Source organism: uncultured Bifidobacterium sp. (assembly GCF_959020155.1).
Classification (GTDB): domain Bacteria; phylum Actinomycetota; class Actinomycetes; order Actinomycetales; family Bifidobacteriaceae; genus Bifidobacterium.
This window is the reverse complement of the sequence record NZ_CAUERC010000008.1, coordinates 1-57671: the sequence shown is the minus strand read 5'-3', so window position 1 is coordinate 57671 and position 57671 is coordinate 1. Positions and strand designations below refer to the sequence as shown.

Annotated in this window: 43 protein-coding genes and 1 other RNA gene (1 of these 44 running past the window's edge); 15 read left to right on the top strand and 29 right to left on the bottom strand. The window is 60.2% G+C overall.

The genetic code is table 11. The features are described 5' to 3' along the window. From Q5H31_RS03850 to Q5H31_RS03820, 7 genes are all read right to left on the bottom strand, one after another. Positions 1 to 960, bottom strand: the 5' portion of a protein-coding gene (locus Q5H31_RS03850) for an amidohydrolase family protein (protein ID WP_007054367.1). 387 nt of this gene lie to the left of the window's left edge; only the first 960 of its 1347 coding nucleotides appear in the window; it begins with the start codon at positions 958 to 960; its stop codon lies beyond the left edge, outside the window. Between the two features lie 139 nt (positions 961 to 1099). Continuing rightward, positions 1100 to 2854 carry a ComEC/Rec2 family competence protein gene (locus tag Q5H31_RS03845; protein WP_165506377.1) on the bottom strand — a complete coding sequence of 585 codons (1755 nt, stop codon included), beginning with the start codon at positions 2852 to 2854 and terminating at the stop codon, positions 1100 to 1102. Then, complete coding sequence (locus Q5H31_RS03840; RefSeq protein ID WP_007054369.1) at positions 2851 to 3348, bottom strand: helix-hairpin-helix domain-containing protein; 498 nt, start codon at positions 3346 to 3348, stop codon at positions 2851 to 2853. The genes Q5H31_RS03845 and Q5H31_RS03840 overlap by 4 nt, the downstream gene beginning before the upstream one ends. Before the next feature lie 442 nt (positions 3349 to 3790). After that, on the bottom strand, positions 3791 to 6754 hold the full coding sequence (leuS, locus tag Q5H31_RS03835; protein ID WP_011068058.1) for a leucine--tRNA ligase: 2964 nt from the start codon (positions 6752 to 6754) through the stop codon (positions 3791 to 3793). A 42-nt stretch (positions 6755 to 6796) separates the two neighbouring features. After that, the gene (locus Q5H31_RS03830; protein WP_007054370.1) at positions 6797 to 7642 is read right to left on the bottom strand and encodes a glutamate ABC transporter substrate-binding protein; all 846 of its coding nucleotides are present in this window, start codon (positions 7640 to 7642) and stop codon (positions 6797 to 6799) included. Between the two features lie 95 nt (positions 7643 to 7737). Continuing rightward, positions 7738 to 8688, bottom strand: coding sequence for a magnesium transporter CorA family protein (locus Q5H31_RS03825; protein WP_007054371.1), 951 nt, complete (start codon positions 8686 to 8688; stop codon positions 7738 to 7740). Between the two features lie 114 nt (positions 8689 to 8802). Further along, a complete protein-coding gene (locus tag Q5H31_RS03820; RefSeq protein WP_302457519.1) occupies positions 8803 to 9648 on the bottom strand; it encodes a histidine phosphatase family protein in 846 nt (281 codons plus the stop codon). Between the two features lie 68 nt (positions 9649 to 9716). Here Q5H31_RS03820 and Q5H31_RS03815 point away from each other — a divergent pair, with 68 nt between their 5' ends. After that, entirely contained in the window at positions 9717 to 11012 is a 1296-nt protein-coding gene (locus Q5H31_RS03815) for a THUMP-like domain-containing protein (RefSeq protein WP_161519586.1), read from the top strand. A 27-nt stretch (positions 11013 to 11039) separates the two neighbouring features. Here the strand turns inward: Q5H31_RS03815 and Q5H31_RS03810 are convergent, their stop codons facing one another. Then, positions 11040 to 11444, bottom strand: coding sequence for a pyridoxamine 5'-phosphate oxidase family protein (locus tag Q5H31_RS03810; RefSeq protein ID WP_007052678.1), 405 nt, complete (start codon positions 11442 to 11444; stop codon positions 11040 to 11042). A 278-nt stretch (positions 11445 to 11722) separates the two neighbouring features. Here Q5H31_RS03810 and Q5H31_RS03805 point away from each other — a divergent pair, with 278 nt between their 5' ends. The 5 genes from Q5H31_RS03805 to Q5H31_RS03785 all read left to right on the top strand — a co-directional run bounded on the left by Q5H31_RS03805 (position 11723) and on the right by Q5H31_RS03785 (position 16088). Then, the gene (locus tag Q5H31_RS03805) at positions 11723 to 12658 is read left to right on the top strand and encodes a DMT family transporter (protein WP_007052677.1); all 936 of its coding nucleotides are present in this window, start codon (positions 11723 to 11725) and stop codon (positions 12656 to 12658) included. A 383-nt stretch (positions 12659 to 13041) separates the two neighbouring features. Next, positions 13042 to 14010 (top strand): hypothetical protein, encoded by a 969-nt coding sequence (locus Q5H31_RS03800; protein WP_007052675.1) that lies wholly within the window; start codon positions 13042 to 13044, stop codon positions 14008 to 14010. A gap of 72 nt (positions 14011 to 14082) precedes the next feature. Continuing rightward, the gene (locus tag Q5H31_RS03795; protein ID WP_302457518.1) at positions 14083 to 14622 is read left to right on the top strand and encodes a peptidylprolyl isomerase; all 540 of its coding nucleotides are present in this window, start codon (positions 14083 to 14085) and stop codon (positions 14620 to 14622) included. 96 nt (positions 14623 to 14718) lie between these two features. Further along, on the top strand, positions 14719 to 15234 hold the full coding sequence (locus Q5H31_RS03790; RefSeq protein WP_058062641.1) for an IS3 family transposase: 516 nt from the start codon (positions 14719 to 14721) through the stop codon (positions 15232 to 15234). Further along, complete coding sequence (locus tag Q5H31_RS03785) at positions 15234 to 16088, top strand: IS3 family transposase (RefSeq protein ID WP_080746424.1); 855 nt, start codon at positions 15234 to 15236, stop codon at positions 16086 to 16088. Before Q5H31_RS03790 ends, Q5H31_RS03785 begins: the two co-directional genes overlap by 1 nt. A gap of 117 nt (positions 16089 to 16205) precedes the next feature. Here the strand turns inward: Q5H31_RS03785 and Q5H31_RS03780 are convergent, their stop codons facing one another. From Q5H31_RS03780 to Q5H31_RS03770, 3 genes are all read right to left on the bottom strand, one after another. Then, positions 16206 to 18530 carry a bifunctional (p)ppGpp synthetase/guanosine-3',5'-bis(diphosphate) 3'-pyrophosphohydrolase gene (locus Q5H31_RS03780; protein WP_012471819.1) on the bottom strand — a complete coding sequence of 775 codons (2325 nt, stop codon included), beginning with the start codon at positions 18528 to 18530 and terminating at the stop codon, positions 16206 to 16208. Positions 18531 to 18663: 133 nt separating this feature from the next. Beyond that, positions 18664 to 19140 carry a dUTP diphosphatase gene (dut, locus tag Q5H31_RS03775; RefSeq protein WP_007055963.1) on the bottom strand — a complete coding sequence of 159 codons (477 nt, stop codon included), beginning with the start codon at positions 19138 to 19140 and terminating at the stop codon, positions 18664 to 18666. Continuing rightward, on the bottom strand, positions 19140 to 19433 hold the full coding sequence (locus tag Q5H31_RS03770) for a DUF4193 domain-containing protein (RefSeq protein ID WP_007052669.1): 294 nt from the start codon (positions 19431 to 19433) through the stop codon (positions 19140 to 19142). The genes dut and Q5H31_RS03770 overlap by 1 nt, the downstream gene beginning before the upstream one ends. Positions 19434 to 19591: 158 nt before the next feature. On the opposite strand from Q5H31_RS03770, the gene sepH reads away from it, so the two are divergent. After that, a complete protein-coding gene (gene sepH, locus Q5H31_RS03765; protein WP_007056777.1) occupies positions 19592 to 20683 on the top strand; it encodes a septation protein SepH in 1092 nt (363 codons plus the stop codon). Positions 20684 to 20692: 9 nt separating this feature from the next. Here the strand turns inward: sepH and Q5H31_RS03760 are convergent, their stop codons facing one another. Next, the gene (locus Q5H31_RS03760) at positions 20693 to 21961 is read right to left on the bottom strand and encodes an alkaline phosphatase family protein (protein WP_032735789.1); all 1269 of its coding nucleotides are present in this window, start codon (positions 21959 to 21961) and stop codon (positions 20693 to 20695) included. Between the two features lie 250 nt (positions 21962 to 22211). On the opposite strand from Q5H31_RS03760, the gene Q5H31_RS03755 reads away from it, so the two are divergent. Continuing rightward, a complete protein-coding gene (locus Q5H31_RS03755; RefSeq protein WP_302457517.1) occupies positions 22212 to 24941 on the top strand; it encodes a DNA topoisomerase (ATP-hydrolyzing) subunit A in 2730 nt (909 codons plus the stop codon). A 144-nt stretch (positions 24942 to 25085) separates the two neighbouring features. Continuing rightward, positions 25086 to 25874, top strand: coding sequence for a response regulator transcription factor (locus Q5H31_RS03750; RefSeq protein WP_217743178.1), 789 nt, complete (start codon positions 25086 to 25088; stop codon positions 25872 to 25874). A 10-nt stretch (positions 25875 to 25884) separates the two neighbouring features. Here the strand turns inward: Q5H31_RS03750 and Q5H31_RS03745 are convergent, their stop codons facing one another. From Q5H31_RS03745 to Q5H31_RS03720, 6 genes are all read right to left on the bottom strand, one after another. Next, positions 25885 to 30618: a DEAD/DEAH box helicase gene (locus tag Q5H31_RS03745; RefSeq protein ID WP_302457516.1), complete on the bottom strand. Its 4734-nt coding sequence runs from the start codon at positions 30616 to 30618 to the stop codon at positions 25885 to 25887. 15 nt (positions 30619 to 30633) lie between these two features. After that, entirely contained in the window at positions 30634 to 31626 is a 993-nt protein-coding gene (locus Q5H31_RS03740; protein WP_007056771.1) for a ribokinase, read from the bottom strand. 43 nt (positions 31627 to 31669) lie between these two features. Continuing rightward, positions 31670 to 32896, bottom strand: coding sequence for a sugar MFS transporter (locus Q5H31_RS03735; RefSeq protein ID WP_007056778.1), 1227 nt, complete (start codon positions 32894 to 32896; stop codon positions 31670 to 31672). A 359-nt stretch (positions 32897 to 33255) separates the two neighbouring features. Continuing rightward, on the bottom strand, positions 33256 to 35532 hold the full coding sequence (locus tag Q5H31_RS03730; RefSeq protein ID WP_302457515.1) for a type IIA DNA topoisomerase subunit B: 2277 nt from the start codon (positions 35530 to 35532) through the stop codon (positions 33256 to 33258). Positions 35533 to 35589: 57 nt separating this feature from the next. Then, positions 35590 to 37014, bottom strand: a complete 1425-nt coding sequence (locus Q5H31_RS03725; RefSeq protein WP_007055162.1) for an RNA polymerase sigma factor — start codon at positions 37012 to 37014, stop codon at positions 35590 to 35592. A 202-nt stretch (positions 37015 to 37216) separates the two neighbouring features. Beyond that, complete coding sequence (locus tag Q5H31_RS03720; protein ID WP_007052659.1) at positions 37217 to 37879, bottom strand: DUF4192 family protein; 663 nt, start codon at positions 37877 to 37879, stop codon at positions 37217 to 37219. 206 nt (positions 37880 to 38085) lie between these two features. Between Q5H31_RS03720 and Q5H31_RS03715 the strand changes: the two genes are divergently transcribed. Beyond that, positions 38086 to 39168 (top strand): polyprenyl synthetase family protein, encoded by a 1083-nt coding sequence (locus tag Q5H31_RS03715; RefSeq protein WP_007058720.1) that lies wholly within the window; start codon positions 38086 to 38088, stop codon positions 39166 to 39168. A 143-nt stretch (positions 39169 to 39311) separates the two neighbouring features. Then, a complete protein-coding gene (locus Q5H31_RS03710) occupies positions 39312 to 41585 on the top strand; it encodes a protein kinase domain-containing protein (protein ID WP_011068042.1) in 2274 nt (757 codons plus the stop codon). Positions 41586 to 41636: 51 nt separating this feature from the next. On the opposite strand, the gene Q5H31_RS03705 is transcribed toward Q5H31_RS03710, so the two are convergent. Further along, positions 41637 to 42341, bottom strand: coding sequence for a 1-acyl-sn-glycerol-3-phosphate acyltransferase (locus Q5H31_RS03705; RefSeq protein ID WP_007058769.1), 705 nt, complete (start codon positions 42339 to 42341; stop codon positions 41637 to 41639). Positions 42342 to 42401: 60 nt separating this feature from the next. Here Q5H31_RS03705 and Q5H31_RS03700 point away from each other — a divergent pair, with 60 nt between their 5' ends. After that, positions 42402 to 43097: a hypothetical protein gene (locus Q5H31_RS03700; RefSeq protein ID WP_007058765.1), complete on the top strand. Its 696-nt coding sequence runs from the start codon at positions 42402 to 42404 to the stop codon at positions 43095 to 43097. Between the two features lie 240 nt (positions 43098 to 43337). On the opposite strand, the gene trpD is transcribed toward Q5H31_RS03700, so the two are convergent. Next, the gene (gene trpD, locus Q5H31_RS03695) at positions 43338 to 44384 is read right to left on the bottom strand and encodes an anthranilate phosphoribosyltransferase (RefSeq protein ID WP_007055165.1); all 1047 of its coding nucleotides are present in this window, start codon (positions 44382 to 44384) and stop codon (positions 43338 to 43340) included. Positions 44385 to 44768: 384 nt separating this feature from the next. Here trpD and Q5H31_RS03690 point away from each other — a divergent pair, with 384 nt between their 5' ends. Both Q5H31_RS03690 and Q5H31_RS03685 read left to right on the top strand, forming a co-directional pair. Further along, positions 44769 to 44948, top strand: coding sequence for a hypothetical protein (locus tag Q5H31_RS03690; protein WP_007055164.1), 180 nt, complete (start codon positions 44769 to 44771; stop codon positions 44946 to 44948). Positions 44949 to 44973: 25 nt separating this feature from the next. Then, the gene (locus Q5H31_RS03685) at positions 44974 to 45327 is read left to right on the top strand and encodes a transposase (RefSeq protein WP_010080769.1); all 354 of its coding nucleotides are present in this window, start codon (positions 44974 to 44976) and stop codon (positions 45325 to 45327) included. 310 nt (positions 45328 to 45637) lie between these two features. Here the strand turns inward: Q5H31_RS03685 and secA are convergent, their stop codons facing one another. Both secA and raiA read right to left on the bottom strand, forming a co-directional pair. Beyond that, positions 45638 to 48532, bottom strand: a complete 2895-nt coding sequence (gene secA, locus Q5H31_RS03680) for a preprotein translocase subunit SecA (RefSeq protein WP_007052649.1) — start codon at positions 48530 to 48532, stop codon at positions 45638 to 45640. Between the two features lie 161 nt (positions 48533 to 48693). Next, the gene (gene raiA / locus Q5H31_RS03675; RefSeq protein WP_007052648.1) at positions 48694 to 49356 is read right to left on the bottom strand and encodes a ribosome hibernation-promoting factor, HPF/YfiA family; all 663 of its coding nucleotides are present in this window, start codon (positions 49354 to 49356) and stop codon (positions 48694 to 48696) included. Positions 49357 to 49849: 493 nt separating this feature from the next. On the opposite strand from raiA, the gene rnpB reads away from it, so the two are divergent. Beyond that, positions 49850 to 50224, top strand: an RNA gene (gene rnpB, locus Q5H31_RS03670) — RNase P RNA component class A. A gap of 8 nt (positions 50225 to 50232) precedes the next feature. Here the strand turns inward: rnpB and Q5H31_RS03665 are convergent. From Q5H31_RS03665 to Q5H31_RS03635, 7 genes are all read right to left on the bottom strand, one after another. Next, a complete protein-coding gene (locus Q5H31_RS03665; RefSeq protein WP_008783103.1) occupies positions 50233 to 50826 on the bottom strand; it encodes a regulatory protein RecX in 594 nt (197 codons plus the stop codon). 2 nt (positions 50827 to 50828) lie between these two features. Continuing rightward, positions 50829 to 52022, bottom strand: coding sequence for a recombinase RecA (gene recA, locus Q5H31_RS03660; protein WP_007052644.1), 1194 nt, complete (start codon positions 52020 to 52022; stop codon positions 50829 to 50831). A gap of 300 nt (positions 52023 to 52322) precedes the next feature. After that, on the bottom strand, positions 52323 to 52556 hold the full coding sequence (locus Q5H31_RS03655) for a DUF3046 domain-containing protein (RefSeq protein ID WP_007052642.1): 234 nt from the start codon (positions 52554 to 52556) through the stop codon (positions 52323 to 52325). 111 nt (positions 52557 to 52667) lie between these two features. Beyond that, positions 52668 to 53183, bottom strand: a complete 516-nt coding sequence (locus Q5H31_RS03650) for a helix-turn-helix domain-containing protein (protein ID WP_007052641.1) — start codon at positions 53181 to 53183, stop codon at positions 52668 to 52670. A 59-nt stretch (positions 53184 to 53242) separates the two neighbouring features. Then, complete coding sequence (locus Q5H31_RS03645; protein ID WP_007052640.1) at positions 53243 to 53776, bottom strand: CinA family protein; 534 nt, start codon at positions 53774 to 53776, stop codon at positions 53243 to 53245. Positions 53777 to 53787: 11 nt separating this feature from the next. Beyond that, on the bottom strand, positions 53788 to 54438 hold the full coding sequence (gene pgsA / locus Q5H31_RS03640; protein WP_007058588.1) for a CDP-diacylglycerol--glycerol-3-phosphate 3-phosphatidyltransferase: 651 nt from the start codon (positions 54436 to 54438) through the stop codon (positions 53788 to 53790). Positions 54439 to 54599: 161 nt separating this feature from the next. After that, positions 54600 to 57509 (bottom strand): DNA translocase FtsK, encoded by a 2910-nt coding sequence (locus Q5H31_RS03635; protein WP_007052638.1) that lies wholly within the window; start codon positions 57507 to 57509, stop codon positions 54600 to 54602. Between the last annotated feature and the right edge of the window lie 162 nt (positions 57510 to 57671).

Genomic DNA, 57671 nt, shown 5'->3' with positions numbered 1-57671 from the left:
CACGTTTTTGGAATTCTCCAATTGGATGTCGGTGATGCCGGTCACGTCCTGTCCAAGCAAGGTCAATGGCAGGCCGGCGGACAGTGTCGGAATCAATGCCGAGTATCCGCGCAACGCATTCGGATTGTGCCGGAACATGCCGATCAATTCGTCGTCGAGCACGCTACCGTGTTCGATGGTATCGACGCCGGCCAGCAGCGAACGCCGCACGCCTTCCGGGCTTTGCGCGTGCGCGCCGACAATAACACCATACTGATGCGCCTCATCGCAAATCGCCCGCATCTGTTCCACGCTCATCTGCGGGCTGCCGGCCTCGCCGATTTCCTGTGCATCGGTTACGCCGCCGGTCGCGGCGATTTTGATGGCGTTGACGCCAGCCTTGAGATTCTGCGCGACTGCGGTACGCGCCTCTTCCGGGGTGCCGCTGGTCAGTGCGATAAGCGGGGCGCCATGGCCTTCGGGAATCGCCATCAGCGGTCCGGACGCCAAGATACGCGGTCCGAGGATTTGGCCTGCATCAATCTGATCGCGTAATGTCACGACTTCATATCCCACGTCGCCAAGCGTGCGGATCGTCGTAACGCCGGACTCCAGCAATGTTGTGGCGTTGTGTTTTACGGTTGCGGCCATGTACGGCTTGCCCAATGGCGAATGCGCGAATGTGGCGACCATACGTTGGCCTTTGGGCGTCGCCAGCTTCGGATTGAGCGGCTTGCCTTGGGAGAACAGATGGGTATGCGCATTGATCAGCCCCGGCATCACGATTTTGCCGGTGCCGTCAAGATAGTGGTATTCGGCTGGGATACTGGTTTCGATGCTGGGTGCAACCTGTTCGATACGTCCGTCGGCTCCGACCACGATCGTCATGTTACGCAGTATGGTTCCGGCTTTATCTCCGGTGACGATGGTGGCGTGGGCCAATGCGAATGGTTCGACTATCGGATTATGAGACAACATCATCGCCGGCACTCCTTCATGCAGCTGGTTGAACTGGTCTCAACTGTATCGCAGTTTTGCCGGCTGATGGTTTATGCCGCGCGGCCTATCGCATAGGTTCGGCTGGCTATTGCGATGGTTGCTGCACCGAATACCGCATTGGCTATTCGGCTTGCCGCCGCGTAAAGAGACGTCTCGTCTCCTCGCACCAGAGACTGAGGCGGACACGCCAAGCGGAACCGAAGCGCACGCCAGGCATTCCGGCCTCATAACGACGGACATGCTGGAGGCAACGGCTGACGAACACCAGTAGCATGCCGATACCGATTTCCACCGCCACAATCAGCACGGCACCCGTAACGCCGTCTTTCCATGGGATGACGGCCATCGTGCTGCCACCCAGCCACAACGCCACCCGTTCCATCACCAGCGTGCCCCATGACGATATCCACGCGAATACGCCGGCCAGCCATGGCTCGCACCATGCGCAGGCCAATGCCATCAATCCCGCCATCGTGGCCAATCCCACAAACGGCGACACCAACAGGTTCGCCGGCACGGACAGCAACGGCAACTCCGGTTCCATCAACACCTGAATCGGCAGGGTGAACAACTGCGCGGCCACGGTCATCGCCATCATTTCGGCGATGCCGTGCGGCATCGCTCGCTCAAAGGCACCGGCCAGCCGCCCCGCAAACAGCACGATACCCAGTACGGCGGCCGAAGACAAGGCGAATCCGTAGCTGGCCGACATATCCGGATTCACCGCCAATACACCGATTACCGTCCAGCACAGGGCGCTCAACGCTTGCGTACGCCGCCCCATCGCATACGTCAACGCACCTATCAATCCCATGATGAACGCGCGGGTGACCGAATCACTGGGGAACATCGCCAATGCCAGCAGCACATATACTCCAGAGACCAGCAACGCCGTCAGCCGCCGATCAAGCAGCATCCACATGCATAACCGGCGCACCAATCCCGCCACCAGTACAAAGTGGCCGCCGGATACGGCCATGAGGTGCATGATGCCGGACTGGCGGAACTGATTCTCCAACGTTTGCGCATACGTGCTGTTGACCGGCATCGGACCGGTCTCGCCGCCGATATAATCCTGGCCAAGCACACCCATCGTCAATCCCGGCACCAACACACGCCCCTGATCGGACAATTGTTCGGTCACGGTGAAAAACGCCTCCTGCACATGCGCAATCGCGGCGAGATGCCACGGCGGAGCCCGCACCTGTGCTACCGGCTGTTTTCCTTCCAAGAGCAGCCATAGTGGTATGCGTCCATATCGCGCTTGCTGCAATACGCCTGTCAGCAGATGGACCGCGCCTCGACGCAACTGCCCACAATACGATTCGTCGGCGTATACACGCACAGCGACCGTGGAACGTACATCCGTACCATCCACAGTGATGCCGCTCAGCCGTATGTCCGTCTGACAATCGTATGTGCGTTGGTCCGAAGCGATCACGGGCGTCGTCACCGTGGCCATGACTTCGTGGTATGAACTGGATTGGCGAGCTTGTGCGGAGGCAGGATCATGCCAGGCAATGGTGTCCGACGCGATTGCCGTCATACTGCCGATGCACGCCACCGCAACGCATACGGTCAATGTTCCCGTCCACCGGATCCGCAGGCGGAAAGACACCACAATCATCGCCGCCACGGCAGCACATGACGCCACTGTTATAGGCAATATTCGTGTGACAGGCCATTCCATGCCGATTATGGTGACGTCAATGCCAGCTCCGGCATCGGCCTTTGCCTGACCAGTGCCGAGTCCATCAGACATCCTCCATGCGAATAATGCGTGCGCTCCCAGACTCGCCGCCCACATCACTATGGCGATCGGCAACATCCTCCAATCGCGGCTCCCCTGCTCGCGCAGTATCCAATCCCTGCTCATCCGACCGTCACCTGTCCTCGCATGGTCTCCAACGTCTTGGAGCCGATGCCTTTGACATCCAGCAGCTGATCGACTGATGTATACCCGCCAATCGCCGTGCGATGATCAATGATCCGCTGAGCGGTAACCGGCCCAATACCTTTGATGGATTGCAATTCCTCAGCGGTAGCCGTGTTGAGGTTGATGAGACCATGCGTGGAAGCGCCGGCATCGCTGCCGTCCGTCTGCATGTGCGGAGATTGCGTGGTATCCGATTCGGGGTTCGCTGTGGCATCGGAATGCTCCGACTGCTGCGGATCCGTGCGTTTCTCGTCCGTGGTGTTCTGCGATGGCATCGTCTGATCTCCAGCGGAGCCGCCCGTGGTCTGCATGGCGGTCGGTTGAGACAGCATGGCCATATTCATCGACTGTTGGACCAGCAATGCCAAGCTGATGCCAAGGGCGACGATCAGCAGCAATATCACGGCCAAGGCATGCCCAATGGTGAACGACAATCGCGGCTGATCCCGGGTGAGTCTGGCTGATTCGCCGACGGCATCGGCGGAACGTACGCCAATCAGATCCGATAACGCACGTTTGTCACGAGTCGCCTGCCGCAGGCCGCTCTGCGCCCTTTGGGGCGGGTGGCCGGCCGGACGGATCCGTGCATGGCCGGGAGGCGGCGGAGGCGTCGTGGGCCGTTCCACTCGCGGTTGGGGCATGGCTGCGCTCTGCCTGCTGAATGCGCGCAAACGGTTGGCGGCATGGTCTGCGCGATGGTTATGAGAAACGCCCATGCATCCACGCTGATGGATTCATGGGCGTTTGTCCAGCTGAAACGGGGTATGTGGTTCTAGCTTATGAAGTTATCCACAATTGAGGTGGGCGGTTGACGCTCCCCTCAGTCTCGCTACGCGAGCCAGCTCCCCTCAAAGAGGGGAGCTGGCTCGCAACAAGTCACTCCGCGGGAACGATGGAGACGATCTTCGGGGCCTTGACGATCACCTTGCGCGGCTCCTTGCCGCCAAGACGGTCGGCGACGGCGGCAAGCGCCTGCTTCTCGAGATCGGCCGGATCGATGTCGACCGGCACTTCGAGCTTGGCGCGCACCTTGCCCTTGATCTGCACCACGGCGGTCACGGTGTCGTGGCCCACGTAGCGTTCGTCGGCCACCGGCCACGGCTCGGCGGACAGGGATTCGGCGTGACCGAGCTTGCTCCACATCTCCTCGCAGATGTGCGGGGCAATCGGCGCGAGCATCAGGATCAGCGGCTCCACGGCGGCACGCGGCACAGCCTTCAGACCGGTCAGGTGGTTGTTGAGCACGATGAGCTTGGCGATGGCGGTGTTCGGGCGCATGCCTTCCATTTCCGCGGTCACTTCGGCAATCGTGTTGTTGAGCAGCTTCAGGGTCTTTTCGTCCGGCGTGTCCTCAGTCACATGGGCCTGGCCGGTGGTCTCATCGACCACATTGCGCCACAGACGCTGCAGGAAGCGCATGCCACCGACCACGTTGCGGGTGTTCCACGGGCGAGACTCGTCCAGCGGGCCCATGCTCATTTCGTACAGGCGGAAGGTGTCGGCACCGTAGTTCTCGTACATGTAGTCCGGGGTCACGATGTTCTTGAGGGACTTGCCCATCTTGCCGAACTCGCGATTGGCATGTTCGCCGTTCCAGGTGAACGTCGGCTCGCCGGAGGCGTCGGCCGGGCCTTCCACGACCTCGTCGGCCGGCACGTACTGGCCGCGGTCGTCGGTGTAGGCGTAGGCCTGGATCATGCCCTGGTTGAACAGCTTGTGGAACGGTTCGGCCGAGTCCACGTAGCCGAGGTCGAAGAGCACCTTGTGCCAGAAACGGGAGTAGAGCAGGTGGAGCACGGCGTGTTCGACGCCGCCGATGTACAGGTCCACACCGCCTTCATCACCCGAGTACTTGTTGTGGTTCGGGCCCATCCAGTAGTCGAACTCGTCCTTCTCCACCATGTGCTTGGTGTCGGTCGGGTCGATGTAACGCATGTAGTACCAGCAGGAGCCGGCCCAGTTCGGCATGGTGTTGGTGTCGCGGTAGTAGGTCTTCTTGCCGTCGCCCAAGTCGAGCTCGACCTTGACCCAGTCCTCGTTGCGGCTCAACGGTGCCTCCGGGTTGGACTCTGCGTCCATCGGATCGAAGGTGCGCGGCTCATAGTCGGGCACGTCGGGCAGGTTGATCGGCAATGCGGAATCCGGCAGCAGGTGCGGGGTGCCGTCTTCGCCGTAGACGATCGGGAAGGGCTCGCCCCAGTAGCGCTGGCGGGAGAACAGCCAGTCGCGCAGACGGTAGCTTACGGTGCCCTTGCCCACGCCGGCGGATTCGAGCCAGGCGTTGACCTTGGCGATGGCGTCGTCCACGCGCAGGCCGTTAAGGCTCAGCGCGTCGCCCTTGGCTTCGGTGGCCTCGACGGAGGAGTTGATCACGATGCCGTCATGGGAGACGAACGGCGCCTTGCCCTCGTAGTTGGCCAAGTCGTCGCCGGAATCCGGCAGAGGCGTGACGGTGTAGATGACAGGCAGACCGAACTTCACGGCAAAGTCGTAATCGCGCTGGTCGCCACCAGGCACGGCCATAATGGCACCGGTGCCGTAGTCCATCAGCACGTAGTCGGCAGTAAACAGCGGGAGCTTCGCGCCGGTGATCGGGTTGGTGGCGTACAGGCCGGTGAACAGACCGGTCTTCTCACCGGCCTCGTTCACGCGGTCCTTGGCGGTCTTGGCTTCGGCGGCCAGACGGTAGGCCTTCACCGCCTCGACCGGGTTGGCATAGCCGCCCTTCCAGTCTTCGGGTACATCGGCCGGCCATTCGGCGGGCACGTTCTCCAGCAGGTGATGTTCCGGGGAAACCACGGCGAACGTGGTGCCGAACAGCGTGTCGGGACGGGTGGTGTAGATTTCCATGTCCTTGTCACCGTCGGCAGTGGCCACGATGAAGTGCACGGAGGCACCATGGGATTCACCGATCCAGTTGCGCTGCATGAGCTTGACCTTCTCAGGCCAGTTGATGCCGTCAAGATCGGCGATGAGGCGGTGGCCGTACTTGGTGATGCGCATGGACCACTGGCGTAGCTCACGCTGGAAGACCGGGAAGTTGCCACGCTCGGACTTACCTTCGGCGGTGACCTCTTCGTTGGCCAGCACGGTGCCCAGACCCGGGCACCAGTTGACCGGGGACTTGGAGATGTAGGCCAGGCGGAAGTCGTTCAAGATATCCTGCTGCTCGGCGTCAGTGAGGTCGGACCACTGCTTGCCATCGGACTCGTGGCCCGGAATGGCCTTTTCGCCGGATTCGAACTTGGCCACGAGCTCGGCGATCGGGCGTGCGGAGCCCTTGGAGCCGGACGGGTTGGTGGCGTCCTCGTCGTACCAGGAATCGTAGATGCGCGAGAAGATCCATTGGGTCCAGCGCACGTAGCCGGGGTCGATGGTGGCGAACGTACGACGGTTGTCGAAGCTCAGGCCCATACGGTGCAGCTGGCGGCTCATGTTGGCGATGTTCGCCTCAGTGGTCACGCGCGGGTGCTGGCCGGTCTGGACTGCGTACTGTTCGGCAGGCAGGCCGAAGGCGTCGTAACCCATGGCGTGCAGGACGTTCTCGCCCTTCATGCGGTGGTAGCGGCTCACCACGTCGGAGGCCAGGTAGCCCAGCGGGTGGCCGACGTGCAGGCCCTTGCCGGACGGGTAGGGAAACATGTCCATGGCGAAGTAGGCGGTGCGGCCTTCGGCGTTACGGCCCTTGCCGTCCTTCAAATCGCCGTTGACGTTGGCGGCCCAGAAGGTGCCTTGCTCGTCCCAAATCTTCTGCCACTTGTTTTCGATGTCCTGCGCCAGTGCGGCGTTGTAGCGGAAGTTGGGCTCTTCGGTTTGCGTGCTCTTCTCGTTGTCACTCATAAATCAGCAAGGTAGCCTCGCAACTGGACACGTCGTCAATCGTTATTCAGCATCCGAGACGATGGCTTTGGGGTCGCCGTTCAGCGAAACCGTGAGCTTTGTTTGGCTTGTGAACGTATCCTTGGCGGCCGTCCAGCTGCCATCCTCAACCATGTCTTCCAATGCTTCCGCGATTTTCTGCGCCAATTGGCTGGTGCCTTGACTCACGGCGATGCCATAACCGACCTCGCCCTTGTCCGCAATCACGTCCATATACTGGGGCCCGTTGGCCGCTTGAAGACCGGAAAGCACCGCCATATCGGAGGCTATGGCATCCGCCGACCCTACTTGCACGGCCGTGACGCACTGCGCATAACTGCTGCGCTCCTGAATCCGAGCCTGCGGGTGGTTGCCGCGGAAGATGCCGACTGTCTCGTCACCTTTCACTGCGCACACCGTGCCGTCGCCTACGTCACCCACCGAACCTGCGTCATTGGTGAATCGGCCACGCTCATCCGACCTGACCAGCAAACCGACGCTGGTCGTGAGGTATGGTCCGGCAAAATCAACGATCGCACTGGACCCATCGGTGATAGGCCAAGAGGCGACGACCATGTCGACCTGTCCATTGTCCAGCATGGAGCGCCGGTTTTCGGGGCGAACCTGTTTGAAGACGATCTGCTTGTTCGCATAGCCGAGTTTGGCGGCCACGTATTTGGCGATGGTGATGTCGAAGCCCTGGTATGTGCCGTCATGCCATGCTCCCACCGATGGCTCGTCGGCTGCGACCCCAATGGCGATGGTGGGCCCCTCCGGCGCTCCGGAGACGGTGGTGACTTGAATTTGGCCGCAACCGGCCAGACCGGATAATGGCAATATCACGCCAAAGGCCGCGGCGAATCCTGCCATCAGTCGGGAGCGAAATCCGCGCCGCATCGGACGGCGAGCGCGGAGCATGCTACGGCTGGCGAACGATGACCAGTGGTGCATAACCGTCAAACGCCTTACTTGAACATGCGCGAACGTGTGAGGAACCAGGCAACCGCACCGGAGAGCACCATGGAAATCACGATAATGAGCATGAAACCCCACGGCTTGTCAGTGAACGGCATACCCATCATGCCGCCATCGAAGTTCATGCCGTACATCGAGAAGATCAGGGTCGGGATGGACAGTGTGATGGAGATGATGGTGAAGATGCGCATCACGTTGTTCAGGTTGTTGGACACGATCGAGGCGAAAGCGTCGGTCATGTTCGCAAGAACGCCGCTGTAAATGTTGGCCATCTCGATAGCCTGCTTGTTTTCGGTGATGACGTCGTCGAGCAGGTCCTCGTCGTCCGGGTATTGCTTGATGCGTTGCAGGGTGGTGAGCTTCTCCATCACGATTTCGTTCGATTTCAGCGATGTGGTGAAATACACCAAAGTCTTGCTCAGCTCCATGAGCATCACGATCTCGCGGTTCTGCATGGAGTGGCGCAGCTTCAGTTCAAGCTTGTCGCTTTCGCGGTCGATGATGCGCAGGTAACGCAGGTACATCGTGGCGTTGCGGTACAGGATCTGCAGGATGAAGCGCGAACGCATGAAGGTGTTGAAGCCTCGGATCGTGCCTTCCATGAATGGGTGGAGCACGGGCGTGTCCTGCATGCAGACGGTGATGATGAGGTTTTCGGTGACGATGATCGACAGCGGGATGGTCTCGTACCAGTCGCGTCCGCCACGCTCTTCCACGGTGGGAATGTCGACGATGATCATCGTGTAATCGTCTTCGACGTCTACACGTGAACGTTCCTCGTCATCCAAAGGGGCACGCAGGTCGGCCAGGTCGATGCCGGTTTGCGAGGCGACGGTGGCGAGCTCCACATCAGTGGGTTCGCTCAAACATAACCAGGAGCCGTTTTCCGGTTTCTCGATCTGCTCCACTTGGCCATTGATTGAGCTGAAGATTCTCAGCATGTCGTCTCACCCGCCTTCCGCGCTTTCTTACTGTTCTATCGCTGTACGGTTCCAAACCGAGATTAGTCTAGACCCACCGTTCGAATTTGCGAGCGGGGTTTCGCATAGCGACCATCACCAGACGATTGGCTGCCAACTTGGCATGTGCGGTCCTCGCAGATCGGTCGGCCCGTTCTCCCAGTCGGCGCTGTCGGCGATGGCGGGAGCCTTGTTGTATTCCTCCAACTCCCACAGGGGCTGTTCGATGGGGGTGCCGTTGGCGCTGTGGCGCACTTTGAGCCGGCACCAACAGGCGTTGCGCATGCCGCCGAGTGCGTTCATGCCGTCCGGGTCAAGTTCGAGCAGGTTGGAGATGGTGGCGGTAATCCATGAGCCATGGGTGACGAGCATCAGCGTGGTGGGCGTGCTGTCTGAATAGGCGGAGTCGATGACCAGTGCGCGCACGGCATCGGCACCTCGCTGCCCCACGGCGGCACGGCTTTCCACACCATGCTTGGTTTCGCCCCCAGTGTGCTGTTTCCAAGAGGCGTAGTCGTCGGCTGCCACGGCTTTGATTTCGGCGCGGGTCATGCCTTCCCACTCGCCGAAGCTGCGTTCACGCAGTCGTTGGTCACAGGTGACTGGCAATCCCAAAATATCGGCGAAGGCGTGTGCGGTCTGTTGGGCACGGAACAGGTCGGAGGTCATCACCACCATGCGCCGGCCGGCGGCGGGAGCCTCCTCGAACTGGCGCGTATCAGTGCGTTCGGCGGCGTCAGGACCGGGCTGGGCGATGGCTTCGGGATGCTCGGCAAGTCGGTTCACCTTGGCCCAGTAATACCGTGAAGCGAGCGCGAATCCGGTCTGGTCAACCTGCCATTGGCCTACGATGTCGAGCGGCACATCGATCTGGCCTTGCAAGCGATGTTCGAGATTGTATTGCGTACGGCCATGACGCAGCATCATCACTTCATCGATCATCGGTTTTCGCCACCTCGTTCTCTTGCGGTTTGCCATACTCATCTCAGCACAACCCCTAGAATGGCGGCATGGAGATTTCTGAGTCGACTTGGGCGTTCATCGCCAAACACCGCCGTGAAGATGTGCGTGATGTGGCCTTGCACGCCAAGCATGATGGCGACGTGGATGTGCCGTTCGCGCTGGAGCAAATTGCCGGCTGGCAGCGCGCTTCACTCAAGCTACCTGACTGGGCGTCCCATGATGGGCTGATTTTCCCGCCGCAAGTCCCAATGGAACAATGTTCCAGCCAATTCACTGCACAGTACAAGGCTCGGCTGGCACAGCGATTGTTGGCCGAAGAAGCAGTCGACGACGACTCCCCGACATCCCTAGTCGATCTGACCGGCGGTTTCGGCGTCGACTTTTCTTACATGTCCCGAGTGTTCAATTGTGCCATATATGTGGAACAACAATCCATTTTATGTGATATCGCTCGCCATAATTTCCCGATACTCGGCCTTGACCACGCCGAAGTCATCAATGATGATTCAACAGCAGTGCTTGACACGCTTGGCCGAGTCTCCATGATCTTCCTCGATCCGGCCCGCCGTGACGATCATGGCTCGCGTACCTACGCGATTGCCGATTGCATGCCGGATGTGCTGACCCTGAAGGATATGCTGCTGGCCAAGGCACCGACGGTCATGGTCAAGCTCTCCCCCATGCTCGACTGGCATAAGACCGTCGCCGATTTCGCCGGCGCGGTACATGAGGTGCATATCGTCTCCACCGGGAATGAGTGCAAGGAATTGTTGCTGGTGTTGGGGCGCGGCCGTTACGCCTCACCGCTCGTGGTATGTGCTAATGACGAGCAGGTGCTGTCGTACAAGGCCGGCGATAACAGCGACAATCACACCACTATCAGCGATTCTGCCTTGGCTGCACGCAATACTTGCAATACCGAAGATTCCCTGTCTGAGGAAAGCGCGAACGACTTCGATTCCTCGCATTGGAAGTACCTTTACGAGCCCAACGCCTCAATCATGAAGGCCGGATGCTTTGATGTTCTCGAACAGCGCTTCGCCGTGCATCACATCAGCCCGAATAGCCACCTGTTCGTGGCGGCCGAACCTATTGCCGATTTTCCAGGCAGGTCATTCGCCATCGAATCCATCGCCACCATGAACAAGAAAGAACTGAAACAGCTATTGGCCGGCCTCACGCACGCCAACATCGCCGTACGCAATTTCCCCCTAACCGTGGCCCAGCTGCGCAAAAAACTCAAACTCAAGGACGGTGGTAGCACCTACCTCTTCGCCACCACCGACGCCCAAGGCCGTCACCTAGTACTGCGCACTAAAAAGCGAAAAAGTGGCTCCCTCTGACGAGGAAGCCACCAATACGTCAGCTAATCAGTCCTTGGCGATGGTCTTGCCGGCGGTCGGACCGGAGGCAAGGTCCTGGATCTCGGTGACTTCGAGAACCGGAATCACGGCCGGCTTCTTGGTGCCCTTTTCCTCGGCGACCTTGACCTGCTCGTTGTAGATGTCGTCGTCAACGTGCAGCACCACGTTGCCGCGGAAGCGGTAGCCCTGCTTCTTCTCGAGGTTGGCGAAAGCGATGACCAGCGGGGAACCGTTCTTGAGGTTCTCATAGTGCTGGCCGGCGGTGCGCTCGTGGTAGGCGATGTGCGTGTCGTCCAGCACGAACAGGGACATCTTCGGGCCGAGGTCCAGTTCGCCGTCCTTGGAGACGGTGGTGATCCAGCCAAGGTTGTTCTTGATGAATTCCTTGATTTCCGGAGTAATGACTGCCATGTCGAATCCTTTCATGATTGCTACGGATAACGTATCCTTACTCTTTCCAGAGTACCGGTTTCGAACGCGACTAGCCCGGATGTTCGCTGTGAGTAACCTCACCTTCGCACAGCTTTCATCCGGTTTTTGCCTGCTTGGCGATGCCATGCCCCGGTCGCGCACCAGCCACACACCTGTCACACACCCGACACCCATCGACCGGTCGATTTTGGCCGGTAGTTCCCGTAATCTGTGAGCCGAGAGAGCCACAAGTTTTCCTAACTGTCCTGAGGTGCACCATGGGTTTGGTCGAACGTTTCAGCAAGCTGCGCAGCCGCTGGTCCCGCAACTTTCCCCCGAATCTCGCCCGACTCATGTTGCTGGGCTGCGCTGCATTATGGGGTGGCAGCTATCTGCTCGCCAAATTCGCCATGGAGGCGATTCCGCCCCAATGGCTGATGGGTCTGCGCATGATCGGCGCCTGCCTGTGCATGCTGGCCTTGTTCCATAAGCACATCGTGCCGTATCTGACGCCGAAAATCATTGTGCCGGCGCTCGTGGTGGGCCTGACCTACTGGGGCACGATGGTCACCCAGACCATCGGCCTGCAGACCATTGAACCGGGCCGCAGCGCGTTCCTGACGGCCGCCTACTGCGTACTCACCCCGTTCGCCACGTGGATTATTTCAAAAAACCGCCCGAAGGCCATCAATCTGGTCGCCGGCGTGATCTGTCTGATCGGCGTCGGCTTCGTCTCGCTGAAGCCGGGCGGTTCGCTGTCGCTGAGTGCCGGCGACTGGCTGACCATCGCCACCGCGGTCATCTTCTCGTTCAATCTGACCTGCCTTGGTGTCTACACCAAACGCTTCGACCCTATCGCCGTCACTTTTGTGCAGTTCGGCGTTGCCGGCGTATTGTTCATCATCGGCGCGTTGTTCACCGAACCCATGCCGAACGCCAGCTGGCTGGCACCCTCAGTAGTGGCCAGCGTGCTCTATCTGTTCCTCGGCGCCACGATGAGTGCCCAGATCATGCAGAACATCGGTCTGGCTCACGTGCCTGCCTCGCAGGCGTCAATCATCATGTGTACGGAAAGTCTGTTCGCTGTCACGTTCTCCGCGCTGTTCTGGGGCGAGACAATCATGTGGAGTTCACTGGTGGGCTTTGCGCTGATCTTCGTCGCCGTGCTGATGTCGGTAATCAAGCCGACCAAACAGTCGCTGCACCGGAACTGACGATTCAGTTTCGGCCATGGATGGTCATGGGTTCTCCATTGCCCTGAACCGTTACGGTGAAGGCCGAGGCTCTTGAAGGCGTGCAATCGGAAATCGGACTTGGCATCGCCAAACTGCATTTCGAGTTGGGTGCCGGCAACGGCAGCTTCGCTTGGGCTGCATGACGTTCTGCTGAACGTCGTTTTCGCTCCAAGCGAACCAATTTCGGTTGTTCTTTGCGCTACTTTGCGCCACTTTGCGCTGATTCCCACTGCTCATCGGCACCATATTTTTGAGTCATTCCACATTCCGCTGGCTAGGTTTTGAAGGTCTCGTGTAGGCATCCTCTCGGTATCACCGAGCCTTAAGCAACCTTCCAGCCCGACACTTTACGGTCGTGTCTTGTGAAGAAGTTTTTCGAAGGTCTTTCCCTCTCATCCATCGTGGCGGGCACCCTTGCCGCCGTCACCTCATTCTTACTGGCATCGAAAATCGGTATCGCCGGCTCGGTAATCGGCGCGGCAGCCAGCTACATCGTCTCCGCGGTGGCCACCAAAATCTATCAAAACATACTCACCGCCTCCGGTGAGAAACTACAGTCGGCCTCGTCTTCCGGCAATGACGATGACACTACGGATAATAAGTCCGATAAGGCAGCCGAATCCGAGTCCGATACGACGATGACCGGCATGGTCAATACCGTTTCCACCGCGCGCAAGCCGCGCGAAGTCGTGTCCAATCGAGCGAACGGACGAACCTATTCGGTCAATGAACTGCGCAAGGCCCGCTCCCATAATTCGAAGCGCACCGCCATTATCGTCACGCTGGTATCCGGCCTGCTCGCCGTGGCAGTAACCGCCGGCATCGTCATGCTGGTCACGCAGGGCCGTGGCACGGACCATATCATCACTCCGTCCACCACGCCCACGCAAACCGACACCAAAACGCAGACCGACACGTCCAATCAGAATAACGGACTGCCGCAGCCGGGCATTACCGACGGTTCGAATGATTCCAACACCAAGGACTCCACATCCGGCTCGTCCAACGACGGCACCGATTCAAGCACGTCCGGCTCAACCGGCACCGACTCCTCAACCGATTCCAACACCAATGGATCCACCGATGGTTCGACCGGCACCGATTCCTCCACTAATTCGGGCACGACTGGCGGTTCCACCGGTTCCGGCACCACCGGAGGCACCACCGGCACCGGCAACGGTTCAACCGGATCGGGTTCAGGATCAGCCAATGGCTCCGGTTCCTCTTCCAGCTCCACGGGCGGATCATCCAGTTCAAACTCCGGTAATAGCGGTTCGAGCGGCTCCTCAACCGGTAGCAGCAGCGGAACCGGCATCAAATTCATTGGCTGACAATCGCCGACTCGATAGCAGCGATGGCGGCAATGCCAGTCAATGACGTGGGGCAATGAGAACATGGAACGTATGACTACCATCATTATGAATACCTCTGAGGGCAGCATCACCATCAACCTGTTCGACGACAAGGCTCCGAACACCGTGGCCAACTTCCTGGGCCTCGCCACCGGCGAGAAGGAATGGGCGGACCCGTACACCGGCCAGCCTTCCCACGGCAAGTTCTACAACGGCCTGACCTTCCACCGTATCATCAAGCAGTTCATGATTCAGGGCGGTTGCCCGCTGGGCACCGGTACCGGCGGCCCTGGCTACGAGTTCAACGATGAGATCGACCCGAGCCTGAAGTTCGACAAGCCGTACCTGTTGGCTATGGCCAACGCCGGTCTGCGTCGCGGCATGGACGGTAAGGTCCATGGCACCAACGGCTCCCAGTTCTTCATCACCACCGTGCCGACCCCGTGGCTGGACGGTCACCACACCATCTTCGGTGAGGTCGCCGATGACGACTCCAAGAAGGTCGTCGATAAGCTCGAAGCACTGGACACCGATCCGATGGATCGCCCGCTCGAGCCGGCCGTGATTCTGTCCGTGGACGTGGCGGAGTAAGACCGACAACATATACGAAAAGGTCCTGATTCTGAACCGCACCCCGATTGTTGGACTGAAGTAATTCAGATTCGATGATCGGAGGTGCGGTTTCTCATGTGTAGGGATCGCAGGCGTCATTACGATGACGGTTTCATGCGGGTCGTCGCCGACCTGATCCGGGGCGGGGCCGGGAGGCGTTCTCTCGCCCGCCGGCTTGGCGTGCCCGTCAGTACCGCGGGAAAATGGGTGTTGTCATACCGGTTTGGCGGGGAGGCGGCGCTCATGGGAGAACGCGAAGGCAACAGGAGATACGACTACGAGACGAAGCTCGCGGCGGTGCGCGACCATGTGGAGCATGGGCTGACGAAGGCCGAAGTCATGGAGAAGTACAGGATCGCGGGTCCCACCCCGTTGGAGCGCTGGTGCCGCGAGTACCGGTCCGGCGGCCCGGACGCGCTGCGTCCGAAACCGAAGGGCAGGCCCAGGGGCGCGAAATCCAAGCCGAGGCCGGCTCCCACAAGGGAACAGCTCCTTGAGGAGGAGAACGCGTACCTCAAGGCGAGGGTCGCGTACCTGGAAAAAGTCGACGCCCTGCTGGCGTGGAGATCGGCAACCGGGACAGAACGGTGATCGTCTCCATGCTGGCGGGGCTGGGACATCGGCTCCGGCACCTGCTCAGGGCGGCCGGACTGGCGAAAAGCACGTATTACCATCTTCTGTCGCATCCGGCCGCCGTGACCCGGCCGGACATCGAGCCGATGGTCGCCGAGATATTCGCGCGCACGCCCAACGGGTGCGGCCACCGGCAGATACGCATGTGCCTCGTGCACGAGTTCGGGGTGCGGGTGAGCCACAAGAGCGTGCTGAAGGTCATGAGGCGCATGGGCCTGGAATGCCGGATACGCAGGCCGAACCCGTACCGGAAATACAGCTCGTACCGGGACGAGACGGGCGCGAGGGCGGAGAACCTGCTGAACCGCGACTTCACGGCCGACCGGCCGTGGGTGAAGCTGGGCACGGACGTCACCGAGTTCAGGGTCGCCGACGGCAAGGCGTATCCGGCTCCCGTATACGATATGGGATCCAAGGAGATCGTGGCCTGGGACGTCAGCCGGCATCCCGACATGGCCCAGCAGCGGCGCCTGCTCGCCATGCTCGAGGAGAAGCTGCCCGAAGACGCCGACCCGATCCCGCACTCCGACATGGGCTGGCAGTACCGGCACCGGTGGTGGCGCGACCGGCTCGCGGGACTGAACATCCGCCAGTCCATGAGCAGGAAGGGCAACTGCATCGACAACGCCGCGACCGAGCAGGTGTTCGGCCACCTCAAGGACGAGTTCCACGCCGGACGCGAGTTCGCCTCATACGAACAGTTCAAGAACGAACTGGACGCGTACATCATCCACTGGAACACCAAACGCCGCCAGATACGACTGGAGGGACACACCCCGGAGGAATTCCGGAACATGTCCCTCACAGCCTAATCAGGTACCCTTAATAAACCACGTCCAACAATCGGGGCGCAGTTCAGGTATTCCAGTCAGGACCTTTTCGTGTTCTTGGCTCCCCTCTCTGAGAGGGAGCCAGAGTAAGGTAACGGCCTACTTCATCTTGCGCAGTCGAGGTTCGGCGGATTCCTTGGCACCAGTGATGCGGTACACGTCGAACACGCCATCAATCTTGCGCACGGCTGCCAGCAACGAGTTGAGATGCTGCGGATCGGCCATTTCGAAGCTGAACTGGCTGGTGGCCACGCGATCGGAACCGGTGGCGATCGTACCGGAAATGATGTTCACGCCATGGTCGGAAAGCACACGTGTCACGTCCGAAAGCAGGTTTCGTCGATCCAGCGCCTCGACCTGAATCTTGACCATGAACAGGCCCTTGGTGCTGGTCCATTCGACTTCGACCACACGCTCAGGCTGCTTGTTTTTCAGATCGATCATGTTCTGGCAGTCGGTGCGGTGCACGGATACGCCCTGATTACGGGTGATGAAGCCGATGATATTGTCACCGGGCACCGGCATGCAGCAACGGGCCAGCTTGATCCACACATCGCCCACGCCCTTGACGGACACGCCGGTGGAGCTGCTGGAGGCCTTGCGTTCCATGGGCTTCAGCGGCAGGACTTCCTGCTCGACTTCCTCATCGACCTCGTCGGCACCCGCATCCTTGACCAGATGCGAGATGACGTTCTGCGTGGAGACCTGTCCGTCACCAATGGCGGCGAACACGGCGTCCGCGTTCGGGAAGTTAAGGTCGTCGGCCACACCCACCAGTGCTTCGGGCGTAAGCAATGTGTTGACCGGCAGATTGCGCTTGCGCATCGCGCGGGTCAGCTCGTCGCGGCCCTCCTCGATGGCTTCAGTACGACGCTCCTTGGAGAACCACTGACGAATCTTGTTGCGGGCCTTCGGGCTCTTGACGAAGCTCAGCCAATCGCGTGACGGGCCGGCTGTATCGGATTTGGACGTCAGAATTTCGACGGTATCGCCATTATCGAGCGTGGTGTCGAGCGGCACCAAACGACCGTTGACGCGCGCGCCCATCGTACGGTGGCCCACTTCGGTGTGCACGGCGTACGCGAAGTCGACCGGCGTGGCGTGAGCGGGCAGGGATACGATTTTGCCTTTCGGCGTGAACACGTAGACTTCGGACGAGCCAAGGTCTTCCTTGAGCGAGCCCAAGAATTCGTTGGAATCAGGGGTTTCGCTGGTCCAGTCGGCGAGCTGCTGAATCCATTTGAGGTTATCGACCTCGGAAAGCTCCTGATTGTTTTCATCACGCTTTCGATCGGACTTGTCCGGCGAGCTCAGGGCGCGGCCGGCCTGGCCGTTTTCCTTGTATTTCCAGTGCGCGGCGATGCCGAATTCGGCGCGGCGGTGCATGTCCCAAGTGCGAATCTGGATTTCGACCGGCTTGCCACCGGGGCCCACCACCGTGGTGTGCAGCGACTGGTACATGTTGAGCTTCGGCATGGCGATGTAGTCCTTGAATCGGCCGGGAACCGGGTTCCACCGCGCATGCACGGCACCAAGCGCCGCATAGCAGTCCTGAATGGTGTCGACGATGATGCGCACACCGACCAAATCGTAGATGTTCGCGAAATCATGGCCGCGCACGATCATCTTCTGGTAGATGGAGAAGTAATCCTTCGGGCGTCCGGTGACGTATGCCTTGATGTTCTGCTCGTCGAGATCCTCGTTGATCTCCGCCAGAATCTGCTTCAGGTACACATCGCGCTGGCCGGCTCGGCGAGCCACCAGCACCACGATCTCGTTGTAGATCTTCGGGTAGAGCACCTTGAAGCTCAGTTCCTCGAGCTCCGTCTTGATGGCGTTCATACCGAGTCGGTTGGCCAAAGGTGCGTACACGTCAAGGGTTTCACGCGCCTTCTTCTGGGCGGACGTGGTCTTCACATAGCGCCAGGTGCGAGCGTTGTGTACGCGGTCGGCGAGCTTGACCACCAAGGTACGCACGTCGCGGCTCATGGCCACCACGAGTTTGCGAATGGTTTCGGCTTGGGCGGAATCACCCACTTCAAGCTGACTCAGCTTGGTAACGCCATCGACCAGACCGGCCACGGTGTCGCCGAATTCGGCGCGGCATTGATCCAACGTATAGTCGGTGTCTTCCACCGTGTCGTGCAACAGGCCGGCTGCCACCACGATCGGGCCCATGCCCAGATCCGCGAGAATCTGGGAAACGGCCAGCGGGTGGATGATGTACGGCTCGCCAGACTTGCGGCGCTGGGCGGAGTGCTGGATGACGGCACGCCGGTAGGCACGGTCAAGAATGGACAAATCCTCATCGGGGTGATGGGACTTGCACACCTTCTTGATTGGATCCAGCGGATTGAGCGGATCGGCACTGATCTCACAACCCAACTTACGGGCGGCGTACTGCTCGCCATCAATCTCTGCCATGCCAGTCACCTCCCTCGTCATGAAGTTCATTGTAGCCGCGAACCGGAGCCTTGTGCATTCACCTGTTCGCCATCATTGGTTCCACAACCGTTGTTGCCGTCATCACCTTAGTCATTCAACCGGCCTAATCCGGTCAGGACGCCACTCCCGTCGAACCGAACCCGCGTTCGGCGCGATCGGATCCGGGCAGTGTCTCGGCCGGGATGAACCGAGCCTCAACATACCGCTGAATCACCAATTGAGCGATGCGATCGCCCGGATGGAAGACGGCGGTGTGCTTCGGATCGAGGTTGATCAGAGGCACCTTGATCTCGCCACGGTAGCCGGCATCAACGGTGCCAGGCGCGTTGAGCACGGTGACGCCCTGCTTGGCGGCCAGCCCGGAACGCGGATGCACCAACGCCACGTAGCCCGCAGGTAGGGCGATGGCCACGCCGGTGGGAACCAGTGCCCGTTCAAAAGGCTTCAGCGTCACATCGACGGTGGTGATGAGGTCGGCACCGGCATCGCCCGCGTGGGCATAGTGCAGCTGGGCCGGATGTTCGGGGTCGAGGCTCTTGACCAGGACCTCGGTGGATTCGGGCTCGTTGTAGGTCTCGTCGAACGCCATCAGGCGGCGCACTCCTCACACACCGGCTGGCCATCCTCGTCCGTGTAGGCGAGCTGGCTGCGATGCTTGACCAGGAAGCACTGCGAGCAGATGAACTCGTCACCCTGCATGGGGATGACGGTCACCGAGGAATCCTCGTTGCTCAAATCGGCGCCCGGCAGTTCGTAGTCTTCGGCGATGGCGTTCTCATCGTCGTCGATGTCGCTCGAGGCGTTCTGCGAGGACTTCCCCAGCGCCTGCAGCGATTCCTCGTCCTCATCCTTGTTGCGGGGGGAATCATAATCCTGAGCCATCATGGTCCTTTCGTCGTCTTTGGTTCGTAAGTCGATATATATAGCACGGTCAGCGCCGTACTCGCCCATAGGATACACGATTTGAAATACTCGTAAAGTTCGACACGTGGGGCATACTTAAAAGAAGTAATGTCTTTGCGACGGAAAGTGGTGCGAATATGCCAGATGATCGGCTTGAAAAAGCCCGTTTCGTGCGCGTGAGCAAGACGGGGGACCTCGTATTCTCCCTTGGCGGCAGGGAAATGGCTGTGAGCGTGGACGACACGCTCGAACGGGCGATTCTTGAGGCCAAGCAGGTCAGAAGCGAGATGCGACAGGCTCCCCAGCCGCATCAGCAGTCCACTTTGCCGATTTCCCAGATACAGTCGCTGATTCGCGCCGGTGCCGATCCGGCCCGTGTCGCGGAGAAATATCATCTGAGCGAAATGCTGGTACGTCGTTTCTCCATGGCTGTGGAGACCGAGAAACAGTATGCCATCGAACAGTTCCTTGCCGTGGCGGCACCCAAAGACAGCAGGGTGCGCACCATCAGCGAACTGGTGGAACGCACGCTGGCCTCTGCGGGAATCGGCATGGAATCAGTGACCTGGAAATCCACCCGACGTGGACTTGAGCCTTGGCGCATCGTGGCGATATTCACTTCCGCGGGCCGTGAGATCCATGCCGAATGGACGTGGAATATGCACGACAATTCCGTGATGAGCCTGAACAATGCCGCTCGAAAACTGCTCGGCGAACAGAATCCGGAATCAGCCACGGATTCCAAACTCAAGCCGACGATTCCCGAACTGCCCGGCGACTCCGTACGCTCCGCGCGTATCGAGCGCGCCGTGTCTGCTTGGGCGGCTCCTACGCCTTCGATTCCGGCCGCACGGCCTGCCGCAATCCGGCCCTCTGTCACTTCCACAGGTTCCATGCCCCCAGTGGATCTATCCACGTCCATCTCACCGGCCACGACCCAGGCTCATGGCACTACGGCCCCCAGTCCGGTCTCTTCGCAGACCGCCGGATCTGTTTCGCCATCTGCCGCAGGATTACAGCAATCGCCTGCCACGGCACCAGAGCAGGGCTCTGACAATGTTTCGGACAAGACCATACGGAGTGGCCCCAATGCACAGCTAGTAGCCACCGAGCAGGAGCGGGCGGCCGAATCCGCCGCCACCGAACATGAGGCACCAGCCAAACCGGCCAAGCGTAAATCAGGACGTTCGGCCGTACCAAGCTGGGACGAGATTCTGTTCGGAGACTGAATTTCCGAATCAGGCCATATCGATCAGGCAGGGAATATCCATTTCCAATGCTGTTTGGGAGCCATGCACGCTCGGCAGGTGGGTGGCCTTGTCTCCTTGCGTACGCGAATCGACGAGGGTCACGGCTCCCGCTGCCTGCACGACCACATCGCCGAGCATTGGCCGGACTCGCTCGCAGACCGGTCCAAACAATCCGTCCGCGATGGCCTCATCCTTGGTCCGCACCAAGGCTCGGTCTTGCAGACAATCGCGCCACCGGCAAGCTATATCCTCAGGTCGTTCATCCGGCTCGGCATACAGCATCAGCGAGCGCGGCTCCCCCCCGACCAGTGACACGCCTCGGGTGAGCTGCGGTTCAACGGCGATGTCAATCCGCTGGTCCATGTCGGTTTGCACCATGCCGTGGTCGGCTACGATGACGATCAGCGTGCCTTTGGGTGCGCTGCGTTTCAGGAGCGCGAGCTGGGCGTCGATATGTTCGAATGCGGCCACCCAGTGTTCGGAATCCCACCCGTAATTGTGGCCGACTTTGTCGGCGTCACGGATGTACAGGTAGGTCAGGCCGGGGGTGCGGGAGGCGCGTGCGGCGGCCAGCACACGATCGCGTGGGGTGACGTTGCTTTGATAGTCGGTGCCTCGCAATGCGGCTTCGGTCAATGGCGATTTGGAGAACTTGGGCAACCCCGAGCTCGTGACGCGCACCTCTTGAGCCGCAAGTTTCTCGAACACCGTCTCCTCGCGCTGCAGGTCGAGCGGATCGACCATGGGCGGCACAGGAATGTGCGGATTGGCTGGTTTGGGTGCCAGCGCGTCTTTGAACTGGATGAGTTGGATGAGCTTATGGCTGGCGGGTTCGAGCTGCGTATAGCCCGCCATTGCGGTCAGTCCCGGGCAGGTTCCGGTACCGAATGCGGCCATGGCCGCCACAGTGGTGCTTGGAGCGCAGGTAGCGATGGGACGCTGATTGGCGCTTTCGTTCATCAGCGAACGCAGATAGGGCGCGTGGCCGAGGCGCATGGCGAGGTTCCAGTAGCCCAGGCCGTCCACGAGCACCACGATGGCCGATTCGGCATCGGGCAGCCCCAATGCGCGCTGGCAGGCCTTGGGATCGGCGTGGACCTTGGTGGGGGTCGGATGTCCGATGGCGGCGGACAAGGCGGGCAGCACGGCGGACAGGTGCAGTGCTCCCCCACGCCGATCGGCCGGGGCGTCATCCCCATAGCCCACTGTGGGCACCAGCCGCAGCAACTCGTCCATATCCGGCGTCTCAACACTCATAGTTGCCCATTCAAGTAGCACCCCTCCCCTTGGCTCAGTGCGCAGAGAACGGTTCTCAATAACAACTGTGCGCTCCAACGCACATAATCAAACAAACGCACATCGACTGAAACACTGGAATCACGCCGTTTTATCGGCAAACATGTGCGATTGGCGCACCGAAACCAGCGCACAGTTGTTATCGAGAACCGTTCTCTGCGCACTGTTTCGCGCCCTCCCGCTAATATGGGGGCGTTCGAAAGGGAGTTTCATGGCATCACACCGCAAACCGTCCGCGCAAACCTACGATCCGCGCACGGTCAAGGAGCATATCGTCGAGACGCCGCTGAACGAGGAGATGAGCAAGTCCTTCCTCGAGTATGCGTATTCGGTGATTTACGCACGCGCACTGCCCGATGCGCGCGATGGCTTGAAGCCGGTGCAGCGCCGCATCGTCTACCAGATGGGCGAGATGAACCTGACTCCCGACCGCCCATATATGAAGTCCGCCCGCGTGGTGGGCGAGGTGATGGGCAAGCTCCACCCGCACGGTGATTCCGCGATCTACGAGGCCATGGTGCGTTTGGCACAGCCGTTCGCGATGCGTCTGCCGCTGGTAGACGGCCACGGCAACTTCGGCTCGCTGGATGACGGCCCTGCGGCCTCCCGTTACACCGAGGCCAGGCTTGGCCCAGCCGCTCTCGGCATGAACGCGGATATCGATGAGGACACCGTCGACTTCACGCCGAACTATGACAACAAGCTCAAGGAACCGACCGTGCTGCCGGCCGCCATCCCGAATCTGCTGGTCAACGGCGGCTCGGGCATCGCCGTGGGCATGGCCACGAACCTGGCCACCCACAATCTGGGCGAGGTGGTAAACGCCGCCAAGTTCCTCATGGCGCATTCGGACGCCACCCTGGAACAGCTGATGCGTTACGTGCCCGGCCCCGACTGGCCCACCGGCGGCACGATCATCGGCCGCGACGGCATCCGTGAGGCCTATGCCACTGGCCGTGGTACGCTCACCACGCGCGCCGCCACGCATATCGAGCATGTCACGGCCCGCAAGCAGGCCATCGTGGTCACCGAGCTGCCGTACATGGTGGGCCCGGAGAAGGTAATCGAACGTATTTCCGACGGTGTGAAGAACCGCAAGCTGGAGGGGATTTCCGGCGCGTTCGATCTGACCGATCGTCATAACGGCACGCGTATCGTCATCGAGATCAAGACTGGTTTCGACCCGCATGCGGTTCTGGTGCAGTTGTTCAAGCACACACCGTTGCAAGACAACTTCGCCATGAACAACGTGGCGTTGGTGGAGGGCCGCCCGCACACGATGGGTCTGAAGGAGATGCTTCAGGTGTGGGTGGACCACCGCCGTGTGGTGATTCGCCGCCGCAGTGAATATCGCAAGAAGAAGGCGCTGGAGCGCCTGCACCTGGTCGAGGGCCTGCTGCTGGCCATGTTGGACATCGACGAGGTGATTCAGGTAATCCGCACCTCGGATGATGCGGATGCCGCGAAGAGCCGTTTGATGGTCGTTTTCGATTTGGACGAGGTCCAGGCTCAGTACATCCTCGACCTGCGTCTGCGCCGACTGACCAAGATGAACCGTATCGAGCTTGAGGCCGAACGCGATGATCTGAAGAAGCGTATCGAGGAGCTGACCCGGATCCTGGCCTCCGCCGAGGCGCTCGACCAGGTGGTCACCGACGAGATGGACGAAGCGGTCGCCAAGTGGGGCTCGCCGCGCCGTACCGTGCTGCTGGATGCCGACCCGGATGGCACGTTGACGCCGGTCGTGGCGCAGGGTGCCGGAGCTTCGGGCGTGTCCAAGTCCGCGCTCGAAGCGGTGAAGGCCGCCACTACGATCTCCTCCGCCGAAGCCGATGTGGCCGCAGCCGCAGCCGCGGCCAAGAAGACCGGCGAACAGTCCACGCTGACCGGAGCCTTGAAGATCGAGGACGAGCCGTGCGTGGTGATGATGAGCGCTACCGGTTTGATTGCCCGTACCACGCCAAGCGCGATGGACGTGTTCAATGCACGATCCACTTCCGATGAGCGTTTGAGAGACGATCAGATCACCACAATCTTCGAGACTTCCACGCGCGCTACGTATGGGCTGGTCACGTCGGCCGGCCGCCTGGTGCTCGCGCATGTGGTTGATTTGCCTGCCTTGCCCGCTGCCGCCACATTGTCGCTGAAGGGAGGAGTTCAGGCCGACGAACTGATCGGCATGACCGAATCCACCGATCCGATTCGCGGTGAGCGTGTGATTACGGCGATTGCCATGGAGCAGCCGACGTCCGGCAAGACCAGTGCCAAGGACGAGAGCGAGGATGGCGGAGCCGCCGAGGCCAAGCCGTTGCCGTCGCTGGCTATCGGTACCCGTAACGGTGTCATCAAGCGTTGGAATCGTGAGGCACCCACCACCATGGATTCTTGGCCCGTCATTGATCTGAAAGATGGCGACGAAGTGGTATTCGCCGCCGTGGCCGAGGATGACGACCGTCTGGTGTTCATCTCCTCCGATTCCTCGCTACTGACCTTTAAGGCGAAGAACGTGCGCCCGCAGGGTCGTACTGCGGGCGGTATGGCCGGCATCAAGCTGGCCAAGGGCGCCCGTGTGGCGGCCTTCAACGTGGTTCCCGCCGGCAAGGTGGCATGGACCTATGAAGAGGGCGAGAACGGCTTGACTTCCGGATCCGGTGCAGTGGTGCTCACCGTGGCCGGCGATTCCGATGCACTGCCCGGCACCGAAAACGGCGCGGCGAAGGTCACTCCGCTGGAAATGTACCCCACCAAGGGTCGCGCTACCGGCGGCGTGCGTTCCCAGCGATTCCTGAAGGGCCAGAACACGCTGATTCTTGCCTGGGTGGGCCTCTACCCGTTGCACGCCTCTACATCCGCAGGCTCTCCGGTCGAGCTTCCCAAGCCCGATATGCGCCGAGACGGTTCCGGAGTAGACCTCGCCTCCCCCATCGCCTTCATTGCGTAACCTCAATTAAGCTCCCTCTGATGGGCCGAGCCGTAAAGCAAACACCCCAGTGGGGTGTTTGTAGGCGAGGAGCGAACGATAGTGAGCCAAACAATAGAGAAGAGACCCTAAACCCGGCCTACACTAAGCATTAAGGAGGCGGCGATGAGACTACTGGTTGCCGTATCCAATGAACCGTTGGCCCACGCCATTCATGGTGCCCTGCTTGCCGGTCGTCATGAGGTGTCTTTGGCAAGCACCGGTAGTATCGCGCTCGCCGCTGTCGCCAAGGAGTCATTTGACGCAGTGATTCTTGATGAATCCCTGCTCGGCATTTCCACCGAGCAGCTCATCGAATCCCTACGCAATGCCCGTGCCTCCGTCAAGATTCTGCTGCTGACTTCGACGCCACTCAGCAAAACCATTGGTGAAGGCAGCCGCTGGCGAGCGCTGCCTGACGAGTACGCCCCTATCGAAGAGACGCCCTACAACTCCTTCAGCGCGGATTCACGCGCAAACAACTCAGATGCCGAAGCCGAACAACGCTCGGACAATGCCGCCGCTAGCGCACAAGCTAACGCACGACACCCGGATGTCGTGCTGAGCAAACCATTCTCCGATGGCGAACTGCTCTCATACGTCGGCTCGCTTGCCACCGACTCCCCCGCCATGATCATTCGTGGCAATCTCACGTTGGACACCACGAATCACAAGGCCTACTACGCATCCACTCACAGCGCAATCTCACTGTCCCGTCTGGAATACAGTTTGCTTGAAGCGCTGGTCAAGGCTGATGGCCAGTTCGTCAACACCAGCGAGTTGGTCAAACTTGTCGGCGGCCCATTCTTCGAGCAACAAGGCTTACTCAAGAACGCCCTCTACACACTGGATAAGAAGCTCACCCGCGCCGGCCTCATCATGACCCAACGCGGCTCCAACTACCGCATTCGATAGCTGGGCTCAATCAGTACAGCCGCATGCCTTGGGGAACGGGGGTGAAGCCGGACTGGTGGAGGATGCGGGCGAAGGGGTGACGGGCGTTGAGGGGTTCGCCATTGATGTCGCTGAATGTCACGGAGCCGGTGCCATTGCGTTTGAGGGCGTAGGCCAGTTCTGTGGCGGCCTTGCGCATTTGTTCGTCGGAATCATTGACAGCGGCTTCATGGCTGACCGATTGATCGAACGCTGTCAGGTGCTTGGCTTTGGCGGCCGCGTATAGTAGCGCGCCTTGCGCATTGAGCACGACCGTGGCTCCGATACGGCGTGCCGGTTTACCCGCACCGGCAGGCGCGTCCGGCCACGCGATGGCGGAGCCACTGAGATTTGCGGGGTCGAGCACACTCAATGCCACCACGGACTGGCCGCGATGCTCTGACGGATGACGCAACGCATCCACGGTGTCGCGCTCGGCAAATTGGGCCGCGCCGAAACCACGGACGAACATGCCTCGTACCAGTCGACCATGCTCCTCCATGCGATTCAATACCGGATACAACGCTGAGTAGCCACCCGGGATATTTTCCTTGTCAATCACCGGCTGCGCGATGACGCCATACCTGTCCAGCAACGTCTCGACCAGTGCGAGTGCCCGTTCGGTCTGGTCGGTGTCTTCGGCTTCAGCTTGCCCGATTACGGCGGACCACAAACCTCCTAACGTCATATCCGTAGTGGCTCGGCGAATCGGAGCGACACGCCCACGACGACGTGATGTAGTGGATTTACGCGGGCTTGCTGCGCCTGCGGTTAATGCACGCACCGGCGCGAAGCTGGAATTGGTGACCTTACCTTGCCAGACCAAGCTCCACAAGGCATCCTTGAACTGCTGTTCGCTCCACTCTTGCGGAATGATTTCGCCGGTGTTTGGATTGATGTCCGGCTCCGCGGTCTCATTCCACGCACGTTTGGCGGCATCCATCAGTTGACGGGCATGGAACGCTCCCCCTGAGTCCAGTGCGGTCAGAATCGCTTCCGGCATGGTGGCGTCTGAGGCGTTCGATGTCGTACCATGTTCCACACCGCTGAACAAAATTGAATCCGCCGGATAGAAAGCAACCTCACCGGGGTCCATCGCACTGGTTCCCCCGGTTTTTGAGCCGACCCAGACCACATCGCCGCTGGTCAGCAACTCATCCAGCAATGCAGGTTGGTAGTCTCGTACTCGTGCGGGGAATACTGCCGACTCCCAGAGTGCAGTGGGCAGTGATATGCCCTCCAGCTGCTCGATAACGCGCATGAGCCCGTCAGCACCTTCATATCGTTCGCCGCCGACCGGCCCGATACCTTGTCGGTCGATAAGAAACATCTGGAACGCCTCTGGTTCTACTGGCTTGACTGCTTTACGCGCCTTGGCCAATGAGCGAGACCGAATACGGCGGAATACGTCCTTATGGAGCCACTGTTGGCCTTGCTCGTCATCATCTACAAAGTGGCCTTGCAGCAACTCGCCTTTGGCAGCCAGCACATCCAGAGTGTGCACGGCATCCGTAGCATCGAGGTGTAGATCGGCTATGAGCTGATCGGCGGTGAAAGGACCATGGGTTTTGGCGTAACGGGTCACGCGACCAGTCACATCATCGTCGGCAAGCTCATTCCAGAAAGTGTGCTCCCCCAGTTCCTGTTCGACTTCGCGAATCACGTCCGGGTTGAGCACTTGTGCCATATCGGTGGTGCCGAGCAAGCGTTCGAGCACGTGCGGATCGAGAGACAGCAGTTGCGCGCTACGCTCGGCCTGAGGTTGGTCATACTGGTACATCACCACGCCGACGAAGCCAAAGAGAATGTTCTCGGCGAAAGGCGATGGCGACTCGGTTTCCACGTCCTTCACGGTAATGGTGCCGGCTTGCAATCCGGTCATCACCTCGTTCAGGGCGGGCATGTCGTATACGTCTTGCAAACATTCGCGCGCGGTTTCCAGCAGCAGCGGAAAGTTCTTGGCCATACGTGCGGATTGCAGGAGCTGTGCGGCGCGCAGTCGCTGCTGCCATAGGGGCACGCGACGGCCCGGGTCGGATCGCGGCATGAACAGTGATCGGGCGGCGCATTCGCGGAATCGTGCGGCAAATAGCACGGACTCGCCCACTTGACGCTCTACATCTGCTTTGAGGTCTTCTGGGTCGAAAAGGAACAGGTCTTGAGCAGGAATATGTCCGTCACCGTCCGGTAGCTGAATGACGATACCGTCATCGGCGGCATATACCTGCCCGTCGAAACCGTAGCGTTGGCGCAGTCTGCGGCTGATGGCCATGGACCACGGTTCGTGAACGCGGCGGCCGAAGGGGCTTAACAGCACGATGCGCCATCCGCCGTCTTCATCGCGTGTGCGCTCCACGATAAGGGTTTGGTCGCTGGGGACTGCACCAGTGGCGGCTTGTTGCTCGGAGAGTAGGCGGGCCAAGTTGGTGATGGCGTTGGCATCTAGGCCATCGTGGTGGAGACGGGTGAGGATTGTTGGGATGAAGGTTGGGACAGCTGGACCTTCTGCGGCAGACCTCCCCTCAGTCCGCTTCACGTCTAATCCGGCGGCGATTTCTCGGGTGAAGCGGGCTATGGTACGGCTGAAACCGTAGTCACGGCCAGCGCCTTCACCGTGCCAGAACGGCAGGCGGGCGGTGCGGCCCGGAGCCGGAGTCACGACCACACGATCACGGGTGATTTCCTGAATCTGCCATGTGGAGGTGCCGAGCGTAATGACATCGCCCACGCGCGATTCGTAGACCATCTCCTCATCCAACTCGCCGACGCGACGCTGGCCTTTGCCGGCGTCCGCCTCAGGCAGGACCACGGTGTACAGCCCTCGATCGGGAATCGTACCGCCAGAGGTAACGGCCACTTTCTGCGAACCGGGACGGGCGGAAATCAGGCCATTATCCCGATTCCATACCAGTCGCGGCCGGAAGGCCGAGAATTCCTCGCTGTTGTATTCGCCGGACATCATGCCGATTACCGCATCGAACATGTCACGTGGCAGTTCGGCAAACGGCGCAGCACGACGCACTGTGGCATACCAGTCATCAGCGTTCAAATCGTGCATCGCGGCAGCGGCCACGGTCTGCTGGGCAAGAATATCGAGCGGATTGCGCGGCACGGCCAATGGTTCTATATCGCCGGCAATCATGGCTTCCAGACTCGCGGCCCCAGTGACAATCTGCTGACGGGTGAGCGGGTAGAACAATGCGTGAGAGACGCCACCGACCTGATGATCGGCACGGCCTACACGCTGCAATCCGGAGGAGACCGACAACGGCGTATCGACTTGAATCACCAAGTCGACCGAGCCCATATCAATGCCGAGCTCCAAACTGGAGGTGGCCACCACGCAACGCAATTCACCACGTTTAAGCCGTTCCTCAATCATTTTGCGACGGTCTTTGGAAACCGACCCATGATGAGCCATGGCGATGACATCATCGCCCTCATGTGAGCCGACAAGCATGGTGGTGGAGCCGACCACAGCATCGTAATGCGTGGAGAACCCTTCGCGGCCTTCCGGAGAGCCCAGATCCCGCACAGTGTCGGGATTGGTGCCATGCCGGGTCTGCGCATACAGATCGTTCAAGCGCGCAGTGAGTTTCTCAGCCACACCACGCGAATTAACGAACACCAATGTAGTGCGGTGCGCGAGAATCTCATCCAAAATACTGCGTTCCACCACGGGCCAAATGGAACCGGAGGTACGGTCGCCCGCCGCTCCAACCAACGCGGAGGAATCGAACGCATCACTCGCATCAGAATCGTCCCCAGAAGTGGAAGAAACATCTCTATCATCCACCGGCACAATGCCCCTGCGTTCAGCAAGTCGCTGCATGGCCGGCGTGACACCACTGATATGCGGAGCGGACCGTTCAGCATCCACGCCACCGACACGCTGCTTGGCATTCACGGACTGCAAATCACGCATGTTTTCCAACGGCTCAATCATGCGCAAATCCATTGCAGGCCGCCCACCGGGATTCACGATGGTAACCGGTTGCCCGCCGCCCAGGAATCGCGCCGCCTTTTCAGGCGGATTCACCGTAGCGGATAGACCAATGCGCTGCATATGACGATCGCCACGGCCAGCATCGACGGCGGCATCACCGCCCTCATCAGCATCTGCATCGATTGCATCTCGCTTGCGCGATTCTGTGACAAGGTTCTCCAGCCGTTCCAGACTTACCGCCAAATGTGCGCCGCGCTTGGTGCCCGCCACTGCATGAATCTCATCGACGATCACCGTATCGACAGTGCCGAGAATCCGCCCTGCCTTCGAAGTGAGCAACAAATACAACGATTCTGGCGTGGTAACGAGGATATCCGGTGGATGGGAGGCTATGCGTCGCCGCTCCTGTGCGGTGGTGTCGCCTGAACGAGTGGCGACCGCGATCTTCGGCACGGGCAGCCCTTGCGCCTCGCATTGTGCAGCAATGCCCTCCAAAGGCTGTTCTAGGTTCTTGGCCACATCGGCCGCGAGCGCCTTTAACGGCGAGATATACAGCACACGCACACCGGCACGCCGCGTGCGTGGCACGGTCATCAATCGGTCGATGGCTGAGAGAAACGCGGCCAATGTTTTACCGGAACCGGTAGGGGCGATGACCAAGACATTGCGACCGGAATGGATTGCCGGCCATGCCTGAGCCTGTGCCTCGGTCGGCTGACCGAAGGCATGCTCGAACCACATCTTGGTGGGTTCGGAAAACAGGCTCAGGCTTTCGTACATATGTACGATTATAGGTCAGCTGAAGTAGGCGATGACTTCTTCGGCGGTACCGTAGGCACTTTGGGCACCAAGCTTGGTGGCCGCATAGGCGGAGACGTAGGAGCCGATTTGCGCGGATTGCAGCAGCGTATGACCGGCGGCCAAGCCAGCCAGCACGGTCCCCATGAACGAGTCGCCGCAACCGGTGGTGTCCACTGCATTGACTTGCGCGGCGGATACGCGATGCCAACGTCCGTTCTCGATCACCACCGATCCCGACGCACCAAGCGTCACTATCGCCCGGTCGAATCCGTAATCGGTGAATCGTTCGGCGACCTCATACCAGTCGAGTGATTCCACGTCATCATCCGGCAGGCCCAGCAGTTGAGCCACTTCATGCTGGTTGACCAGCAGAATATCCGTGGCTTCCACCAGTTCGTGAGGCAGCTCGTCCATAAATGGCGAGTCGTTGAGCAGCACGGTCACGCCAGCGTCATGCGCGGTCTGCGCGGCGGCGATAACGGTGGCAATCGGGCTCTCCAAACACAGTCCCAATACCGCGCATTCGGCGATGGTCGTGCGATGTGATTGCACATAGCCGGCACTTGCCTTGGCATTGGAACCCGGCGAATAGACGATGGTGTTCTCGCCCTCAGCGCTCACGGTGATTACCGTGGTGCCGCTGGGGCCTTCGACATGCAGGATATCGGCGGTGTCGACGCCGGCCTCATCCAGCTTGCTTAATAGGAAGTCCGCGTTGGAGTCCTCGCCCACCGCGCCCAGCAACTGGACATTGACACCGAGACGAGCGGCGGCAGACGCCTGATTCGCGCCCTTGCCGCCCGGCAGCACTTTCATGGCACCACCATTGACGGTTTCACCTGGCTTGGGTAGTCGTTTAGTGGTTACGGTGTAATCGGCGTTCATCGAGCCGACCACGATTACCGAGCCCGGCGCATCCTTCAGCGCTTCCAATCGTTCCCGTACGGGCTCGGGCATCTGTTCATGTTCTTCTTCACTTATCACCATGGGCTCCAAGCATAGTAGGCGTCGGGCCCAAATGCGCATATGATCAGCCGCGCAACTTGCGAAGACGCTCGTGCATGGCCACCATCAGCACCAAGAGCACCAGCAAATACCACGGGTAGAGACTGATTGTCGCATATTGCGCGATGATGCCGAACAGTGGCGGCATGAGCAGTGAGCCCACATAGGCGCAGGCCATCTGCACGCCGACGATGGCCTGCGATTTGTCTTCGCCGAAGTAGGCCGGCGTCGAGTGGATGACGCACGGATAAATCGGCGCGCACCCGAAGCCGATGACCACCAGCCCAACGACCACGCCAAGGTGGTGAGGCAATGGCACGAACATGGTGAGGATGCCGGCGAACACCAGCACTTGGCCGAGGCGAATCATGACCGGGTCCTTGAATCGCATGGTCAGGAAGCCGGAAAGCGCACGGCCCACGGTGATGCCTACGTAGAATAGGCTGGCCCAGCTGGCGGCGGTGATCTTGTCGATGCCGCTGTGCATCACCATATAGCTGGAGGCCCACAGGCCCGCCGTGGATTCGACGGCGCAGTAGCAGAAGAACATCACGAGGATTTCCTTGGCACCGCGAATGGCGAGCACGCCGGCCACGCCGAGCGGTTTGCGTTCAGCAACAGACACCCCTTCAGCAGTGCCAAATCTCTCGGCATTGCCGTCAGATGATGCGGTGTCATCGGTCGATTCGCCGACCGCAATTGCGCCACGTTTCTTCCACAGTGGCAGGCTCAGCACCAGGATGACGGTCAGCATCACCTGCAGGATCGCGATGTACCGATAGCCCCACGGCCAACCTTGGCCTTGAGAGAGCGCATAGCCCATGATGTAGGGGCCGACCGATGCGCCGACGCCCCACATGCAGTGCAGCCAGCTCATATGCCGGCTTTCGTAGTGAATGGCTACGTAGTTATTGAGCGCCGCATCCACTCCGCCCGCGCCAAGGCCGTATGGTATGGCGATGGCCAACAGCACCCAGTAATTCGAGGTAACGGAGAAACCGGCCAAGGCCGCCGCAGTCAACGCCACCGAAACGGCGGTGACCTTGCCTGCCCCGAATTTCAATGTCATTCGGTCCGAAAGCAGCGCCGAGACGATCGTGAACATGGAAATCACCGCGGAGATGCCGCCGGCCCACGCCACCGGCACGTTCAGATCCTGGCTCATGGTGGGCCATGCGGATCCGAGTAGCGAATCCGGCAATCCCAGACTGATAAACGCCACATAGATGACGGCAAGCAACAGACTGGCCATGTCCCATCTCCCATTCACAGTACGGCACCGGTTGTGATAACGATGTCATCAGTCTATCGAATAGCGCTTCAGCAACACGCAAACATCACAGTTTGGAGTCTTGCCCGCAGTACACCGGCGTGGAATCGGCTACGCCGCGCGGGTCAAAGCCGATGATGTCGTAGTTGTCCTTGAGATAATCGGCGGCGGTGCACTCGATGAAATCCTGATGATATACCGCAGCACCCTCTGACGAAATAGCTGTCCGCCAAAGACGGACTGAGGGGAGAGAAATACGAGTAGCCCGCTACCACCCGAGGCCTCTCCCCCAGTCAGCTTCGCTGACACCCCCTCATCAGAGGGAGCTTGAGATAGGACGGTCAGGTATCGATCTTGGAGCGGTCGAAATCGTCGGCGTTGTCGACGATGAACTGCTTGCGCGGCGGCACGTCGTCGCCCATCAGCAGGCTGAAGATCTCGGATGCCTGGGCGGCGTCCTCCATGCGGATGCGGCGCAGCATACGCGTGCGCGGATCCATGGTGGTGTCCGCCAACTGGTCGGCGTCCATCTCGCCCAGACCCTTGTATCGCTGGATGTCGTCGTTGTATCCGATGTGCTTCTTGTCGAGGTCGGCCAGCTTGCCGGCCAGCTCGTCATCGGAATACGTGTAGATATATTCGCCCTTGTGCGAGCCGGTCAACGCGATGCGGTGCAGCGGCGGCACTGCGGCATACACGTAGCCGTGTTCGATAAGCGGCCGCATGTACCGGTAGAACAGCGTCAGCAGCAGGATACGGATATGAGCACCGTCCACATCGGCATCGGTCATCATGATGATCTTGTGGTAGCGCGACTGTTCGATGTCGAAGCTCTGGCCGGAGCCGGCGCCCACCACCTGGATGATGGCCGCGCACTCCTTGTTGGAGAGCATCTGCGTGATCGACGCCTTCTGCACGTTCAGAATCTTGCCTCGAATCGGCAGCAGCGCTTGGAAACCGGCGTTGCGGGCGGCCTTGGCGGTACCGAGTGCGGAATCACCCTCGACGATGAACAGTTCGGCCACGTCGTCATTGCCCGGCTGGCAGTCGGAGAGTTTGGCCGGCATCGAGGCGGATTCGAGCGCGTTCTTGCGGCGCGTGACCTCCTTGGCCTTGCGCGACTGGATGCGTGCGTGCATTTCGCCGACGATCTTCTCCAGCACGCGGCCGGATTGTTCCTTGTACCCGCGCTTGGAGCCGGTGATCATCTCGCCGAATTGCTTGTCGGTGAGCCGGGTGACGATCGGCTTGACCTGCGCGGTGCCGAGCACATCCTTGGTCTGGCCTTGGAACTGAGGTTCGGCCACGCGTGCGGTGACCACGGCCACGAGTCCGGCTTGGATGTCGTCGCGCTCCACCTTCATGGCGGAGTCCTTCATGTTCACCTTGAGCTTGCGGGCGTTGTCTTCCACCGCCTTGCGAATCTGCTTGGTGATGGCGTTCATGAAACCGTCCACGTGAGTACCGCCGCCGGGCGTCTCCACGATGTTCACGAAGCTCATGATTGTGGTGTCGTAGCCGTTGACCCATCGCAGGGCGATGTCCACGCCGCAGGTGCGTTCGATTTCCTGGGCGTGCAGTTCGCCGCCCTCACCCACGGCCTGGGTCTCCTCCTTATAGGTGCCCTCGCCTTGGATGCGCCAGATGTCGGAGATCGGCTCGCCTTTGGACAGGAAGTCGACGAAGTCCTTGACGCCGCCTGTGTGCAGGAATTCCACGACGCGCGGGTGCGCGGGCTGTTCGCCGAACGCGCCATCAACGACCTGGTCGCCGGCCGTCAGTGAGAAGTCCTCCTCGGCCGGGCTCTCGGCATCGTCGGACGAGACATCCAAGGCCGGTGCCTGGTCTTGCGCAGGTTCGACTGTTGCGTCATCAGTGGCCTTGACGGTGTCAGTCGCCGCCGTTTCCGGTACGTTTTCGTCGATGATGGTGATTTTGAGGCCGGGCACCAGGAAGCTGGTCTGACGCACGCGGTCGATGAGCTGTTCGTATGAGAACTCGGCGGTTTTGTTGAAGATCTCCGGATCATACCAGTAGCGAATACGGGTACCAGTGGTTTTGGGAGATACCTTGCCGATGATTTCCAGCTCGGTGGGTCGGTTCTTGCGAGTGCGCTTGAACGGGGAATCGGGAGACGGATTGGCCGGGTCGGCATCCGTGTATACGCCAGGGTGACCTTGGTGGAAGGTCATGTGGTGCGTCTTGCCGTCACGATCCACTTCGACGTCCAGTCGGGAGCTCAGGGCATTGACCACGGAGGAGCCCACGCCGTGCAGGCCACCGACGGCGTTATAAGACGAGTTGCCGAACTTGGCACCGGCGTGCAGTTTGGTCAGTACGACCTCCACGCCGGACAGGCCGGTTTTCGGTTCCTTGTCCACCGGGATGCCTCGGCCATTGTCCGCGACTTCCACGGAACCGTCGGTGTGCAGGGTGACCACAATGTCGTTGCAGAAGCCGGCCAAGGCCTCGTCCACGGAGTTGTCGATGATCTCCCACAGGCAGTGCATAAGCCCCTGCGAGTCGGTGGTGCCGATGTACATGCCCGGACGCTTGCGTACCGCATCCAAGCCCTCAAGAACAGCTAGGTCCTTGGCACCGTATTCTTCTTTGGGCATACAGTCCTATTTTTCTCTTCAAATGCTTGGCTCCCCTCACAGAGGGGAGCCAGATGATCATTGATCCAGGAAGTCGCGCAGGGTCTGCGAACGGGATGGGTGGCGCAGCTTGGACATGGTCTTGGACTCGATCTGACGGATGCGTTCACGGGTCACGCCATACACACGGCCGATGTCGTCCAGCGTCTTCGGCTGGCCGTCTTCCAGGCCATAGCGCATCTTGATGACGCCGGCCTCACGCGGAGACAGGGTTTCCAGCACCTGCTTGAACTGTTCCTGCAGCAGGGAGAAGGCCACGGCGTCGGACGGAGCGATGGCGTCGGTATCCTCAATGAGGTCACCGAACTCGGAATCGCCATCCTCGCCAAGCGGGGTGTGCAGGGAAATCGGCTCGCGGCCGTACTTCTGCACTTCCTGCACCTTCTCAACCGGCATATCCAGCTCGCGGGCCAGCTCGTCCGGCGTAGGTTCACGCCCCAGATCCTGCAGCATCTGGCGCTGTACACGGGACAGCTTGTTAATCACTTCGACCATGTGCACAGGCACGCGAATGGTGCGGGCCTGATCGGCCATGGCACGGGTGATGGCCTGACGAATCCACCACGTGGCGTAGGTGGAGAACTTGAAGCCCTTCTTCCAGTCGAACTTCTCGACGGCACGAATCAGACCAAGGTTGCCTTCCTGGATCAAATCAAGGAAGAGCATGCCGCGACCCGTGTAGCGCTTGGCGAGCGAGACCACAAGTCGTAGGTTGGCTTCCAGCAGATGGTCCTTAGCCTTCTTGCCGTCGGCGGCGGCCCACTTGAGTTCACGCTTGCGCTTGAACTCCATGCCTTCGCTTTCGGTGTCGAGCAGGTGCTGGGCGTACAGGCCGGCCTCGATGCGCTCGGACAGGTCGACTTCCTGCTCGGCATTCAGCAGGCTCACACGGCCGATCTGCTTCAGGTAGTCCTTGACCGGGTCGGCGGTTGCGCCGGCCGCAATCACACGACGCTTCGGATTGCCCGAGGGGATGATGTTTTCTTCCTCATCATCCGTGTCGGAGACCACGTAGGCACCCTTTTCCTTGGGCTGCTCGGGTGCCTTGGACTTGGCTTCTTCCTCGTCCTCGTCGTCTTCCACATCATCGTCGTCGGCATCGTCCTCATCGAGGTCTTCGTCGTCGGCATCGTCTTCGTCAACGTCGTCAAGATCCTCGTCGAGATCGTCAACGTCCAAATCGTCGTCGTTGACCTCGGCATCGTCATCAAGCTCGTCATCGACCTGAGTGTCCTCGTCTTTGACGAGCTCATCGTCCTTGGCCTTCTTCGCGGTTTTCTTCGCAGCGGACTTGCGCGTGGTCTTTTTCGAGGGCTCTGCGGACTTGGACTTCTTGGCGGAAGTCTTGCGTGCGGTGGTCGTAGAGCTGGCCTTCTTCTTGGTCTCGGTCTCCTCGCTGGACTCGGCTGTCTGCTTGGTTGCCGTCGTTTCCTTCGTGGCCAAAACTGCTCCTCCTGATCTCTCGCCGTGAAGTGCATATACCACATGGGCCCACTTCTGGCAAGGGCAAATCGTCAACTATGTGAGTAAACCACCCTCCACGGACGATTATTCCCACATCGTTGCCCGACGTGTTGCCGATCACCACACGCTTTCCTTCCGCGCATCGCGCGTAAAACCTCGGAAATCCGCCGTTTCTGTTCACTCAGCCCGAGCACCATGCCGGTGCCACGCCTCGATCGGCGGCTGAGAATATCATCGCCGCCAGCGAACAATCCTCATCGAGCAGCAGGCATCGCAAGGCGAACACCATTGCTCGCGGATCGCCCAGCCACCATAAGGTGTAGGCGATTACGGCCAATGGCTGTATGCAGTACGGCACCGGTGAGGCTTCGGCGATATCGAGCAACATACCGATGCCGGCATGGCAACGCTCCTTATCCGGCATCATGCCTTCATCCTCGAATGCGCAAGTCAGCAGCTCGCCCATTCGTGTTCTCGTACGCGCCAGATGCGGTCGCGCCGCGAATTCCATAAGCCATGACTTGGGGCAACGGCTTTCATCAATAACCAACGAGAGAATCAGCGCATCACGAATCGATAAGGTCTCACGCATGCCCACCGCAAACGCGGCCATCGTCTCTCGGCCTAGGTCGGTGTTCCCGGCATCAAGACAAGACAGCCATTCGTCCAATGGTTCGGCCACCCAGTCGGCATTAGCCTGTTGCGCGCCTCGAAGTCGTCGATCATTGCGAAATTCCTGTGATCTCGTCTCCAACTCGTCAAAGCCAAAGGGCTCCGTCTGCTCGGCGGCGTGCCGTTTGGCGTGTCGGCTCTTACGCGGCTTGTGCGGCGTGTTGTTGTTCATCATGTCCTCCTTGACTAATGGTGTGCAATCTATTGGTGTTGTGGTGCGCGCCGAGCCGGATAGCTCATGCGCCGAGGGGGTGTGTGCCCACTATGGCTGAAAACGCCGTATGACGCAGGAAAAAACGACCATTGTGGTTCTAGCTTCAAAACCCTTGATTCCCAACGTTCTTGTGTTCTTCAAACCCTGTGGATAAGTTATTAGGCATGTGCACAACTGCTAACAACCGCGAAATCATCGAGCCACGCATCATTCAGTTGGTGCGGGAACTGACTGCCGCCCCCGCCACCGACGAGGTTGCCGACGCCCTGAAACCGGTGATGGAACAGGTTGTGGACCAAGCCGCCTCCTCCAGCCAAGGAGGCAAACGACTGCGTGCGCTGCTCGCGTTGGACGCCTTCGATATTCTTGCCGGCGACGTGACGCCTGATCGGCGTGACGCCATGATCGACCTGGCCTGCGCCATTGAAGTGTTTCAGACGGCCGCACTGGTGCATGACGACATCATCGACGAATCCGATCTGCGCCGGGGCAGGCCTTCCGCACATCGTGCCTTGGAACAGGCCGTACACAGCGGTGCCATAGGCCGTGGCTTGGGCCTGATGCTCGGCGACATTCTGGCCACCGCCTGCATTGAAATCACACGCCGGTCCGCCAGCCGTCTTCCCAACACCGATGCCCTGAACGAGGCGTTTCTTACCATGCAACGCGAGGTGGAAATCGGCCAGGTACTGGACTTGGCCGTCGAGATGACCCCACTGTCCAATCCCGAAGCTCTGGCGAACGCCTCATTGAACGTATTCCGCTGGAAGACAGCCAGTTACACCACCATCGCTCCACTGCTGCTTGCACTGCTGGCCGCAGGAGAGAGCCCGGATCAGGCCAGGCATTGCGCGTTGGCCGTCGGCCGGCCGCTCGGACTGGCGTTCCAACTGGCGGATGACCTGTTGGATGTCGTCGGATCAAGCCGCAATACCGGAAAACCAGTTGGCGGAGACATCCGAGAAGGCAAACGCACAGTGCTGTTGGCTGATGCTCTGTCTGCGGCAGATACGGCGGATAAGGCCGATCTGATTGCCATCTTCGAAGAAGATTGTCGCAATGACAACCAGGTGGCCCGCACCATTGAACTGTTCACGTCGACCGGTGCTCTTGATCGATCCCGCGAGCGCATCGCTGCCCTATGGGGTGAGTCCCGTAAGGCGATTGCCGGTCTTGAGCTGAATTCCGAAGCGCAACGCCGTCTGACCGAGGCTTGTGCGCGATTCGTCCCCGAATCCTTGCGATAGTTCACAATGCGAGCCGCCGGACCATGAGACCATGAACACCGGTGAAAACCCGTGAAAGCTATGCGCTGATGCTCCGGCCGCGTAACCGGGGCCATGTACACTGAACATGTTTAGTCGTGATTAAAGGAACCGTACGATACAACATGAGTGAGAACGAGCCCGCACAGATGATTGAGGGACGCTACCGCATCGTGCGCAATATCGCCGAGGGTGGTATGGCCACCGTGTATGAGGCCATCGATGAGCGTCTGGGGCGCACCGTGGCGATTAAGGTCATGCACACACAACTCGCCAAAGGCCCGCATCGGGAGCAGTTCGTCGAACGGTTCCGCCGCGAGGCCAATTCGGCCGCGTCCATCGCCAACCCGCACATCGTTCAGGTGTATGACACCGGCGAGTTCAATGGACTTGATTTTCTGGTCATGGAATATGTGCATGGCGTCAATCTGCGGCATGAGATGAACGCCCAAGGCACATTCTCCGTACGTGAGACGCTGCGCGTGGTCGCGGAGACGCTGGATGGTCTGGCTTCCGCACATCGCGCCGGCGTGGTTCACCGTGACATCAAGCCCGAGAACATTTTGATCAATGATCGCGGCCATGTGCAGATCACTGATTTCGGTCTGGCCAAGGCCGCCAGCCAGGCCACATTGAGCTCCACCGGCATGCTATTGGGCACCGCCGCTTATCTGGCTCCCGAAATGATCGAGAACAATCAGGCCACCGCGCAAGGCGACCTGTATTCGGTGGGCATCATGGCATGGGAGATGCTGACCGGCAAGGTGCCGTTCGATTCGGATAATCCGGTGACGCTTGTTTTCAAGCATGTTCATGAGGACGTGCCGTCCGTGGCCACGGTCTGTCAGGGCATTGATCCGTCCGTGGCGGCGTTCATCGCCCATCTGACCGCGCGTCAGGTGGATGCCCGCCCCACCGATGGCGCGGCAGCAGCTGAGGAATTGAGCCAGTTGGCCGCCAAATTGCCGCTGGAGGCGTGGCAATACCGTTTGCATGCCGAACCCATCGGAGGTGATCATACCGATGCCACCGCTGCAGCGCTGGTAGGCAATATCGCCGAGCAGGCCCCGCTGACCGGCGTACCTGCCGGTGCAGCAACGTTCAAGCCGTCCGTACCAGCGTTTTTGGCCGATGATGTCGCAAGCAATACCGTCGATACCGGTGGCGCCGCAGACGTCAATCCTCCGGCTCCTCCGGTCGCCCCCACCACGGCACTTGATTCGTCGACGCCAGCCGATGCTTCGGCTCCCCATAAGACGCAAATCATGGCACAGTCCGGCAGCGAGACACAAGTGCTGCCTCAGGCCGGCGATGCCTTCACCCGAGCGCTTGCCTTTTCCGATGAGCCGGACGTCGCTTCCAACGGCACCGGGCCAAAGAAGCAGCGCAGCAAAAAACCGCTCATCATCGTACTGGTGATCGTGCTGGTACTGGCTGCAATCGGCGGAACCGCCGGCTGGTGGTGGTTTGCCGGACCGGGCAGCTATTGGAGTGTGCCCAAGCCGGATGACGTGACCTGCGATGCGAATGCAAGCACCGAATGCTCGTTGGCCGGCGCGGATTGGGCCACGTATGAGAGCACGTTGAAGGCTCTCGGCATCCCCTACAAGACGCACAAGGAATACAGCGACGACGTGGCGGAAGGCAAGATCATCTCTTCTTCCGTGAACAAGACCAAGGCCGTTGTGAACAGCCGCATAAGCAAGCGAGCCAATCAGGAGCTTACGGTGGTGGTGTCCAAGGGCGTGCGGATGACCACCATCCCGAAGGATATTCTCGACGCGAATTCGGCCAATGGCAAGGACCCGTTGAACGCGCTCAAGAAGGCCGGCTTCGATAATGTCAAGCATGACGAGTCGAAGGATGAGTATTCGATGGACACGCCGCAGGGTGTGGCATTGACGATCTCCCCTGATCCCGGTACCACGGCCAAGCACAACGATGAGGTGACGGTTACTTTGAGCAAGGGACCGATGCCGGTGACCATGCCTAACATCGTCGGTAAGACCCAGGATGAGATGCAAGCCGCGCTCGGCGAGTTGAAGCTCACGGCCAATGTCACCGAACAGTACGATGACAAGGTCGAGGCCGGTCAAGTCATTTCCGCGTCTCAGGAAGCCGGAGCCCAGCTGAAGTGGGGCGATAGCGTGGACGTGGTGATTTCCAAGGGTCCGGAGATGGCGACGATACCGTCCGGCCTTGTCGGCAAACAGGAAAGCGCCGTAACCAAGACACTTGAAGGTCTCGGGTTCGAGGTGAAAACCGACAAGGTGCTCGGTGGCCTGTTCGGCACGGTACGTACCGTGAAAAGCGGCGATACGGACCTCTCCAACGGCGGCAAGATTCGCTTGCGCGACGCCAACGGCAACCCCACCGTCATCACCCTCACCATCGTGTGAGATTTGAATGAGGCTCCCTCTGTCTTCAGACGAGGGAGCCTCATTTGTTAATTACTTTTCGGCTTCTTCAGCGGCCTGCTGGGCCTTGAGCTCGGCCTTGACCTTCTGGGCGTATTCGTTCACGAATTCCTGACCGCTCATTTTCTGGATTGCGGTGGAAACACGATCGGTCAGCGAACGCAAATCATCATGTGTAATTTCATCAGCCGGCTTCTTCGCAACCTCAATCGGCTTGCCATACAACACCTTGGTCTTGCCCTTCTTGGGAATCGACGTGCCAATCGGCTGCAGCTTGTCCGAGCCGATGATGGCGGTCGGAACAATCGGGCAACCGGTCTCGAGCGCAAGTCGTGCGGCACCGGTGTGTCCCTTGTACAGTCGACCGTCTGGGCTGCGCGTGCCTTCAATGTGGATACCGAACAGGTGCCCATCCTCGATAATCTCGCGTGCATGCTCGAGTGCGCCAAGCGACTTGCTGCCACCGGAACGATCAACCGGGAACACGCCCACGGACGTGAACCACCACTTCTTGAACTTGCCCTTCAATCCCTTGCCCTCGAAGTATTCGGCTTTGCCCATGAAGTGCACCATGCGCGGGCAGGTAATCGGAATCAAAGCATCGTCAATCACCGCCAGATGGTTGGCTGCGATAATCGCGCCACCCTCTCGAGGCACGTTATTCAGTCCGCTGACAGCAGGGCTCAAACGATGATGAGCAATAGGGCCGAGACCTTTGACGAAGAACCAGTAGAGCACTTGGCATTCCTCCCGCAGACGAACTAGCCATTGGCCGGTCGCCTGATTAGAGTGACAGTTATGACTGAGAACCAGAATAGCAATGCCGACGGAGAGCGGCCAACCCCCACGCCGGGCAACGGACAGGATTCCGATACTTCGTCCAAGTCGTCGACTCCCGGTGCCGCCGGACCGGCCACGAATGGTGCCGATACACCGCAATCGCATGACATGAACGATTTGGATGCGGCGTGGGCCGCGTTCGAAGCCGAGCATCAGGCCGACTTGCATGACGTGGCTTCCTCCAGGCAGGCCAAAAAGTTCGAGAAGCAGGCCAAGAAACGCGAGAAGGAAGCACTGCTTTCCGTAGATGACTTGGATATCGGCTCGTTCACCGATGATGCTCGCCCGAGCCGTGGCGGCAAAAAAGGCAAGCAGTCAGGCCCCCGTGATTTCACCGGCTCCAGCTGGCTGGATACCGATAATGTGATGGACGCCTATGATGATGGCGGCTTCACTCCCCCGAACCCTGATCTTGGTCCGGTCAAAGCATCTACGGTACTGCTGACGGCGTTGCTCATCATCGGTCTCGCAGGCGAAACGGTGATGATATTCGTTCCCGGATTGAACGCGATTCCTCTCTTAGGCGCGCTGCTCAATATTCTCTTCGGGCTGGGCGTCATTTTGGGTCTGGGCGGATTGGTGGCCAAAATCCTCAACCGCAAAGACCGCCCCGGTGATCAGGGTGGCTATTACGACGACGGCGCGAGGGTGTAGTTCGCGTAGGTTGTGTAGTCCTTGGCTCCCCTCTCTGAGGCCGAGCCGTTAAGTAAACAGCCCAGTGGGCTGTTTGTAGGCGAGGTGTGAGCGATAGCGAACCAATGTATCACAGGCGTGGCTCGTCCGTAATTGCGGCCGAGCCAAGATAGGTCACGAATTGAAGTCGATGGACTCCTGCAACTCGAAATAGTTGATAATGAAGGAAAGGTAAACATATTCGAGCAAACCCATTCCATATCACGCCTTGGACTTGGCGGTTTCGATCCACTTGTTGAACAGGGCTTCAGCCTTGCCGGAGTCGACAGCATCCTCGGCCAGCTTGTAGGCCTCGGCGAAGCGCTCGGCCAGTGTGCCGTTGCCGACCAGATTGCCGTCAGCCACGATGGCGGAGGCAGCGTTGAGCAGCGCGGTGGTGCGGGACGTAATGTCCTTGCCGGCCAGGAAGTCCTTAAATGCGTTGGCGTTGACGTCCGGCACGCCGCCCTTGAGCTGGTCGACGGTAATCTTGGCGAGACCCAGATCCACGGTCGGGTCGAACTCGGTTTCGGTGACCTTGCCGTCGCGAATCTCCCAGACGGAAACCGGGCCGGTGGGGGCGAGCTCATCCATGCCCTCATGCGAAGTGTAGACCAAGCCGGACTGACCACGGCTGGCGTAGACGGCAGCCATGATCGGGCTCACCTTGCGGTTGGCGCAGCCGATGGCCACGTGTGCCGGGTTGGCGGGGTTGGTCAACGGTCCCAGGATGTTGAAGACGCACGGAATGCCGAGCGCGGCACGAATCGGGCCCACGAAGCGCATGGCCGGGTGGAAGGTGCGGGCGAACGCGAAGGTGATGCCCACCTCGTCGCCCACTTCGCCGACGGCCTCCGGCTTCAAATCCAGCGGCAGGCCGAGGTCTTCGAGCACATCGGCGGCACCGCACTTCGAAGATGCAGCGCGGTTGCCGTGCTTGACGATCTTCACGCCGGCTGCGGCGGCGGCCACGGAGCCCATGGTGGACAGGTTCACGGTGGCGAAGCCGTCACCACCGGTGCCCACGATGTCGGTGGTCCCACCGGAAACGTTCAGCGGCACGGCGTGGGAGACCATGGCCTTGGCGGCACCACGCACCTCGTCGGCGGTCAGTCCCAGCTGCTGCTGCATAGCGAGCGCGGCACCCACGGCGGCCGGATTGGCGTTACCTTGCATCAGGTCGTCCACGAACCACTCCGATTCCTCAGCAGTAAGGTGGTCTCCCCCGACCAGCTTGGTGAGAATCGACTTCCATGTGATCTCGGCCATGATGCCCTCCTTGGCGTTTCCTACGCCGTGTGATGTATGTTCGCCGCTCATTGTAATGGTTCGTCATTTCAAGGCCCTGAATCTTCCATATTGCAAAATATGGCGCTATTGCTGTTTTCGTGGATGTCGGTTCGTCGTCGAGCCGTTGGTTTCGTAAGCGTGAGGGGCGTTCCCGCGTATTCTGTTTTCCGACCAAAGAAATGAATCACGAAGAACGCCTGGGCAAAAGCCCATTCACCGGATTGCCGAACGTCAAAGGCACGGTTGCAGAGGATGCGCGGATCACGGATTCGCCGCCGCGTTCCGAACCCGTGCTCGAGATCCGGGTGCGTCCACGTGCGGGTATGCTCCGATGCTCCCGATGCGGAAGGAGGTGCCGCGGGCATGACCAGGGCGGCGGCGTGCGGCGTCGTGGTCGCTTCCGTGCCGTGGGCCGAGCCGGGCAGCCGGTCCACACGCGATTTCGAATCGGAACGCGCGTGGCCGATGAGCGTCGCGAACCAGAAGACCGTAAGCGGTTTTCCGCACGTCGCGTGGCGCGCCGCCGGAAGACGCCGCCCATAGGGTCGCTGAACGGTTGAAAGCGTCGATGCCGTCTCCGTTCGGCGGCCTCACGTCGATCGGCGTGGACGAGACCAGCTACCGCAAAGGCCACACGTGCATCACCGTGGTCGTCGACCACGAACGGCATCGGGCGATATGGGCGCACGACGGGTACGGCAGGGACGTGTTCGGCCTGTTCTTCCAAACGTTGACGCCCGAACAGCGCGCCTCCATCAGGGTCGTCGCCGGGGACGGGGCCCGGTGGATCGACTCATGCGTGCATGAGTGGTGCCCGAACGCCGAACGCGCGCCCGACGGGTTCCACATCGTCAGTTGGACGAGCGGCGCGCCCGACAACCCACGAAAACAGCAGAAGCCTCTTTTTTGTGCTATCCCGTAAAACTGCGGGACGGCAGCTCATTTTCGCCGTTTGAGCCGTGCCGTCCCACATCACCCTTTGCGGACCGTGACACCATAACACCGAGAATGGCGGAATTTCAACGATTCCGTAATTCGTACTGCGGGACGCCACGCTAGTCAATCGATTGACACTCGTGCCATCCCGCAACAGTGTGGGATACGACGTCAAAATCCGCGAAAATCGCGTGCCGTCCCGCGCGTACGGCACCGCACGAATACATGCTGATGAACCGCATAGAAAATGGCTCCCCGTGTGGGGAGCCATGAGCTAGTTACTAACTAGCGATGCGTCACTTCTCGTTCTGGCCGTGGCACATCTTGTACTTGCGGCCGGAACCGCACGGGCACGGGGCGTTCTTGCCAGTGCCAGGGAAGGTGCGGCCGTCGGCCCACGGCGTCTTGAGCTCTTCGCTCTTCGGACGCTTGGAAACCGGGACCTTGCCTTCGGCGTGGCTGATCGGAGCCGGTCCGGCAACAGGCAGCGTGGACTCGCCGGCCCCGGAGGCGGCTGCGGATTCGGCGATCGCCTGCTTGGCGTCCGTATCCTCGTCCTCTTCCTCGACTTCGCCCTCGGCGGCCTCGACCACGGATTCGCCGTTCTCGTCGGGGCCGGAGGCCACGGCGATGGTGTCGGCGCTTTCGGCGGTCTCCTCGACCTCGTCAACGGCCTCGTCGGTGGTGGCGACCTGCTTGATGTCGATGTGGAACAGCAGCTGGACGGTCTCCTCCTTAATGGCCTCGATCATGGAGTTGTACATCTGGTAGCCTTCGCGCTGGTATTCGACCAGCGGGTCGCGCTGGCCCATGCCACGCAGGCCGATGCCGTCCTTGAGGTAATCCATCTCGTAAAGGTGCTCGCGCCACTTGCGGTCGAGCACGGCGAGCACCACGCGGCGTTCGAGATCACGCAAGCCGGTCTCGCCGATGGTCTCCTCCATTTCGCCGTACTGCTGCCTGGCGTCCTCGACGATCAGGTCGCGCACGGCCTCGACGGCCTTCGCACCCTTGAGGCCGCCGACGATCTTCCTGACCTCGTCTTCGTCGACCTTGGTGGGGATCACGGTGTTGAGCGCCTTGAACAGGCCCTCCCAATCCCAGTCCTTCGGTTTCTCGGATCCCTTGTTGGCACCCTTGATGTAGGACTCGACGGTGTCGGAAATGAAACGCAGGATGTCCTTGTGGATGTCTTCGCCCTTGAGCACGGCCTGACGCTCGGAGTAGATGACGGTACGCTGCTTGTTCATCACGTCGTCGTACTTCAGCACGTTCTTACGAATCTCGTAGTTGCGGGATTCGACGGCCTTCTGTGCGGTGCGCACGCCCTTGGTCACGGACTTGGCCTCGATCGGCTGGCCTTCCTCCATGCCCTTGGCCATGACCTGGGCCACCAGCTGGGTGTTGAACAGACGCATCAGATCGTCTTCCAGCGACAGGTAGAAGCGGGACTCGCCTGGATCGCCCTGACGGCCGGAACGACCGCGCAGCTGGTTGTCGATTCGACGGGACTCGTGGCGCTCGGTGCCGAGCACGTACAGGCCGCCCAGCTCCTTGACCTCCTCATGCTCGTCCTTGACCTGGGCCTTGATCTCGTTCAGGGTGCCCGGCCAACGCTTCTCATACTCTTCCGGGGTGTCCTCCGGAGAGTAGCCCTCGGACTTCAGCTTGGCGTCGGCAAGGAACTCGACGTTACCGCCGAGCATGATGTCGGTACCACGGCCGGCCATGTTGGTGGCCACGGTGACGGCTCCCTTGCGGCCGGCGACGGCGACCACGGCGGCTTCCTTCTCATGCTGCTTGGCGTTCAGGACCTGGTGAGGGATCTTGGCCACGTCGAGCAGGGTGGAGACCACTTCGGAGCTTTCCACGGAAGCGGTACCGAGCAGCACCGGCTGGCCCTTGGCGTGACGCTTGGCCACGTCCTTGACGATGGCGGCCAGCTTCTCCTTCTTGGTGCGGTAGATGAGGTCGTCCTGGTCCTTGCGGATCATCGGCTTGTTGGTCTTAATCGGCAGCACGCCCAGCTTGTAGGTGTTCATGAACTCGGCGGCCTCGGTTTCGGCCGTACCGGTCATGCCCGCGAGCTTGTCGTACATACGGAAGTAGTTCTGCAGGGTGATGGTGGCGAAGGTCTGGTTCTCGGCCTTGACCTCCACGCCTTCCTTGGCCTCGATGGCCTGGTGCAGACCCTCGTTGTAGCGGCGGCCCGGCAGGATACGGCCGGTGTGCTCGTCGACGATGAGCACCTCGCCCTGGGTGACGACGTAGTCCTTGTCACGCAGGAACAGTTCCTTGGCCTTGATGGCGTTGTTGAGGTAGCCGATCAGGGCGGTGTTGGCCGGCTCATACAGGTTGTCGATGCCGAGGAAGTCCTCGACCTTGGTGATGCCCGGGTCCAGGATGCCGACGACCTTCTTCTTCTCGTCGACGTCGTAGTCCTCGTCGCGGGTGAGCTTCAGCACCAGCTTGGCGAACTGACGGTACCAGCGGGTCACGTCGCCTTCGGCCGGGCCGGAGATGATAAGCGGGGTACGGGCCTCATCGATGAGGATGGAATCGACCTCATCGACGATGGCGTAGTGGTGACCGCGCTGCACGAGGTCGGCCTTCTCCCATGCCATGTTGTCACGCAGGTAGTCGAAGCCGAACTCGTTGTTGGTGCCGTAGGTGATGTCGGCGTTGTACTGCTTGCGGCGCTCCGGCGGCTTCTGCTCGGTGATGATGCAGCCGACGTTCATGCCGAGGAAGCGGTAGATACGGCCCATCAGCTCGCTCTGGTAGCTGGCGAGGTAGTCGTTGACGGTGACCACGTGCACGCCCTTGCCTTCGAGAGCGTTCAGATAGGTGGGCAGGGTGGCGACCAGGGTCTTGCCTTCACCGGTCTTCATTTCGGCGATGTTGCCCCAGTGCAGGGCAGCACCGCCCATGAGCTGCACGTCGAAGTGACGCTGGCCAAGGGTGCGCTTGGAGACCTCGCGCACGGTGGCGAACGCCTCGGGCATGATCTCGTCCAGGCTCTTGCCGTTTTCGATTTCCTGCTTGAACTTCGGGGTTTGGGCCTTCAGATCCTCGTCAGAGAGGGCGGAGATCTCGTCCTCAAGAGCGTTCACGGCCTTGGCCACGTTCTCCAGCTTCTTGAGCTGGTGGCCTTCACCCATTCGCAGGGCTTTGTCAACAATATCGACCACTGGGTTCTCCCTTGACTGATAAGTGGTGGTGTCCGCGTACCAGAATAGCGCCTCGCACCGTCAGCAGTCGAATTTTTCGACCTTCTTACGAAAAAATGGACCGCCTCCATATTGGAAGCGGTCCATGCGGTATCAGCTGATCGTGTCAGCAGCCCTTACCCTCAGGCTTTCTTGACATTCTCCGGAGTATCGATTTCGAACACGCCGTAGCTCCAACCGTGACGGTGGTAGACGACGGACGGGCGTCCGGTCTCCTTGTTCACGAACAGGAAGAAGTCGTGTCCGATCAGTTCCATCTCGTACAGCGCCTCGTCGATGCTCATAGGCTCGGCGATGTGCAGCTTGCGACGGATGACAATCGGCGTATCCCCAACCTGGACCTCCACAGATTCGCCAGGGCCAAGATCGGAGGCGACCGCAGCCTGCGGGCTGTTGTTCGGCTCTTCCTCCGACACCTCCGGCTCGGGCTCCGGGGCGATAACACCCAGATCCACCGGGACCGGGTTCGCGTAACCACGACGGTGATCCTTGCGACGGTCACGAGTACGACGCAGACGCAGCGTCAACTTATCCAGCGCCATGTCCAGCGCACTGAATTCATCGGTGCTGGAAGCCTCCGCACGCACCACGGTACGTCCGGCGATAACGGTGATTTCCACGCGCTTGGCGGTATCGGCCTGACGCGGGTTGCCCTCATGGGTCAGCACGATCTGCGCGCGCTGAGCATCCGGGGCGATAGCGGTCACACGATTCATCTTGGTCTCGACCACATCACGGAACCTTTGCTTGACCTGCGTGTGGCGTCCGGTAACGACGATTTCCATGTTGACCTCCTCTAACTCAAGCGGTGTAACCCGCTATATGTGTTCCGAACGGCATCATCACCGACCGGGTATGTTTCATTGTAGACGAACAATGGGTGAACGGCCGGAAACTCGCCCAGAGAATATATGTTTATTCCCGGGCTTTTCTCTGCAATGAAACGATGTATATACTGGGGTTTTGGCAGCAGTCTCCTATAAGAAGATTTGATACCGGTTTATCAGGCTGGCTCGTTTGTTCGTCATGGTAAATACTGCAATGGATAGGCAGCGTTTTCTTGCTCTTTCTCGCACATACCAAGCTCTTACAGATTTGATTCGTCTCCATACGACACGCCACAACACGCCCGACACGCCCCATCCGATATTCGGCGCGTCGTTCACGAATCTCCCAACTATGCCCAACCATGGAGAAAACAGGATAACCGGGCAACGGCATGGCCTCACCGCAGGGCGGGATGCCGCCTTTTCCGCACCTTATGTATAATTGCAAGCTTGAGACCTCTTGATGGCCGCGGCCGTGATCTTCATTGGGATCGGCTGAGGAACTTCCGGGCTCCATAGAGCACGATGGCGGATAACGTCCGCCCAGGGTGACCTGAGAGATAGCGCAACAGAGAACAGACCGCCCGTCCTCGACGGGTAAGGGTGAAACGGCGGTGTAAGAGACCACCGGGCCTCTGGTAACAGTAGGTCGCATGGCAAGCCTCATCGGGAGCAAGGCCAAGCAGATGGCGGTAAGGGCTGCTCGCCCGTGTCATCGGGTAGGCTGCTAGAGCCTGGCGGTAACGTCAGGTCGAGATGGATGGCCATCCGTGCCGTGCGTTCGCGCACGGCACGACAGAACCCGGGGTATAAGAGGTCTCATTTTTTTCTTGGCTACACCAACAATGCGGCGGCGACTCGACGGAGGGTTTCGGGGCTGTGGCCTTTGCGGCCGCCGGCGGACCAAAGCCGACGCTGACGGACCCGACGATCGAGGCCATGGGTTTTGCGGGCTATTTGGCGGCCCAATTCCCATGCGGCATCTTCAAAGATGCCATTTTGTTCAGCTTCGTCACACACCTGTTCAGCCAGCTTGCGGTCCACACCTTTGCGAGCAAGTTCCATGACCGTACCACGACGGCCCATCATGCGACCGGCACAATAGCGTACGGCCGATTCGGCATAAGCGCCGTCGTCAATCAGTTGCACGCGAATCAGCCGTTCGATGACCTCGTCCACGATCGCCTCGCCGTACCCTTTGGCAAGCAATCGTTCGCGTAACGCACCGGATGCACGCGGGGCCGCGTCCAGCAAACGCAATGCAGCCTCGCGGCAAGCGTCCAAATCATTGGGATCTTCGACAACGGCAGCGTCTCTCCCCCGTCGAGAAAAACGTCCCGACGGTTTCGACTGAACATGCTGCTCGGCAATGGGCATGTCTTGCGACGCAACAGGATTGCGCCGCAAGAACGCTTCGGCACTAATCATGTTCAGGCCTTAGCTGTGCCGGCCTTGGCACGGGTCGTTTTGGCAGCAGGCGCCGCTGCGGCCTTGCTGTCCTTGGCCACGTCAGCCGCAGCAGCCTCGCTGACGGCGGCCGCTGCTGCGGCTTCGCCATCTTCCGCGAACTGATCGGCGGAACCGATCAGACCGAACTCGGCCTTGACCTTGTTCTCAATCTCCTCGGTGATGGCCGGGTTGTCCTTAAGGAACTGACGGACCTTCTCTCGTCCCTGACCGAGCTGATCACCCTCATAGGTGAACCACGAACCGGACTTCTTGACCACGCCAACCTGCTGGGCCATGTCGATCACCGAGCCCTCACGGGAAATGCCTTCACCGTAGAGCATGTCGAATTCGGCGGACTTGAAAGGCGGGGCCATCTTGTTCTTGACCACCTTGACGCGCGTGCGGTTGCCCACCGCTTCGTCGCCGTTCTTCAAGGTCTGGATGCGGCGGATGTCGAGACGCACGGAGGCGTAGAACTTCAGAGCTTTACCACCGGTGGTGGTTTCAGGGTTGCCGAAGAACACGCCGATCTTCTCACGCAGCTGGTTGATGAAGATGGCGGTGGTGCCGGCCTGAGCCAACGCGCCGGTCATCTTGCGCAGCGCCTGACTCATGAGTCGGGCCTGCAAACCAACATGGCTGTCTCCCATTTCGCCTTCGATTTCGGCCTTCGGCACCAAAGCGGCGACCGAGTCGATGACGATGACGTCAAGCGCACCGGAGCGAATCAGCATGTCAGCGATTTCGAGGGCCTGCTCGCCGTTATCCGGCTGGGAGACGATGAGTGAGTCGGTGTCCACGCCGAGCTTGCGGGCGTAGGCCGGGTCGAGCGCGTGTTCGGCATCGATGTAGGCCGCCACGCCGCCCTTCTTCTGGGCATTGGCCACCACATGCAATGCGAGCGTGGTCTTACCGGATGATTCGGGGCCGTAGATCTCCACGATGCGGCCCTTGGGTAGGCCGCCGATGCCGAGCGCCATATCGAGAGCCAACGAACCGGTGGGAATCACCTCGACGTTCTGCTCGGGCTGGTCGCCCAGTCGCATTGCGGAACCTTTGCCAAAACTCTTCTCGACCTGCGCCAGCGCGGTGTCCAGCGCCGCCTTGCGCTTGGGATCGAGCTCGTGCTTGTCCTCGGCTGCCGGGTCCTTGGCCGGCTTGGTCTCAAGTGCCATGATCTTCTCCTTGTCGAAGTCGTGTGCGAATCGGATGCCTCCACCGTATGACGGACATGCCATGTGAGGCAATCCAAACCAACCATTGTGGTTCCAGCTTGCCCGAGCTTGGCCACCTGGCCTCCTTAAACCCTACTGCGGTAAGGATTATGGCAGATGGCAAGCACCCTGTGCACACGTATGCGGCTTCTTGTCACTGTGGATAACTATAACCACACACACGAACATTTGTTCGAATTTGGCGTGCAACACGCCGAAATCGCCAATTTCACGATTCAGCGACTCCGTAATCCCGCAGTGTCAGACGGCGGGCATGGGCGGCGCGTTATGATCGTGGCCCCAACGCTTGGAGTCCGGAACCTCCATTTGGTCGCAGAGCACATTCCAGACCACGCGTGGCTCCTCCCCCGCGTCCAGCGCCTCGACCACGGTCATATTCGCCAGTTTGGGCATCCGTTGATCACGCGACAGCGAACGACCGTAGGTCCGACCGAACACCTCTTCAAGTAATTCCCAGAATTCCCGTTCACGCATACACGCCAGTGTGCCACCAACCGCAGGACAGCAAAAACCCGCATCGCCACAAGCGATACGGGTTCACAGCTAGACATAGATTACGGGACGCGGCTTCACACCGCCAACCGATCAGCCCTCGACCGAGTCGAGATAATCAGCCACCATGCGCAGCATGCGCGAAGTGGAGACTCCGAGCGCATCGGCGATGGAGCTCAGCAGTTCGGAGCTGGCTTCCTTCTGTCCACGTTCGACTTCGGAAAGGTAGCCTAGCGAAACGCCTGCCTTCTCGGAGACTTCACGCAACGTGCGGCGATCGCGCGTGCGCAGCTCGCGCAGCACATGACCGATAGCACCACGCAGCGAAAACTCGCGAGGCTCCTCCTCAGCCACCACGGGCTCGGCGGCGGCAGTCGGCTTGTACGACGGCGAATCCTCATCCCACATACGTTCACGAACGGCTTGACGCTGATCCTTGGCCTTCTTGGCGGCCTGTGCCTTGAGCACCTGCTGCTGGGCGAACATCACCGCACGGCGCTGGGCCGGAGTCAGTTCACGCATACGGGCGACACCCGGCTGCACAGCCATCGGCTTCTTGGCGGCCACATCCATCTGTTCGTTCACTCGGGTCATCGTTTCCATCGCCATCGTCCCTTCCCAGGTCGGTTCAGTGTTTCCACTATGTACAACACGACAACCCAACGGTTTTATTCCTTAAAACTTGCTGTGAATAGACTCAAGTTTTGCAGAACGTGGAATACGGTGAGGCGACGAATCTCTTCGCGCATGCCATCAAGATGGAGTTCGACGGCTTTGAGCACTTCGGCATGGTCCGGGGTGAGGCTTGCGGGGATGCGCAGGCCCACATACACCAGTCCGGCCGGCTTGTCACCGTCCGGACCGGGGCCGGCCACGCCGGTGGTGGAAAGGCCGATGATTCGGTCGCCGTATTCCGGCTGGCTGTATAGGCGAGCGGTACCGACGGCCATCTGCCGGGCGACTTCGGGGTGTACGGCACCTTCTCGATCCAATAGGGCCTTGTCCACGTGCAGGATCGAGGCCTTGGCATTGATGTCGTAAGTGACAGCGGAGCCCAACAACACGTTGGAGGCGCCGGGAATACGCACGAACGCATCGGCAAGCAGGCCACCGGTCAGGGATTCAGCGCAGGCGATTTTCGTATTGTTCGCCTCGCAAATCTTGAGGATGCCGGCCGCGAGACTGTCGCACAATTCCCGCATTGGAATATCCGTCACTTCCGCTTCGGGGCGACGAACGTGTTGTACAGGTACACGGCACCCGAGTAGAGGCACAGGACCAATGCCACGTAGATGATGGCGTAGGTCAGGAAGTAGTAAGCGGTCATCCAGAACGGCGTGGCTTGTCCGTTACCCAGAGACCAGAACGGCAGCAGCAGCATGGACAGACCCACGCACTGGAATACGGTCTTGAGCTTGCCGGGCCATGCGGCGGCGATGACTTTGCCGCCCGGACGCTCCATGACGAAGAAACGCATAACGGTGATACCAATTTCGCGAATCAGGAACAGGATGGTTACCCACCAGCCGAGCTCGCCGAACGCGGAGCATACAATCATTGCGCCGCAAGTGAGCAGCTTGTCCGCGATCGGATCCATGAGCTTGCCCATTTCGGTGACCTGATTGTATTTGCGGGCCATCCAACCGTCGATTTTATCGGTGGACGCGGCGATGATGAACAGCACCGCGGCGACCCAGCGCATGGTCAGGTTGTTCTCACCCCAGGCACCGGCGAGAATGTCGAGTGTCAGGAAAAACACCACGAGTACGATGCGCGAGTAGGTGACCAGGTTCGGCGGCGCGTTCCATCCGTCGAACAGCGATGATTTGGGCGATGACTGCTTGTCCATTGTGTTCTCATCCATAGTGTTCACGTTACCCCCACACTTCTACCTTGAGTGAGTATTGGCTGGATATTGACTGCCATTATTCGGGAATCAGGTTGCGTGCTGATGGCCGCGTGGCCGCGCTTCTCTCTCCGCCCCTTCGGGGCACCTCCCTCATCAGAGGAAGGTCGATGGGTGAATTATTCGCCGAGTTCGGGCTGTTGCGGGGCGGTGGCTTCGAGCGAGCTGGTTTCGCCTCGGATGAAGGCGAGCACCTGCGGCAGGTCCTGCGGCTGGACGAGCACTTCGCGGGCCTTCGAGCCTTCGGACGGCCCGACCACGCCACGCGATTCGAGCAGGTCCATGAGTCGGCCGGCCTTGGCGAAGCCGACCCTGAGCTTGCGCTGCAGCATCGAGGTGGAGCCGAATTGGCTGGTGACCACGAGTTCGGCGGCCTGCAGCAGCACGTCCATGTCGTCGCCGATCTCCTCGTCGGGCTCCATGCTGTCTTTCTTTTCGGCTTCCTTGGCCATCTGTTCGATGTCTTCGCGGTATTTCGGCTTGCGCTGGGTGCGCACGAACTCCACGGCCTTGCGAATCTCGGATTCGGACACCCACGAGCCCTGCACACGAATCGGCTTGGCGGAACCCATCGGCAGGAACAACGCATCGCCCTGACCAATCAGGGTCTCGGCACCGACCGTGTCAAGAATGACTCGCGAATCGGTGGCGGACGAGGTGGCGAACGCCAGTCGGGATGGAATGTTGGCCTTGATCAGACCGGTGACCACGTCCACGGACGGACGCTGGGTGGCGAGCACCAGATGCACACCGGCGGCTCGTGCCAGCTGGGTGATGCGCTGGATGGAGCTTTCCACATCGTTCTTGGCCACCATCATAAGGTCGGCCATCTCGTCGACCACCACGAGGATGTACGGATAGGGGGCCACCTTGCGCTGGGAGCCGGCGGGCGCATGTACCTTGCCGGCGCGCACGGCCTCGTTGAAGTCCTTGACGTGGCGGAATCCGAAGAATTCGAGGTCGGAGTAGCGTGCATCCATCTCTTTGACCACCCATTCGAGGGCCTGTGCGGCTTTCTTCGGATCGGTGATGATCGGGGTCAGCAGGTGCGGGATGCCTGCGTAGGCGGACAGTTCCACGCGCTTGGGATCCACCATGATCAGACGCACCTGTTCGGGCGTGGCACGCATGATGATCGAAGTGAGCATCGAGTTGATAAAACTCGACTTACCGGAACCGGTGGCACCGGCCACCAGCAGGTGCGGCATCTTGGTCAGGTCGGCGGTCACGAAGTGGCCTTCGACGTCCTTGCCGATGCCGGAGAGCATCGGGTTCGGGTCGCCCACGGCCTTGTCGGAGCGCAGTACGTCGCCCAAGTGCACGATTTCGCGATCCTCGTTCGGGATTTCGATGCCGATGGCGGACTTGCCGGGAATCGGTGAAAGGATACGCACATCCGAACTGGCCACCGCGTAGGCGATGTTGCGCTGCAGGTTGGTGACTTTCTCCACCTTGACGCCGGGGCCAAGCTCGACCTCATATTGGGTGACCGAGGGGCCACGCAGGAAGCCGACGACTTTGGCATCCACGTTGAACTGTTCGAAGGTGGAAGTCAGCGCCCGGATCACGCGATCGTTGGCCGGGGTGCGCATCGCATGGGGCTGGCCTTTGGTCAGCAGGTTCAGGTCGGGCAACTGATACGGCCTATTGGCGTCGTCGTCTGTATCGTTGCCGGCGGTGGCATTCGGCTGGCCGCCCGTATTGGGCACGCCCTGGCCGACTCCGCTGCCGTCCGCATCGGCACCCGCGTAGGCTCCGGTCGCGGCTGCCGCAGCCGCGGCACCGGCGGCTCCGGCCGCTCCCATCGCACCGGCTGCCCCTGCGAGCGCGACAGTACCGGCCTGGGCGGCACTGGGTGCCCACGGGTCGTCTACCGCTCCCCCACCGGGCATGGCGACGGTCTGGCCACTGGTGATGACGCGGGTTCGGGAAGCGTCGCCATCATCTGCATCGGCAGCAGGCGCAGGGCTGGATAGGTGCGGACGGCCGTCGTACGAAGACGATGCAATGGTTCGCGCACCGATAATCTCGCCGGTCATCGGATCGACCACCGGGGTTTCGGCGGTGGCACCATGCTGGCTGGCGGCACGGTCGAATGGATCGTCGGCAGCATACTTGTCAAGAGTTTTGTCGTCTTCGGTCTTGGATTTGCGGCCGAACAGTCGTGCGAACAGGCTGGGCCGTGCATCGCCGGCCTGATCGTTGTCGCTTCCGTCATCGTCGCCGTCATGCGAGGGAACACCGTCGGCAAAGGCGAGAGTGGTATCTCCCACACGGACCTCGTTGGGGAACTGGCTGGCGCTCCCATCCGTCTCCTGGCCCATCGGCACATACGGTTTGCGTTGGATTTTAGCGGCGATTTTGCGCGCATCCTCCGGCAAATCGGTGACGTGGGTGCCGGTAATCATCAGCAAGGAGAACAGGCCGACGACCACGAAAATGATGATGGCGAACACGTTGGAAAGGCCCCAGGCGAGCGGTGAGCCGAGGAAGAAGCCGAACAGGCCGCCGGCGGATTGCAGAATCGTGATGTCGAATCCGGTGTGGTCGGCGGCGATCGCCACGTCGATGATCGAACAAATCGACCACATGAGCAGCACCCAACCGGTGACCACACGCGGGTTATTGGACCCTTTACCGGAATTGCGCATGAGTCGGAAGGCCACGGCGGCGAGCAACACCGGCAGCACGACGCTCATCAGACCAAGCACACCGGCCGCGATGGCGTGAAGCAGCTGGCCGAATGGACCGCTGACGCGGAACCATTCGGACGCGCAGAACAGTACGGCGAGCACGAGCAGCAGGAAGCACAAACCATCACGACGGTAGGCTGGATCGTATTCGCCGACGCCGGTGACGGCGCGTACGCCGGAGCCGAACGCGCGCGGAATCGCGAGCAGGATCTTCTTCCACAACGGCTCAGGTTCGAGGTCAAGCTCGGGCTGGACCTTGGTTTCGCCATCATGGGTAGACCCGTTGTCTTTGGATTTACGGGGTTTGGTGCTGTTGGAGGATGCTGTTCGTGCCATATCGGGTCTGATTCTACTAGTACGGGGGTGCATGGTTGGTGACGACACCGTGACGATATGGTCGATTGACGAATCCCGACAGCCGATTCGCCGCGTTCGTCTGAGTCGATTCCCCGCTGGGGCGCGAATATGCCTTATCATGGGTTGCATGACACCCGCAGA

Excerpts from the sequence above, each read along its gene's own strand:
- pgsA (WP_007058588.1), bottom strand. The coding sequence starts at position 54,438 with ATGGATGAGAACACAATGGACAAGCAGTCATCGCCCAAATCATCGCTG.
- Q5H31_RS03655 (WP_007052642.1), bottom strand. The coding sequence starts at position 52,556 with ATGCGTGAACGGGAATTCTGGGAATTACTTGAAGAGGTGTTCGGTCGG.
- Q5H31_RS03755 (WP_302457517.1), top strand. The coding sequence starts at position 22,212 with ATGGCATCACACCGCAAACCGTCCGCGCAAACCTACGATCCGCGCACG.
- Q5H31_RS03815 (WP_161519586.1), top strand. The coding sequence starts at position 9,717 with ATGGAGATTTCTGAGTCGACTTGGGCGTTCATCGCCAAACACCGCCGT.
- Q5H31_RS03770 (WP_007052669.1), bottom strand. The coding sequence starts at position 19,433 with ATGGCTCAGGATTATGATTCCCCCCGCAACAAGGATGAGGACGAGGAA.
- Q5H31_RS03810 (WP_007052678.1), bottom strand. The coding sequence starts at position 11,444 with ATGGCAGTCATTACTCCGGAAATCAAGGAATTCATCAAGAACAACCTT.
- Q5H31_RS03645 (WP_007052640.1), bottom strand. The coding sequence starts at position 53,776 with ATGCGGGAATTGTGCGACAGTCTCGCGGCCGGCATCCTCAAGATTTGC.
- Q5H31_RS03635 (WP_007052638.1), bottom strand. The coding sequence starts at position 57,509 with ATGGCACGAACAGCATCCTCCAACAGCACCAAACCCCGTAAATCCAAA.
- Q5H31_RS03710 (WP_011068042.1), top strand. The coding sequence starts at position 39,312 with ATGAGTGAGAACGAGCCCGCACAGATGATTGAGGGACGCTACCGCATC.
- Q5H31_RS03780 (WP_012471819.1), bottom strand. The coding sequence starts at position 18,530 with ATGGCAGAGATTGATGGCGAGCAGTACGCCGCCCGTAAGTTGGGTTGT.
- Q5H31_RS03730 (WP_302457515.1), bottom strand. The coding sequence starts at position 35,532 with ATGCCCAAAGAAGAATACGGTGCCAAGGACCTAGCTGTTCTTGAGGGC.
- Q5H31_RS03790 (WP_058062641.1), top strand. The coding sequence starts at position 14,719 with ATGTGTAGGGATCGCAGGCGTCATTACGATGACGGTTTCATGCGGGTC.
- Q5H31_RS03795 (WP_302457518.1), top strand. The coding sequence starts at position 14,083 with ATGACTACCATCATTATGAATACCTCTGAGGGCAGCATCACCATCAAC.
- recA (WP_007052644.1), bottom strand. The coding sequence starts at position 52,022 with ATGGCACTTGAGACCAAGCCGGCCAAGGACCCGGCAGCCGAGGACAAG.
- Q5H31_RS03825 (WP_007054371.1), bottom strand. The coding sequence starts at position 8,688 with ATGCTGAGAATCTTCAGCTCAATCAATGGCCAAGTGGAGCAGATCGAG.
- Q5H31_RS03805 (WP_007052677.1), top strand. The coding sequence starts at position 11,723 with ATGGGTTTGGTCGAACGTTTCAGCAAGCTGCGCAGCCGCTGGTCCCGC.
- Q5H31_RS03685 (WP_010080769.1), top strand. The coding sequence starts at position 44,974 with ATGCCGTCTCCGTTCGGCGGCCTCACGTCGATCGGCGTGGACGAGACC.
- Q5H31_RS03700 (WP_007058765.1), top strand. The coding sequence starts at position 42,402 with ATGACTGAGAACCAGAATAGCAATGCCGACGGAGAGCGGCCAACCCCC.
- Q5H31_RS03735 (WP_007056778.1), bottom strand. The coding sequence starts at position 32,896 with ATGGCCAGTCTGTTGCTTGCCGTCATCTATGTGGCGTTTATCAGTCTG.
- Q5H31_RS03760 (WP_032735789.1), bottom strand. The coding sequence starts at position 21,961 with ATGAGTGTTGAGACGCCGGATATGGACGAGTTGCTGCGGCTGGTGCCC.
- Q5H31_RS03650 (WP_007052641.1), bottom strand. The coding sequence starts at position 53,183 with ATGGCGATGGAAACGATGACCCGAGTGAACGAACAGATGGATGTGGCC.
- Q5H31_RS03750 (WP_217743178.1), top strand. The coding sequence starts at position 25,086 with ATGAGACTACTGGTTGCCGTATCCAATGAACCGTTGGCCCACGCCATT.
- Q5H31_RS03715 (WP_007058720.1), top strand. The coding sequence starts at position 38,086 with ATGTGCACAACTGCTAACAACCGCGAAATCATCGAGCCACGCATCATT.
- Q5H31_RS03820 (WP_302457519.1), bottom strand. The coding sequence starts at position 9,648 with ATGATCGATGAAGTGATGATGCTGCGTCATGGCCGTACGCAATACAAT.
- Q5H31_RS03845 (WP_165506377.1), bottom strand. The coding sequence starts at position 2,854 with ATGAGCAGGGATTGGATACTGCGCGAGCAGGGGAGCCGCGATTGGAGG.
- leuS (WP_011068058.1), bottom strand. The coding sequence starts at position 6,754 with ATGAGTGACAACGAGAAGAGCACGCAAACCGAAGAGCCCAACTTCCGC.
- Q5H31_RS03720 (WP_007052659.1), bottom strand. The coding sequence starts at position 37,879 with ATGAACAACAACACGCCGCACAAGCCGCGTAAGAGCCGACACGCCAAA.
- sepH (WP_007056777.1), top strand. The coding sequence starts at position 19,592 with ATGCCAGATGATCGGCTTGAAAAAGCCCGTTTCGTGCGCGTGAGCAAG.
- Q5H31_RS03740 (WP_007056771.1), bottom strand. The coding sequence starts at position 31,626 with ATGGTGATAAGTGAAGAAGAACATGAACAGATGCCCGAGCCCGTACGG.
- dut (WP_007055963.1), bottom strand. The coding sequence starts at position 19,140 with ATGGCGTTCGACGAGACCTACAACGAGCCCGAATCCACCGAGGTCCTG.
- Q5H31_RS03690 (WP_007055164.1), top strand. The coding sequence starts at position 44,769 with ATGACCAGGGCGGCGGCGTGCGGCGTCGTGGTCGCTTCCGTGCCGTGG.
- Q5H31_RS03745 (WP_302457516.1), bottom strand. The coding sequence starts at position 30,618 with ATGTACGAAAGCCTGAGCCTGTTTTCCGAACCCACCAAGATGTGGTTC.
- raiA (WP_007052648.1), bottom strand. The coding sequence starts at position 49,356 with ATGGAAATCGTCGTTACCGGACGCCACACGCAGGTCAAGCAAAGGTTC.
- Q5H31_RS03830 (WP_007054370.1), bottom strand. The coding sequence starts at position 7,642 with ATGGCAGGATTCGCCGCGGCCTTTGGCGTGATATTGCCATTATCCGGT.
- Q5H31_RS03665 (WP_008783103.1), bottom strand. The coding sequence starts at position 50,826 with ATGATTAGTGCCGAAGCGTTCTTGCGGCGCAATCCTGTTGCGTCGCAA.
- trpD (WP_007055165.1), bottom strand. The coding sequence starts at position 44,384 with ATGGCCGAGATCACATGGAAGTCGATTCTCACCAAGCTGGTCGGGGGA.